This window comes from Cupriavidus basilensis (assembly GCF_000876015.1).
Taxonomy (GTDB): Bacteria; Pseudomonadota; Gammaproteobacteria; order Burkholderiales; family Burkholderiaceae; genus Cupriavidus; species Cupriavidus basilensis_B.
Map to the genome: position 1 here is coordinate 169,148 of NZ_BBQM01000023.1, position 56,083 is coordinate 225,230.

At 69.9% G+C, this 56,083-nt stretch carries 50 protein-coding genes; 24 read left to right on the plus strand and 26 right to left on the minus strand.

Annotated features, from left to right (window positions below; all coding sequences use genetic code 11):
• Positions 1-18 precede the first annotated feature (18 nt).
• Together KF708C_RS25505 and KF708C_RS25510 are read right to left on the minus strand one after the other, a co-directional pair.
• Positions 19-984 (minus strand): Bug family tripartite tricarboxylate transporter substrate binding protein, encoded by a 966-nt coding sequence (locus KF708C_RS25505; protein ID WP_059413717.1) that lies wholly within the window; start codon positions 982-984, stop codon positions 19-21.
• Positions 985-1,014: 30 nt separating this feature from the next.
• A complete protein-coding gene (locus KF708C_RS25510) occupies positions 1,015-1,896 on the minus strand; it encodes a 3-keto-5-aminohexanoate cleavage protein (protein ID WP_059413720.1) in 882 nt (293 codons plus the stop codon).
• Positions 1,897-2,177: 281 nt separating this feature from the next.
• Between KF708C_RS25510 and nanR the strand changes: the two genes are divergently transcribed.
• Positions 2,178-2,897, plus strand: coding sequence for a transcriptional regulator NanR (gene nanR, locus KF708C_RS25515; RefSeq protein ID WP_059413722.1), 720 nt, complete (start codon positions 2,178-2,180; stop codon positions 2,895-2,897).
• A 242-nt stretch (positions 2,898-3,139) separates the two neighbouring features.
• Positions 3,140-4,261 (plus strand): retroviral-like aspartic protease family protein, encoded by a 1,122-nt coding sequence (locus KF708C_RS25520; protein ID WP_082079853.1) that lies wholly within the window; start codon positions 3,140-3,142, stop codon positions 4,259-4,261.
• A 72-nt stretch (positions 4,262-4,333) separates the two neighbouring features.
• Here the strand turns inward: KF708C_RS25520 and KF708C_RS25525 are convergent, their stop codons facing one another.
• Positions 4,334-5,077 carry an SDR family oxidoreductase gene (locus tag KF708C_RS25525; RefSeq protein ID WP_059413898.1) on the minus strand — a complete coding sequence of 248 codons (744 nt, stop codon included), beginning with the start codon at positions 5,075-5,077 and terminating at the stop codon, positions 4,334-4,336.
• Between the two features lie 117 nt (positions 5,078-5,194).
• On the opposite strand from KF708C_RS25525, the gene KF708C_RS25530 reads away from it, so the two are divergent.
• Positions 5,195-6,157 (plus strand): AraC family transcriptional regulator, encoded by a 963-nt coding sequence (locus KF708C_RS25530; protein ID WP_059413726.1) that lies wholly within the window; start codon positions 5,195-5,197, stop codon positions 6,155-6,157.
• 40 nt (positions 6,158-6,197) lie between these two features.
• Here KF708C_RS25530 and KF708C_RS25535 read toward each other — a convergent pair whose 3' ends face one another.
• Positions 6,198-6,539: a zinc ribbon domain-containing protein YjdM gene (locus KF708C_RS25535; protein ID WP_020200721.1), complete on the minus strand. Its 342-nt coding sequence runs from the start codon at positions 6,537-6,539 to the stop codon at positions 6,198-6,200.
• 272 nt (positions 6,540-6,811) lie between these two features.
• Between KF708C_RS25535 and KF708C_RS25540 the strand changes: the two genes are divergently transcribed.
• Positions 6,812-7,270, plus strand: a complete 459-nt coding sequence (locus tag KF708C_RS25540; RefSeq protein ID WP_059413727.1) for a MarR family winged helix-turn-helix transcriptional regulator — start codon at positions 6,812-6,814, stop codon at positions 7,268-7,270.
• A 31-nt stretch (positions 7,271-7,301) separates the two neighbouring features.
• Entirely contained in the window at positions 7,302-8,900 is a 1,599-nt protein-coding gene (locus tag KF708C_RS25545; RefSeq protein WP_059413729.1) for an MFS transporter, read from the plus strand.
• A 46-nt stretch (positions 8,901-8,946) separates the two neighbouring features.
• On the opposite strand, the gene KF708C_RS25550 is transcribed toward KF708C_RS25545, so the two are convergent.
• Positions 8,947-9,915 carry a LysR family transcriptional regulator gene (locus tag KF708C_RS25550; protein WP_197090427.1) on the minus strand — a complete coding sequence of 323 codons (969 nt, stop codon included), beginning with the start codon at positions 9,913-9,915 and terminating at the stop codon, positions 8,947-8,949.
• Between the two features lie 191 nt (positions 9,916-10,106).
• Here KF708C_RS25550 and KF708C_RS25555 point away from each other — a divergent pair, with 191 nt between their 5' ends.
• The 5 genes from KF708C_RS25555 to KF708C_RS25575 all read left to right on the plus strand — a co-directional run bounded on the left by KF708C_RS25555 (position 10,107) and on the right by KF708C_RS25575 (position 17,390).
• On the plus strand, positions 10,107-10,910 hold the full coding sequence (locus KF708C_RS25555; RefSeq protein WP_059413734.1) for an alpha/beta hydrolase: 804 nt from the start codon (positions 10,107-10,109) through the stop codon (positions 10,908-10,910).
• Between the two features lie 48 nt (positions 10,911-10,958).
• Complete coding sequence (locus tag KF708C_RS25560; RefSeq protein ID WP_059413736.1) at positions 10,959-12,185, plus strand: efflux RND transporter periplasmic adaptor subunit; 1,227 nt, start codon at positions 10,959-10,961, stop codon at positions 12,183-12,185.
• Between the two features lie 4 nt (positions 12,186-12,189).
• A complete protein-coding gene (locus tag KF708C_RS25565; RefSeq protein WP_059413738.1) occupies positions 12,190-15,354 on the plus strand; it encodes an efflux RND transporter permease subunit in 3,165 nt (1,054 codons plus the stop codon).
• Positions 15,341-16,801: an efflux transporter outer membrane subunit gene (locus tag KF708C_RS25570; protein WP_059413900.1), complete on the plus strand. Its 1,461-nt coding sequence runs from the start codon at positions 15,341-15,343 to the stop codon at positions 16,799-16,801. The genes KF708C_RS25565 and KF708C_RS25570 overlap by 14 nt, the downstream gene beginning before the upstream one ends.
• A 196-nt stretch (positions 16,802-16,997) precedes the next feature.
• A complete protein-coding gene (locus KF708C_RS25575) occupies positions 16,998-17,390 on the plus strand; it encodes a hypothetical protein (RefSeq protein ID WP_020200729.1) in 393 nt (130 codons plus the stop codon).
• A gap of 42 nt (positions 17,391-17,432) precedes the next feature.
• Here KF708C_RS25575 and KF708C_RS25580 read toward each other — a convergent pair whose 3' ends face one another.
• The 4 genes from KF708C_RS25580 to KF708C_RS35940 all read right to left on the minus strand — a co-directional run bounded on the left by KF708C_RS25580 (position 17,433) and on the right by KF708C_RS35940 (position 19,264).
• A complete protein-coding gene (locus KF708C_RS25580) occupies positions 17,433-17,792 on the minus strand; it encodes a hypothetical protein (protein WP_156173948.1) in 360 nt (119 codons plus the stop codon).
• 71 nt (positions 17,793-17,863) lie between these two features.
• Positions 17,864-18,454, minus strand: coding sequence for a peptidoglycan recognition protein family protein (locus KF708C_RS34880; RefSeq protein WP_156173949.1), 591 nt, complete (start codon positions 18,452-18,454; stop codon positions 17,864-17,866).
• 17 nt (positions 18,455-18,471) lie between these two features.
• Positions 18,472-18,954: an Hcp family type VI secretion system effector gene (locus KF708C_RS25585; RefSeq protein ID WP_059413742.1), complete on the minus strand. Its 483-nt coding sequence runs from the start codon at positions 18,952-18,954 to the stop codon at positions 18,472-18,474.
• A gap of 73 nt (positions 18,955-19,027) precedes the next feature.
• On the minus strand, positions 19,028-19,264 hold the full coding sequence (locus tag KF708C_RS35940; protein WP_155887913.1) for a hypothetical protein: 237 nt from the start codon (positions 19,262-19,264) through the stop codon (positions 19,028-19,030).
• On the opposite strand from KF708C_RS35940, the gene KF708C_RS25590 reads away from it, so the two are divergent.
• Positions 19,263-20,399 carry a GGDEF domain-containing protein gene (locus KF708C_RS25590; RefSeq protein ID WP_059413744.1) on the plus strand — a complete coding sequence of 379 codons (1,137 nt, stop codon included), beginning with the start codon at positions 19,263-19,265 and terminating at the stop codon, positions 20,397-20,399. The genes KF708C_RS35940 and KF708C_RS25590 overlap by 2 nt on opposite strands.
• Positions 20,400-20,417: 18 nt before the next feature.
• On the opposite strand, the gene KF708C_RS25595 is transcribed toward KF708C_RS25590, so the two are convergent.
• The 4 genes from KF708C_RS25595 to hpnI are packed head-to-tail and all read right to left on the minus strand — an operon-like array spanning position 20,418 to position 25,021.
• Complete coding sequence (locus KF708C_RS25595; RefSeq protein WP_059413746.1) at positions 20,418-21,431, minus strand: lysylphosphatidylglycerol synthase domain-containing protein; 1,014 nt, start codon at positions 21,429-21,431, stop codon at positions 20,418-20,420.
• A complete protein-coding gene (hpnK, locus tag KF708C_RS25600) occupies positions 21,428-22,291 on the minus strand; it encodes a hopanoid biosynthesis-associated protein HpnK (RefSeq protein WP_370552856.1) in 864 nt (287 codons plus the stop codon). Before hpnK ends, KF708C_RS25595 begins: the two co-directional genes overlap by 4 nt.
• A 53-nt stretch (positions 22,292-22,344) precedes the next feature.
• A complete protein-coding gene (gene hpnJ / locus KF708C_RS25605; protein ID WP_059413751.1) occupies positions 22,345-23,766 on the minus strand; it encodes a hopanoid biosynthesis associated radical SAM protein HpnJ in 1,422 nt (473 codons plus the stop codon).
• A gap of 25 nt (positions 23,767-23,791) precedes the next feature.
• Positions 23,792-25,021: a bacteriohopanetetrol glucosamine biosynthesis glycosyltransferase HpnI gene (gene hpnI / locus KF708C_RS25610; RefSeq protein ID WP_156173950.1), complete on the minus strand. Its 1,230-nt coding sequence runs from the start codon at positions 25,019-25,021 to the stop codon at positions 23,792-23,794.
• A gap of 407 nt (positions 25,022-25,428) precedes the next feature.
• Between hpnI and KF708C_RS25615 the strand changes: the two genes are divergently transcribed.
• Positions 25,429-25,770, plus strand: coding sequence for a hypothetical protein (locus tag KF708C_RS25615; protein ID WP_059413753.1), 342 nt, complete (start codon positions 25,429-25,431; stop codon positions 25,768-25,770).
• 59 nt (positions 25,771-25,829) lie between these two features.
• On the plus strand, positions 25,830-28,037 hold the full coding sequence (locus tag KF708C_RS25620; protein ID WP_059413755.1) for a TonB-dependent receptor: 2,208 nt from the start codon (positions 25,830-25,832) through the stop codon (positions 28,035-28,037).
• Positions 28,038-28,133: 96 nt separating this feature from the next.
• Here KF708C_RS25620 and KF708C_RS25625 read toward each other — a convergent pair whose 3' ends face one another.
• Entirely contained in the window at positions 28,134-28,973 is an 840-nt protein-coding gene (locus tag KF708C_RS25625) for a CPBP family intramembrane glutamic endopeptidase (protein WP_059413757.1), read from the minus strand.
• 402 nt (positions 28,974-29,375) lie between these two features.
• Between KF708C_RS25625 and KF708C_RS25630 the strand changes: the two genes are divergently transcribed.
• Both KF708C_RS25630 and KF708C_RS25635 read left to right on the plus strand, forming a co-directional pair.
• Positions 29,376-30,749 carry a collagen-like triple helix repeat-containing protein gene (locus tag KF708C_RS25630; protein ID WP_063923061.1) on the plus strand — a complete coding sequence of 458 codons (1,374 nt, stop codon included), beginning with the start codon at positions 29,376-29,378 and terminating at the stop codon, positions 30,747-30,749.
• Between the two features lie 340 nt (positions 30,750-31,089).
• A complete protein-coding gene (locus KF708C_RS25635; protein ID WP_020200741.1) occupies positions 31,090-32,238 on the plus strand; it encodes a zinc-binding dehydrogenase in 1,149 nt (382 codons plus the stop codon).
• Between the two features lie 297 nt (positions 32,239-32,535).
• Here the strand turns inward: KF708C_RS25635 and KF708C_RS25640 are convergent, their stop codons facing one another.
• On the minus strand, positions 32,536-33,366 hold the full coding sequence (locus KF708C_RS25640) for an oxidoreductase (protein WP_059413759.1): 831 nt from the start codon (positions 33,364-33,366) through the stop codon (positions 32,536-32,538).
• A gap of 143 nt (positions 33,367-33,509) precedes the next feature.
• On the opposite strand from KF708C_RS25640, the gene KF708C_RS25645 reads away from it, so the two are divergent.
• The gene (locus tag KF708C_RS25645) at positions 33,510-34,418 is read left to right on the plus strand and encodes a LysR family transcriptional regulator (protein WP_020200743.1); all 909 of its coding nucleotides are present in this window, start codon (positions 33,510-33,512) and stop codon (positions 34,416-34,418) included.
• A 6-nt stretch (positions 34,419-34,424) separates the two neighbouring features.
• Here KF708C_RS25645 and KF708C_RS25650 read toward each other — a convergent pair whose 3' ends face one another.
• Both KF708C_RS25650 and KF708C_RS25655 read right to left on the minus strand, forming a co-directional pair.
• Positions 34,425-35,243 (minus strand): isocitrate lyase/PEP mutase family protein, encoded by an 819-nt coding sequence (locus tag KF708C_RS25650; RefSeq protein ID WP_059413907.1) that lies wholly within the window; start codon positions 35,241-35,243, stop codon positions 34,425-34,427.
• Between the two features lie 151 nt (positions 35,244-35,394).
• Positions 35,395-36,279 carry a LysR family transcriptional regulator gene (locus tag KF708C_RS25655; RefSeq protein WP_059413761.1) on the minus strand — a complete coding sequence of 295 codons (885 nt, stop codon included), beginning with the start codon at positions 36,277-36,279 and terminating at the stop codon, positions 35,395-35,397.
• 144 nt (positions 36,280-36,423) lie between these two features.
• On the opposite strand from KF708C_RS25655, the gene KF708C_RS25660 reads away from it, so the two are divergent.
• The 4 genes from KF708C_RS25660 to KF708C_RS25675 all read left to right on the plus strand — a co-directional run bounded on the left by KF708C_RS25660 (position 36,424) and on the right by KF708C_RS25675 (position 41,426).
• The gene (locus KF708C_RS25660; RefSeq protein ID WP_059413908.1) at positions 36,424-37,407 is read left to right on the plus strand and encodes an NAD(P)H-quinone oxidoreductase; all 984 of its coding nucleotides are present in this window, start codon (positions 36,424-36,426) and stop codon (positions 37,405-37,407) included.
• 76 nt (positions 37,408-37,483) lie between these two features.
• On the plus strand, positions 37,484-38,383 hold the full coding sequence (locus KF708C_RS25665) for a LysR family transcriptional regulator (RefSeq protein WP_029043128.1): 900 nt from the start codon (positions 37,484-37,486) through the stop codon (positions 38,381-38,383).
• Between the two features lie 222 nt (positions 38,384-38,605).
• Positions 38,606-39,217 (plus strand): glutathione S-transferase family protein, encoded by a 612-nt coding sequence (locus KF708C_RS25670; RefSeq protein ID WP_059413763.1) that lies wholly within the window; start codon positions 38,606-38,608, stop codon positions 39,215-39,217.
• 85 nt (positions 39,218-39,302) lie between these two features.
• Positions 39,303-41,426 carry a 2Fe-2S iron-sulfur cluster-binding protein gene (locus KF708C_RS25675; protein ID WP_059413765.1) on the plus strand — a complete coding sequence of 708 codons (2,124 nt, stop codon included), beginning with the start codon at positions 39,303-39,305 and terminating at the stop codon, positions 41,424-41,426.
• A 35-nt stretch (positions 41,427-41,461) separates the two neighbouring features.
• On the opposite strand, the gene KF708C_RS25680 is transcribed toward KF708C_RS25675, so the two are convergent.
• The 3 genes from KF708C_RS25680 to KF708C_RS25690 all read right to left on the minus strand — a co-directional run bounded on the left by KF708C_RS25680 (position 41,462) and on the right by KF708C_RS25690 (position 44,741).
• Positions 41,462-42,085, minus strand: a complete 624-nt coding sequence (locus KF708C_RS25680) for a hypothetical protein (protein WP_020200750.1) — start codon at positions 42,083-42,085, stop codon at positions 41,462-41,464.
• A gap of 182 nt (positions 42,086-42,267) precedes the next feature.
• Complete coding sequence (gene gdhA, locus KF708C_RS25685; RefSeq protein ID WP_059413767.1) at positions 42,268-43,611, minus strand: NADP-specific glutamate dehydrogenase; 1,344 nt, start codon at positions 43,609-43,611, stop codon at positions 42,268-42,270.
• A gap of 374 nt (positions 43,612-43,985) precedes the next feature.
• A complete protein-coding gene (locus KF708C_RS25690) occupies positions 43,986-44,741 on the minus strand; it encodes a DeoR/GlpR family DNA-binding transcription regulator (protein ID WP_020200752.1) in 756 nt (251 codons plus the stop codon).
• 230 nt (positions 44,742-44,971) lie between these two features.
• On the opposite strand from KF708C_RS25690, the gene KF708C_RS25695 reads away from it, so the two are divergent.
• Positions 44,972-45,403, plus strand: coding sequence for a VOC family protein (locus KF708C_RS25695; protein WP_059413769.1), 432 nt, complete (start codon positions 44,972-44,974; stop codon positions 45,401-45,403).
• 199 nt (positions 45,404-45,602) lie between these two features.
• Here the strand turns inward: KF708C_RS25695 and KF708C_RS25700 are convergent, their stop codons facing one another.
• The 5 genes from KF708C_RS25700 to KF708C_RS25720 all read right to left on the minus strand — a co-directional run bounded on the left by KF708C_RS25700 (position 45,603) and on the right by KF708C_RS25720 (position 50,944).
• Positions 45,603-45,944 carry a hypothetical protein gene (locus KF708C_RS25700; RefSeq protein WP_020423633.1) on the minus strand — a complete coding sequence of 114 codons (342 nt, stop codon included), beginning with the start codon at positions 45,942-45,944 and terminating at the stop codon, positions 45,603-45,605.
• A gap of 362 nt (positions 45,945-46,306) precedes the next feature.
• Complete coding sequence (locus KF708C_RS25705) at positions 46,307-47,776, minus strand: efflux transporter outer membrane subunit (protein WP_059413771.1); 1,470 nt, start codon at positions 47,774-47,776, stop codon at positions 46,307-46,309.
• Entirely contained in the window at positions 47,773-48,717 is a 945-nt protein-coding gene (locus KF708C_RS25710) for an efflux RND transporter periplasmic adaptor subunit (protein WP_059413773.1), read from the minus strand. The genes KF708C_RS25705 and KF708C_RS25710 overlap by 4 nt, the downstream gene beginning before the upstream one ends.
• Positions 48,714-48,926, minus strand: coding sequence for a DUF1656 domain-containing protein (locus tag KF708C_RS25715; RefSeq protein WP_020200758.1), 213 nt, complete (start codon positions 48,924-48,926; stop codon positions 48,714-48,716). The genes KF708C_RS25710 and KF708C_RS25715 overlap by 4 nt, the downstream gene beginning before the upstream one ends.
• A complete protein-coding gene (locus tag KF708C_RS25720; RefSeq protein ID WP_231586577.1) occupies positions 48,920-50,944 on the minus strand; it encodes an FUSC family protein in 2,025 nt (674 codons plus the stop codon). The genes KF708C_RS25715 and KF708C_RS25720 overlap by 7 nt, the downstream gene beginning before the upstream one ends.
• A gap of 200 nt (positions 50,945-51,144) precedes the next feature.
• Here KF708C_RS25720 and KF708C_RS25725 point away from each other — a divergent pair, with 200 nt between their 5' ends.
• The 3 genes from KF708C_RS25725 to KF708C_RS25735 all read left to right on the plus strand — a co-directional run bounded on the left by KF708C_RS25725 (position 51,145) and on the right by KF708C_RS25735 (position 54,206).
• On the plus strand, positions 51,145-52,038 hold the full coding sequence (locus KF708C_RS25725) for a LysR family transcriptional regulator (RefSeq protein ID WP_020200760.1): 894 nt from the start codon (positions 51,145-51,147) through the stop codon (positions 52,036-52,038).
• A 386-nt stretch (positions 52,039-52,424) separates the two neighbouring features.
• Positions 52,425-52,724 (plus strand): hypothetical protein, encoded by a 300-nt coding sequence (locus tag KF708C_RS36525; protein WP_197090428.1) that lies wholly within the window; start codon positions 52,425-52,427, stop codon positions 52,722-52,724.
• Positions 52,725-52,916: 192 nt separating this feature from the next.
• Positions 52,917-54,206, plus strand: coding sequence for an acyltransferase family protein (locus KF708C_RS25735; protein ID WP_059413779.1), 1,290 nt, complete (start codon positions 52,917-52,919; stop codon positions 54,204-54,206).
• On the opposite strand, the gene KF708C_RS25740 is transcribed toward KF708C_RS25735, so the two are convergent.
• Entirely contained in the window at positions 54,203-55,450 is a 1,248-nt protein-coding gene (locus KF708C_RS25740; RefSeq protein ID WP_231586578.1) for an outer membrane beta-barrel protein, read from the minus strand. The two genes, KF708C_RS25735 and KF708C_RS25740, sit on opposite strands and share 4 nt — an antisense overlap.
• Positions 55,451-56,083 lie beyond the last annotated feature (633 nt).

Sequence of the window (56,083 nt, forward strand, 5' to 3'; positions counted from 1 at the left end):
CACGGCCTCAAGCGCGCGTTATTCCGCGGTGATGTTTGCCGCCTTCATGACCTGGCGCCAGTTGTTCACTTCGGTCTCCACGAACTTCGTCGCCTGCGCCGGGTTGTCGCCGATCACATCCATGCCGATGTCGGCGAAGGTCTTCTTGGCCTCCGGGTCGGCAAGCCCCGCGAGCACGGACTTGTTCAGCTTCTCCACGACCGCCGGCGGCGTGTTGGCCGGCGCGGCAATGCCGACCCAGAACTTGAGCGCCATGTCGGGCACGCCCGCCTCCCTGGCGGTCGGCACGTTGGGCAGCATCGGCACGCGCTTGTCGCCCGTGACCATCAGCGCGCGCACCTTGCCCGACTGGATGAAGTTCAGCGCGGTCGGCAGCGCGGTGAAGATGACCTGGATGCGGCCGCCGAGCAGATCCTGCATCGCCGCCGACGCGCCCTTGTACGGGATGTGCGTGAGATCGGCGCCGGTCTTGAGCCGGAACAGCTCGCCGCCCAGATGGGTGTTGGTGCCGCGCCCGGCCGAGCCGTAGTTGATCGAGCCCGGCGCGGCCTTCGACAGCGCCACGAACTCCTTGACGGTGCTGGCCTTCACGCCGAGGTTGACGACCATGACGAACGGCACCGACGCCACCGTCGTGATGTGCGAGAAGTCCTTGACCGGATCGAAGGGCAGGTGCTTGTACAGGCCCGGCGCCATCGCAAAGGACAGGTCCGTGACCAGCAGCGTGTATCCGTCGTTGGGCGCCTTCGCCACGTAGTTGGCCCCGATGGTGCCGCTGGCGCCGGGACGGTTTTCCGGGACGATCGACTGCTTCAGCGTGGTGGACATGTCCTTGGCCACGAGCCGGCCGACGATGTCGTTGGTACCGCCGGGCGAGAACGGGACGATGAGCGAAATCGGCTTGGTGGGGTAATCCTGCGCGGCAGCGACCACACTGAAGAAGGACAGCGTTACCGCGGCCAGTATCTTTTGATGCTTGTGCATTGTCTTGTCTCCTTTATTTTGATTTGCTGCCTATGCCATGCGGAACATCTCGCGGGTTTCGGCGGGCGTGGCGATCTCGCGTCCCATCATCCTGGCGATCTTCGCGAAATGGTGGATCACGTCGCCGTTGTTGGGCGTGCCGAGTTCCGGCCAGCCGTAGTCGCCAAGGCCGATCGCGATGTGGCCGTCGAGCTCCATCGCCGCCACCGCCGGCGCGGTGGGATTGCCGATCTTGTTGCACACGGTCCATTCCAGCGGCGCCTTGGGCAGGAACGGCAGATGCGCGTGGAGGCCCTGGATGGTGCCGGGGTGGCCGCCCAGGATGCCGTGGTCGGTCAGCTCGAACATGAAGTACGGCGTGTCCTTCACCAGCCCCATGTCGCGCAGCGCGCTGAAACAGCGCGTAAACGCCACCGTCCAGCTCACGAACTGCGGCTTGACGCCGAGCTCGGGCAGGCGCCGCGCGAATGCCTCGAGGATCCTGGTCTCGTTCTTGTAGGTCAGATGGCCCGTCAGGTAGCGGTTCGCGATGTAGTCGAAGCGGTCGATGTTGGTGCTGCCGCAGTCGATCGGCGCCAGGTCGGGCTGCGTTTCCGGCGACTGCGCGAGCACCTCGATATGGGCGAGCCGGCTCATCTCGCCTTCGTTGGAAATCTGGCCGAGCGTCGGGAACACCAGGCAGTCGCAGTTGGCGCGGATGGCGCGGATGCAGGCGGCAAAAGTCTCCGCGTCGTGGGCCGGCTTGCCGTCGGGCTGCCGCGCGTGGAAATGGATGATGCTGGCCCCGGCCTCTCGCGCCTTGGCGGCCTCCCGTCCGATCTCCTCCGGGGTGTAGGGGATGTTCGGATTTTCGGACCTGGGCATGTACTCGTTGATGCGTGCCTCGATGATCAGTTTCTTCCGCGCTTTCATGCCGTCTCCAATGCGTTCGAGCGTCTGTTAATCGGACTTGTTCGGACCTATCAGACCACATCCTATCCACCTATCAGACCAAACACCAGGGATCTTTGCGCAAAACCGGGTATACCCTTCCCTTGAGCGGGCGGAAAGGAAGCGGTTTCGCGTGGCGCATCGTCCGCCGGATGGCCGTGGCGGCGCGCGCGGCCCGGCGCGGAGCCAAGGCGCCGGGCAAGCCCACAGAAGGTTGGGCCTATGGTCTAATAGGCAGACAGCCGACCTAGTTACCGCACAAGATGCAATCTTCGATCCCCAACCAGCCGATTCGCCGCAAGAAGCTCTACGAAGAGGTCGCGTCGCGCCTCGAATCGATGATGCTCAGCGGCGTGCTGCGCCCGGGAGACACCCTCCCCCCCGAGCGCGAGCTGATGGACACGTTCGAGGTAGGCCGCTCGTCCATCCGGGAAGCCTTGTTCGCGCTGCAAAAGATGGGGCTGGTCGTGATCCGCAACGGCGAGCGCGCCTATGTCACGCGCCCGTCCGCCGACGCCCTCGTGGGAGAGCTGTCGGGCGCGGTGCGCCATCTGCTGTCGACCGCGGAAGGCGTGCGGGACTTCCAGCAGGCGCGGACCATGCACGAGATTTCGCTGGTGCGCTACGCCGCGCAGCACGCCTCGGCCGACGACATCGCGGCGCTCGGGCAGGCGCTCGAAGCCAACCGGCACGCGCTGGGCAACGCCGCGGAATTCACCAGGACCGACGTCGAATTCCATCTGGCCATTGCCAGGATTCCGAACAATCCCATTTTCCTGGCGCTGCATACCGCGATGGCCCGCTGGCTCGAAGAACAGCGCGCGACCTCCCTGCAATCGGCCGGCGCCGAGCAGGCCGCCTTCCGGGCCCATGAGCGCATCCACGCGGCCATCGCCGCGCACCAGCCGGACGCGGCGGAAACCGCGATGCTGGAGCATCTGCGCGAAGTCGAGTCGCATTACTGGGCGGCGAAGACGGCCTAGCGCAAACCGCCGCCAAGTCCGGCGGGCAAGCCGCCGTTTCCCGCGCCGGCGCCATTGCCGGCATGGCCCGCGCGGCGGTCTCGCGGCCGCGAGACGACGTGGCAATCGTCCGGCCGGCCCGGCGCGGGTTGCATGCGTGTTGCCCCATGCGTGTTGCCCCATGAGGTAGCAACGCAACAAAGTTTCCAGTAGCGTGTCAGGCGATCGAAAGCGGCGCCGGTTGGGGCGCGAACCACGGAACCATGACAAGGCCATCGACTACCCGGAATCCCCGGACCACCCGGACTACCCGATATCTGCTTTCCGCCTGCACTGGCCTCGCCGTCCAGGCCGTCCTGTCCGGCTGCTCGGACGAGACCAGCCGCTACGCGAAGACCATCGGCGACTACGAGCTCGACGCCGTGCCCGCGCGGCAGATTTCCCGCCCGGAGATCGGGAAGCCGCTCGACGAGCTGACCCGCGAGGCCTGCGACAGGCAGGCCGCGTCTTCGCTGGCGCGGGCACTGCTCAACGCCGGGTATCGCCGCGAGGCCGCCAACGTGCTGGTGAAGTTCGCCGGCAAATGCCCGCAGGGCGTGGCGCTCCTGCCCGGCGCCATCCCGATCCTGACGTCGATCGGCGACCTGCCGGCGGCGCTGGAGGCGGCAACCCGCGTGGTGGCCGAGAACGGCACGAGCCCGCAAGCGCGCTTCGCGCGCGCCGAGGTGCTGCGCGGCGCCGGCCGGTACAGTGAAGCGCTCGACGACTACATGGCGGTGCTGTCCCTCGCCGACCAGCCCGCCCGCGTGTCGGGCGATGTGTTTGCCGGCGCGGCCGAGGCAAGGGCGAAAACCGGGCAGCCGTGCGAGGCAAGCGGACTGATCCGCATGTGGATCGGCTGGGATCCGGCGCGGCGCAATACCGCGCAGGCGCGCGCGCTGGCGGAGAAGTACGCACTGGCGGGACAGTGCGAGCGGGCAACGGCGAAGCGCCCCCAGACATTCGCGCGCAAGCGCGGCGAGGTGGTGATGGCGCGCGTCTCGGTCAACGGCCATCCGGGCACGTTCGTGGTGGACACCGGCGCCAGCTTCGTGTCGTTCAGCGAAGCGTTCGCGCAGCAGGCCGGCGTGTCGGCGGAAAAGGCGCGCCGCATACAGTTGCGGACCGCGAATGGCCTGACCGACGCGATGCTGACCACGTCGAAGACGGTGACGCTGGGCACCGCCGAGGCGGCCGACGTGTCCGTCGCGATCGTCAAGGGCACGCCGTTCGGCCCGAAGATCGATGGCCTGCTGGGCCAGTCGTTCCTGTCGCAGTTCGAGGTGAATTTCCAGCCGGATCGCTGGACGCTCGGCGAAAGGTCAGAGAACGAAGCGCGGCATTGACCGGCAAGCCCGCCGAGACCGGATGCCGCCACCACCGCCACGCGCCGCGCTCTCGAGAGCAATTGCCGCCGTCTACCTCGAATTGGCCAGTGCCACCGCATCGGCGCCCGCCGGAAACCGGAGCAGCCCGGACTTGTCGTTCGCGGCGCGCCACACCGCCTCGGCCACGTCGGCCTCGGTGGTCAGCGCGGCCGGCTGCGCCAGTGCGGCGAAGATGCGCTGCGCGGCGGGCGCGTAGGCTTCGGGAACGAGGCCGGCCATGCGCGCGCCGCCGTTGGCGGTGAAGCGCGTGCCCGGCCCGTAGCCCGGCTCGACCAGCTTCACGCGCACGCCGAACGCTTCGAGCTCGAACGCCAGCGACGCGGTGAACCCCTCGATGGCCGTCTTGCTCGCGGTGTAGACGGCCACCATCGGCATCGGCGCCAGCGTCGCGCTCGAAGTCACGTTCACCACCACGCCCGCGCCGCGCGCGCGGAACCCGGGCAGCACCGCCTGCGTCATCGCCATCACGCCGAAGGTGTTGGTCTCGAACACCTCGCGCACCGTGGCCATCGGGGTGGCCTCGAACGCGCCGAACAGGCCGATGCCCGCGTTGTTGACGAGCACGTCGACGGGGCCGCTCGCCTCCAGCGCGGCGGCGATGCTCGCCGGCTTCGTCACGTCGAGCGCGAGCACGCGCAGGCGGTCCGAGCGCGGCAGGACATGCTCGTCCGGCGTGCGCATGGTGGCGACGACGTTCCAGCCCTGCGCGTGGAAATGGCGCGCGGTCTCCAGGCCATAGCCGGAGGAGCAGCCGGTAATCAGCACGGTTTTCATCAGATATCCCTTGGTGGTTGCGATGTCCGCCACGATAGCGTCGGCACGGCGGACTTCCTACAATGGGAAGTCCAGCTTTCGTTTGCCATCGTCCAATCCTTCCAGCCCATTCCAGCCATGAACGACCCTCTCTCGCAGGTCATCTCGCTGCTTCAGCCGCGCGCCGTGTTCTCGAAGTCCATCAGTGGCGCCGGCCGCTGGGGCGTGCGCTACGCCGACTTCGGCCAGCCGAGCTTCTGCGCAGTGCTCGAGGGAAGCTGCCGCCTCGCCGTCGACGGCCAGCCGCCCCTCACGCTCGAGGCGGGCGACTTCGTGCTGCTGCCGGCAACGCCGGGCTTCGTGCTGTCGGGCTTCGCGCCGGTGACGCCCGAGCACATCGACCCCAAGGTAAAGCCCGCGCCGGCCGGCGAAGTCCGCCACGGCACGCGCGGCGGGCGCCCCGACGTGCGGCTGCTCGGCGGCTATTTCATCTTCGATTCGTCCGATGCGGAACTGCTGGTGCCGCTGCTGCCGGCGCTCGTGCACGTGCGCGGCGCCGCGCGGCTGTCGGCGCTGGTGCGCCTGGTCGGCGAGGAAGCGGGGGAACGGCGCTCGGGCCGCGAGCTCGTGCTCACGCGCCTGGTGGAAGTGCTGCTCATCGAAGCGCTGCGCGCGACCTCGGGCGACGACGCGCCGCCGGGATTGCTGCGCGGCCTGGCCGACGCGCGGCTCGGCCAGGCGCTGCGCCACATGCACGCCGATCCCGCGCGCCCGTGGACGGTGGCCCAGCTCGCCAGGAAAGCCGCGCTGTCGCGCTCGGCATTCTTCGAGCGCTTCCTGCGCGCCGTGGGCATGCCGCCGATGGAATACCTGCTCGCCTGGCGCATGGCGGTGGCCAAGGACCTGCTGCGCCGCCACGACTGCGGCATCGCCGAGGTCGCCGAGCGCGTCGGCTACGGCTCGGCCAGCACCTTCAGCACCGCGTTCAGCCGGCACGTGGGCCAGCCGCCGGGCCGTTTCGCGCGCGAGCGCCAGGGCATCGGTGGCACCGAAGGCATCGGCGGCATCGACCTTCCGGCGGACCTGCGCCGGCAGGAATGACCGCCCCCGCAGCCGCCACGCGCCATGCGCGCGAGCGCGATCAGGCCTTCCTGACGAACTCCGACTTCAGGCTCATCGAGCCAAAGCCGTCGATCTTGCAGTCGATGTCGTGATCGCTGTCCACCAGACGGATGTTCTTCACCTTGGTGCCCATCTTGACCACGCCGGCCGAGCCCTTCAGCTTCAGGTCCTTGATGACGGTGACGGTATCGCCGTCCTGCAGGACATTGCCGGCCGCGTCGCGATAGACCCGCTCGCCGGTCTCGGCCGGCGCGGCGGCTTGCGCCGACCATTCATGCGCGCATTCCGGGCAGATGTAGACGCCGCCGTCCTCATACGTGAACTCGGAGTTGCATTTCGGGCAGGAGGGCAATGTGCTCATGGGTCATCCTTGGGCCTGGCGGCGACAATGAAAACGCGGAAGTATAGCGCCGACCGGGGGCTGGCCCGTGTCGCCGCGCGTCCGGCCGCGGCGCTGGTTGCGCCAATCAGGCTGGCCACTAACGCTTCCTGCGGGACTGCACTCATCTACACATGTGGCGCCGATTCTCGCCGCCGGCACCAGGCACGTCGGCGAAATCCCTTGACTCCCCCAATACGGGCATATACCCTCTTAAAAGGTGCATATACACCTAACCGCACCCGACCGGATATATGACAAGCTCCCCAGACACCCCGGAAGCCAGCCCGTGCAACTGCACGGCCATGCGCAAGGCCTCCAGGCGGCTGTCGCAGATGTATGACAACGCGCTGGCGCCGACCGGCCTGAAGTCCACCCAGTACTCCATCCTGGCCGAGATCAGGCGGCGCGGCGAGCCGCCGACCATGCGCGAGCTGGCCGACGCGATGGTCATGGACCGCTCCACCCTGGGCCACAACCTGGGGCCGCTGGAGCGCGATGGCCTGGTCGCGCTAGCGGCCAGCGAGACGGATCGCCGCAGCAAGCATGTGGTCCTTACCGCGCAGGGACGCGTCAGGCTCGCCGAAGCGCGGCGGCTCTGGCAGGCAGTACAGAAGCGCTTCGAGCAACGTTTCGGCGTGGCGGAAGCGGCGGCGCTGCGCGCGGTGCTGCTCGACATCGCCGCCGACGAGACCCTCGTCAACCCGGCCTAGAACGGTCCCACCCCACATTGAAAAGGCCGCCATGGTCACGGATGCAAAGCGGCCCGAGCCCGACGAGGCGGCCGCAGACAAGAAGAAGAAATTCCTGGTCCTGCTGACGGCGGGTCTGGTGTCTTCGCTGATCATGCTGGACTCCAACATCGTGGCGGTCTCGCTGCCATCGATCGCGAAGACGCTGGGGGCGAACTTCACCGAGATCGAATGGGTGGTGAGCGCCTACGTGCTCACCTTCGCCGCGCTGCTGCTGGCGGCGGGCTCGTATGCGGACCGGCACGGGCGCAAGCTCGCCACGCTGATCGGGCTGGCCGTCTTCACGGTGGCGTCCGGCCTGTGCGGGCTGGCGTCGACCGCCCTGATGCTGAACCTGGCGCGCGCGCTGCAGGGCATCGGCGCGAGCCTGCTGCTGACCGCCTCGCTGGCCATCATCAACCACGCCTTCGCCGGCGCCGAGCGCGCGCGGGCCTATGCGTTCTGGGGCGCGTGCCTGGGCATCGCCATCACGGGCGGGCCCATCGTGGGCGGCGTGATCACCGATCTGTTCGGCTGGCGCTGGGCTTTCCTCATCAACCTGCCGATCTGCACGGTGCTCTTTGTCGCGGCCGCCGCGGTGCTGACCGAATCGCGCGACCCGGATGCCAAGCGGCTCGACCTCGCCGGCATCCTGACCTTCAGCAGCGGGCTTTTCCTGCTGATCTGGGCGCTGATCGACGGCACCGGCGCGGGCTGGACCTCGGCGGCGATCCTGGGCCGGATCGCGGGCTCGGCCGCGCTGCTGTCCGCTTTCGTCGCGATCGAGCTGCGGCAGGCGCGGCCGATGGTCGATTTCCGCCTGTTCCGGCAGCCGACCTTCCTCGGCGCCGCGTTCGCCATGCTCGGTTATGCCGCGGGCGCGCAGGTGCTGATCTTCTTCCTGCCGCTGTATCTGCAGAACACCTACGGTTTCGCGCCCGCGGCGGCGGGCCTGGCGATGCTGCCGTTCGCGCTGCCGATGTTCCTCACGCCGCGGCTCGGCGCGGGGCTGGCGACGCGCCATTCGGGCCGGACGCTGCTTGCGCTCGGACTGGCGACCACCGTGGGCGGCGACCTGCTGCTGTGGGCGTTCGCCTCCGCGCACGCGGCGTATCCGCTGTTCCTCGCCGGCATGCTGGTGGCCGGCGCGGGCGCCGGGCTGCTCAACAGCGAAACGGCCAAGGTCATGCAGGGCGCGGTGCCGGTGCAGCGCGCCGGCATGGCGTCGGGGCTGTCGGCGACCACGCGCTTCGTCGGACTGCTGCTCGGCGTGGCCGGCCTCGGCGCGGTCCTGTCGCACGGCGTCACGCAGCGCTTCGTGGCGGCCGGCGCGGCGCTGGGGCTGGATCCCGGCGTGGCGGCGGCCGCCGCGAGGCGCGTGGCTTCCGGCGACACGGCGGGCGTCCTCGGTGCCGTGCCCGCCGGATTGCAGGCGCAGGTGCATGCCGCGGCCGCCGGCGCGTTCGCCGGCGGCTTCGCCGCGGCGAGCCTCGTTGCCGCGGCGGTGGCGGCCATTGCCGGCGTGCTGGCGTTCGCGCTGGTGCGGGAGGCCGATACGGCGCCGGTCAAGGGCGCCGGCGTGGGAGCCAACCTCGTCGCGGCGATGGAGTAGCGGCGCGGCGGGTGCCGGCCCGCATTGGCCCGTACCGCATCCGCCTCTACGCGGGCCGCGGCTCGGTCATCGCCAGCAGCGTCGGGTCCGCGGGCACCGTGGCGCAGTCGTCGCCCACCAGCGGACATTCCTCGAACACCAGCGCCACCCAGTCGACGAAGACCCGGACCTTGGGCGCGAGGTGCCGGTTCTGCGGATAGACGATCGAGATCGGCAGCGAGCGCGGGCGCCATTGCGGCAGGATCTCCACCAGCGCGCCCGATTGCAGATATTCCTTGAGCATGAAGCGCGGCGCCTGCAGCAATCCGGTGCCGCTCAATCCATAAGTGACGTAGGAATCGGCATCGTTGAAGCTGACTTTTCCGGGCATGCGGATTTCCGTCATTTCCCCGTTCACCATAAAAGCCAGGTCGATTATCCGGCCGGTTCTATTGGATACATAGTGAATGGCGGTATGGTGCTGCAAATCGGACAAAGTGCGCGGAATACCGTATTGCGCCAGATAAGCCGGCGACGCCACCGTGGAAAACCGCATTTCGCCCAGCCGGCGCGCAATCAGGCTGGAATCGTCGAGCTCGCCGACGCGGATGGCGCAGTCCACGCCGTCCTGGATCAGGTCGACGATCCGGTCGCTGTGGCTGACCATCAGGTCGATGTCGGGATAGCCGCGGTGGAACCGGTGCAGTTGCGGCGTGACCACCAGCCGGCCCAGCGTGCCCGGCATGTCCACGCGCAGCTTGCCTTTGGGGCCTTTTCCCAGCGTCGATAGCGCGACTTCCGTCTCCGCCACCTCGGCCAGGATGCGGATGCAGTGCTCGTAGTACTCGGCGCCCTCCGCGGTCAGCTTGAGCTGGCGCGTGGTCCGATGCAGCAGGCGCACGTGCAGGTGCGCCTCCAGGTTCTTGATGATGGTGGTCGCCGATGTGCGCGACAGGTCGAGCGATTCCGCCGCGCGCGCGAAGCTGCTCATTTCCACTACGCGCGTAAATACTTCCATTGCCTGCAGGCGATCCATTTTCCTCACCGGGATGTCATGCCGGAATACGCCGCTTTCATGCAAACCCGCGCAAAAGCCGGCCACTGTTCCGTTTCGCCAAATTGTGTTGAAAGTTATTGGCGTTTATTCGTGCAAGGCAATGTACCAGAATTCGTGCATCGCAACAGTCGGCATGGGCGCATATACCGAAAGGGATTGCCCGGCTATGTATGAAGACCCTCCGCAATCCGGTCCTGAGCATCGAGAGCGCCACAATCAGTGGCCATGCCCAGCGCATTCAATTGCGCACGTACACCCCGGTGCGGGCGAACCGGTGCCTGCCCGTCGTGCTGTATTTCCACGGCGGCGGCTTCATGCACGGAGACCTCGATAGCGCCGATGTCGCCGCGCGCGCCATCGCGGGCCTCACGCCCGCCGTGGTCGTCTCGGTCGGGTATTCGCTCTCGCCGCGCTTTCCGTTTCCGGCCGCGCTCGAGGACGGCCATCTCGCGGCCACGTGGGCGCTGGCCAACGCCAGGACGCTGGGCATCCATGCCGGGCGCATGGGCGTGGCGGGACACGACGCCGGCGGCAGCATCGCCGCGGGCATCGCCGCGATGGCGCGCGACCGCAAGGAGGTCCGCCTGGGGGCGCAGGCGCTGCTGGCGCCGCTGCTGGACCCGAGCATGACCCGCCTGGCCGACGCCAGCAAGATAGCCGCGCCGGACCTGCCCGCCAGCGAATGCGCGCTCGGCTACCGGTGCTACCTGCCCGAGGTGCGGCACCGCATGCATCCGTATGCCGCGCCGCTCGAGTCGCGCCGGCTCGCCCAGCTGCCGCCCGCGCTGATCGTGAGCGCCGGGCAGGACCTGCTACACGTGGAAGGAGAGACGTACGCCCGCGAGCTGATCGCCGCCGGCGTGCCGACCGAGACGACGCGCTATGCCGCGGCGTCGCACCGGTCGATCGCCACCGACCCGGCCGCGCTGGCCGCGGTCGCGGCCTTCTTCAGCCGGCGGCTCGCCGCGCCGTGACGACCCGTTCCCGAATCCGGTTTCCGAATCCAACTAAGGAGTAGTGAGATGCTCAGTCAGAGATCCCTGTTTCGCAAGCCGCCGGTCCTGGCCGGCATTTCGCTGGCCGTGGCCGCGGCGGTAGCCGGCATTGCCGGCCTTGCCGGCACCGAGACCAGGGCCGCGCCGTCGTCGGCGCCGCCGCCGACCGAGGTCCAGGTGCAGTCGGTGGCGCCGGAGAACGTGCGCGTCTGGTCGAGCTTCTCGGGGCGGCTCAAGGCCGTGGACGAGGCGCTGGTGCGGCCGGAGGTGAGCGGGCGGATCGTCGAGGTCCGCATCAAGGACGGCCAGACCGTGCGCGCGGGCGACATCATGTTCGTGATCGACCCGCGCACCTACGAGGCCGCGGTGGCCAGGGCCAAGGCGGACCTCGCCGCGGCGCGCACCCGCGCGGACTTCGCCGCGACGGAATATGAGCGGGCCCGCGGCCTGATCGGCTCCGAGGCCATCCCGCGCAGCCTGTACGACCAGCGCGGCAACGAGGACCGCGTCGGCCGCGCCGCCGTGCTCGCCGCCGAGGCGGCGCTGCGCCAGGCCAGCATCAACCTGGACTACGCCTACGTCAAGGCGCCCATCGCGGGCCGCGTCAGCCGCGCCGAGATCACGCTGGGCAACCTCGTGCAGGCCGGGCCCAACGCGCCGGTGCTCACGCGCATCGTCTCCGGCGACGGCATCTACGCCGATTTCGAGGTCGACGAGCAGAGCTACATCCGCAGCATCCGCGGCCAGGCCGACACGCACAGCAAGGAACAGAAGCTGCCGGTGGAGATGACGGTGCTGGGCGACGCCGGGCACACCTACCAGGGCACCATCTACACCTTCGACAACAGCATCGACGCGGCCAGCGGCACCATCCGCGCCCGCGCGAAGTTCGCCAACGCCGACGGCGCGCTGGTGCCGGGCATGTTCGTCTCGATGCGGCTGGCCAGCGGCAGCGACACCCGCGCGCTGCTGGTGCCCGACGTGGCGCTGGGCAGCGACCAGAGCAAGAAGTTCGTCTTCGTGGTCGGCCCCGACAACAAGGTCGCCTACCGCGAAGTCACGCTCGGCGCGGGCATAGACGGCCGGCACATCGTGCTGGCCGGCCTCAACCCCGGCGACCGCGTCGTCACCAAGGGGCTGCAGTTCATCCGCCCGGACGCGGTGGTCTCGCCCACCGAAGCCGCCGCGGCGCCGCCCAAACCCGTGACCACCGCCGCGGTCCACGCGGACCCGGCCAAGAAAACGGCGGACTGATGCGATGAACCTCTCCAAATTCTTCGTCGACCGCCCCAACTTCGCGGCGGTCATCTCGATCCTCATCTTCCTCGCCGGCCTGATCGCGATCCCGCGCCTGCCGATCTCCGAGTATCCCGAAGTGGTGCCGCCCTCGGTGGTGGTGCGCGCGCAGTTCCCGGGCGCCAACCCCAAGGTCATCGCCGCCACCGTGGCCACGCCGCTGGAGGAGCAGATCAACGGCGTCGAGAACATGCTCTATATGTCCTCGCAGGCCGCCAGCGACGGCGTGCTGACGCTGACCGTCACCTTCAAGCTGGGCACCGACCCGGACCTCGCCACGCAGCTCGTGCAGAACCGCGTCAACGAGGCGCTGCCGCGCCTGCCGGACGTGACGCGCCAGCTCGGCGTGAGCACCGTCAAGAGCTCGCCCGACCTGACGATGGTGGTCCACCTGGTCTCGCCGAACGACCAGTACGACATGCTGTACCTGCGCAACTACGCGCTCATCAACGTCAAGGACGAGCTGTCGAAGATCACCGGCATCGGGCAGATCAACATGTTCGGCTCCGGCAACTACGCCATGCGGGTCTGGCTCAACCCGCAGAAGATCGCCCAGCGCAACATGAACCCCGACGAGGTGGTGGCCGCCATCCGCAAGCAGAACATCCAGGTCGCGGCCGGCGTGGTCGGCGGCGCGCCGTACAAGGACAACGTCGAGATCCAGCTGCCGGTCAACGTACAGGGCCGGCTCACCGACGTGGACCAGTTCGAGAACATCATCATCAAGCGCGAGAACGGCGTCGTCACCTACCTGCGGGACGTGGCGCGCGTGGAGATCGGCGCGTCCGAGTACGCGCTGCGCGCGCTGCTCGACAACAAGCAGGCGCTGGCGCTGATCATCTTCCAGTCGCCGGGCGCCAACGCCATCGAGATCTCGAACAACGTGCGCGCCAGGATGGCGGAGCTCAGCAAGCGCTTCCCCAAGGGCCTCGAGTACCGGATCGCCTACGACCCGACCACCTTCGTGCGCGACTCCATCGACGCCGTGATCCACACGCTGCTCGAAGCCATCCTGCTGGTGGTGCTGGTGGTGATCCTGTTCCTGCAGACCTGGCGCGCGGCCATCATTCCGCTGCTCGCGGTGCCGGTCTCGGTCATCGGCACGTTCGCGGTGATGCACGGCTTCGGCTTCTCGATCAACGCGCTGTCCCTGTTCGGGCTGGTGCTGGCCATCGGCATCGTGGTGGACGACGCCATCGTGGTGGTGGAGAACGTCGAGCGCAACATCGCCGGCGGTCTCCGGCCGCGGGAAGCCACCATCAAGGCCATGAAGGAAGTGACCGGCCCGATCATCGCCATCGCGCTGGTGCTGTGCGCGGTGTTCGTGCCGATCGCCTTCATCAGCGGGCTGACCGGCCAGTTCTACCGCCAGTTCGCGCTGACCATCGCCTTCTCGACGGTGATCTCGGCCTTCAACTCGCTGACGCTGTCGCCGGCGCTGGCGGCCCTGCTGCTGCGCTCGCACGACGCGCCCAAGGACGGCCTCACGCGCTTCATGGACCGCTGCCTGGGCGGCTTCTTCGCGCGCTTCAACCGGGTCTTCCAGCGCGGCTCGGAGAACTACAGCAGCGGCGTGACCCGCGCGCTGCACCGCAAGCGCGGCTCGCTGCTGATCTACGCCGTGCTGCTCGGCGCCACCGTGTTCGGCTTCAGCCACGTGCCGACCGGCTTCGTGCCGATCCAGGACAAGGGCTACCTGGTCAACCTGATCCAGTTGCCCGACGGCGCCACGCTCGACCGCACCGAGGCCGTGGTGCGGCAGATGACGGACATCGCTTCCAAGGAGCCCGGCTACCGCAACGCCGTGCAGCAGCCGGGGCTGTCGCTCAACGGCTTCATCAACAGCCCGTCGGCGGCCACGGTGTTCTTCGGCGAGAAAAGCTTCGACGAGATGGGCAAGCTCGGCGTGAGCGGCCCGAGCCTGGCGCATAGCCTGCAGGCCAAGTTCGGCGCCATCAAGGATGCGTTCATCGCCGTCTTCCCGCCGCCGCCGGTGCAGGGGCTGGGCAACACGGGCGGCTTCAAGCTGCAGATCGAGGACCGCGGCGACGCCGGCTACGAGGCCCTGAGCAAGTCCGTGACGGCGGTGCTGGAGAAAGCGCGCAAGGCGCCCGAGCTGGCCGGGGTGTACACCACCTACAACGTCACCACGCCGCAGCTGTTCGCCGACGTGGACCGCACCAAGGCCGCGCAGCTCGGCGTCGACGTGGACGACGTCTTCAAGACCATGCAGATCTACCTGGGCTCGCTCTACGTGAACGACTTCAACAAGTTCGGCCGCACGTACCAGGTCATCGCGCAGGGCGACAAGGACTTCCGCTCCAGGCGCGACGACATCCTCGACCTCAAGGTGCGCAACTTCGAGGGCAAGATGGTGCCGCTTGGCGCGGTCGTCACCCTGAGCGACACCACCGGCCCGGACAGCGCGTCGCGCTACAACGGCTACCGCTCGGCGGACATCAACGGCGGCCCGGCGCCCGGCTACTCGACCGGCCAGGCGCAGGCCGCCATCACGAAGATCCTGGACGACACGCTGTCCGGCGACATGGCGTTCGAATGGACCGAGCTGGCCTACCAGCAGATCCTCTCGGGCAACACCGCGCTGATCGTGTTCCCGATCTGCATCCTGCTGGTCTTCCTGGTGCTCACCGCGCAGTACGAGAGCGTGTTCCTGCCGCTGGCGATCATCCTGATCGTGCCGATGTGCCTGTTCTCCGCGATCACGGGCGTGTGGCTCACGGGCGGGGACAACAACCTGTTCACGCAGATCGGCTTCTTCGTGCTGATCGGGCTGGCGTGCAAGAACGCCATCCTGATCGGCGAGTTCGCCCGCGAGCTGGAGATACACGGCAAGTCCACCTACGAGGCGGCGATCGAGGCGGCGCACCTGCGCCTGCGCCCGATCCTGATGACCTCCATCGCGTTCATCGCGGGCGTGCTGCCGCTGGTGCTGTCGCACGGCGCCGGCGCGGAAATGCGGCATGCGATGGGCGTGGCGGTCTTCTTCGGGATGATCGGCGTGACGTTCTTCGGCCTCTTCCTGACTCCCATTTTCTACGTGCTGGCCCGCGGCCTGGAGAAGCGCCTCACGAAAACCGAAAAGGTACATCACCATGTTGAAGACTAATGTGATGGCGGCGCTCGCCGCCGCCGCGCTGCTGGCCGCCTCCCTGGCCGCGTGCACGAGCCCGGTCGGGCCGCAGCCGTCGGGCATCGACACGGCCGCGTCATGGCGCCGGCTCGAGGGCGGCAAGGACGGTGACAAGGATGGCGCCAACGACGGCAAGGCCGCCGGCGCGGCGCTCCTGGTGGCGAGCGCCGATGCCGAGGTCGACCAGCAATGGTGGGGCCGCTTCCGCGACCCTACGCTCGACGCGCTGGTCCGCGAAGCGCTCGACCACAACAAGACGCTGAAGATTGCCAGGGCGCGCGTCGACGAAGCGCGCGCCGGGCGCTTGCTGGCGCAGTCCGCGCTGGCGCCGCAGATCAACGCCGAGGCCAGCAGCGAGCGCGGCAACCGCGGCTTCCTGACCAGCGACAAGGCCGTGACCATCAACCAGGTGGACATCGCCGCGACCTGGGAGCTCGACCTGTTCGGGCGCAACCAGGCGCGCGCCGCGCAGGCCGGCGCCATCCTGCAGTCAGCCGAGGCGAGCCGGCAGGCCGTGCGGGTGGCGCTGCTGGCCGAGGTGGCGCGCACCTACTTCGACCTGGGCAACTACGCGCGCCAGATCGAGCTGACGCGCAACAACCTCGCCACCCAGCGCAAGACGCTCAGCCTGATCCAGGCCCAGTTCCAGGGCGCGATGGCGAGCAACTTCGACGTGCAGCGCGCGGCGGCGCAGGTCTCCGCGACCGAAGCGCTGATTCCCGCGCTGCGGACCGGCTATGACCAGTCGGTCAACCGGCTAGCGAGCCTGCTCGGGCGCACGCCGGAATCGATGGGCGGGATGTTCGACGGCGCCGCCGCGGCGCGCGCGACCGTGCCGCCGCTCGACAACGGCATCCTGGTCTCGGCCCCGGCCAGGGTGCTGGCCGAGCGCCCCGACGTGCGCGTGGCCGAGCGCAGCTTCGCCGCCAGCATCTCCGGGCGGAAGGCGGCGGTCGCCGAGCTGTTCCCCAACATCTCGCTGACCGCGCTGTTCGGCGCGCAGAATGCCACGCCGTTCTCGTCCACGCCCTGGGGCATCGGCGCGGGCCTGGTCCAGCCGATCCTGAACTTCGGCCGCATCTCGTCGCAGATCGACGCGGCCGACGCGCGCCAGCAGCAGGCCTTCCTCGGCTACCAGCAGACCGTGCTGGAGGCGCTCGAAGACATGGAGAACGCGCTGTCCGGCTACCTCAACGAGAACACGCGCAACGCCTCGCTCTCGGCCGGGGTGGCGCAGAACCGCAAGGCGGTCGAGCTGGCCAGGATGCAGTTCAGCCACGGCTACGTCGGCCTGCTCGACGTGCTGGTCGCCGAGCGGGACCTGCTCGACGCCGAATCGAAGCAGGCCGCCTCGGACGCGAGCCTGCGCAAGGACCTCGTGCGCATCTTCGCGGCGGCGGGCGGCGGCTGGCGCGACCAATAGCAAGCACCGCGCCGGCCGGCGCGAATCCCGGGCGCGGGGATGGGTTGCCATCCCCGCGCTTGCCTTGGCCGGCCGCGCCCGGCGCCGGACCCGGCGCCCACACACCGGCCGATTCCGCCCTTCCCTCCGCCGGCCGGTCTGCTAATCTTTATTGCGGCGCAACTTCCGCCGTGTCCGGCTGAATACAGGAGGGAAAATGTTTCCGTGGATCTGGCTGTGGTCTCCCAACCTTCACTTCCCCTGGAGCGGCTCAGTCGCCCAGCGCATCGACCCCGACCTGCTGTTCAACGCCATTTCGCCCTCCGCCGGCGACGCCGACATCGAACGGCGGGCCTTCCACATCGCCTCCTACGGGCGCCAGCTCGGCCTCATCACCGAAGTGCTGCTGCACGCGGTGGACCCCGCCGCCATCGACCCGCAGCGCGCCGCCGACTCGCTGGAGAGACTCAAGCGCATCCGCGACGAAATCGAATGGCTCAAGACCGACGACGGCACGCTGTCGTCCGACGCGCTGCTCGGGCATCTGGCCCGGCTCAGGACGGAGAACCCGGCTGAATTCACGCGGGTGTTGAGGATTGCGAACGGGTGAGTGTCGGGGCGGCCGGCAATACTGCCGGCACCACCTGCCCGGTCACTGATCCTCGCATGGAACGTCCGGATCCATGCCGTACATGCAGGCAAACGGGTCCCGCCACCTGTTTTGCTTGTACAGCAAGTACACCTTGTCGCCGCTCAGCCACTCCAGAATGGCCGTACCGCCGGAATAGAGCCACCACTCGCCCGAACTATGGTCGCTGAACTCCACCGTGCCTTTTGCGTAGCAGGGAGAGTAGCGATCATGATGGATGATGCGGCCCGCCACGGGATAGGCCTTCGAGAAGAAGCGAGCGACCTGCTTCTTGTTCGGGACGAATTTCCTGCACTCCTCCTGGACATACGGATCGGAGTCGTCTAGCGCAAGTCCTGTACCATTGATGACGACCTTTGTCACGGTCCTGGCCTCGCACAGTGATACGGCGCAAAGCAGCATGAGGCCGGCTATTCCCGTTGCAATCCGCTGATTCACCATCTTGCTGTACTCGCTTCCGTCTTGTTCTTATGGGATATTTCTGGATGCCGATATATCGACTGCATTGATACGCCTAACGTATCTGATAGCTCCATGATCAACCAGCCAAGCGATTCATTTTGCTCATCGGTCACGTTCTCAAATATCTCCTTTCCTTTATCACCGAACGCCTTCCCGACCAGCTCTATCCCGATAGAGTCTCGCTTTGCCGGAAAGCGATCTGCCCAGCCTTTGTTTTCTTCATGCCGGCTACGCGTATGAAGATCCATTCTCTTTATTTTCTTGAATTCGGCAGGGGTGCAGCTTTTCTCGAGCAGGCACTTTGACTTCATCAATCCGACATGATTCGTGCTTCTATGAAGCGAAGCGGTCTGATAGATCGTCCCATCCTTGTCGATCAAAAAGTGCGCGCCGTTGGCATCCTTGTGCTGGTAGCTGTGAAACGTGCTCTGCGCCGTCGGCCCGTTCGTCTGATGCACCACAATCCCATTCACCTTGTGCATCGGTCCGCGCTCGATCGCGGGATGGATGGCCAGCTTGACGCGCTCCGCGTCGACATGGCCTTGCTTCGAAATGAACAGCATGGCATTCCCTCCGGTGGTCAGATGGCCTTGTTGGCCTTGATGTCGTATCCCGCGCCCACCGTCCCGGCGCTGCCGCCCTGCGCGTTCTGCAGCACGTAGTCGTGCCGCACGCGGGCGAAGGACAGCCGGACCTCCTCGCGCGGCATGGCCATGTTGTGGCTGCCGGCCACGACGACCCGCGTGACCAGCACGTCCTCCATCGTGATCTTCAGGTATTCGTGCGGCGTGCCGCCGGCCTTGCGCATGACCAGCACCGCGGTGTCGATGTGCCTGCCGGCCAGGCAATACTGCACGAGGGCGGGCGTCGCCCGGTCGACGTAGTGCTCGAAGGCGAGGTCATCCACGCTGCATTTGCCGGCGCCGCCGCCGCTGCCTTCGTGCATGCTGGCCGGCTGGCTGACCGACCAGTCCCATGTCAGCACCTCGATCTCGTTCGGGTGGCGGGCATCGGCGGATTCGCCGTCGATGCCCGCCAGCTTCAGGAAAATGTCCTGGGACATGGTTGCTCCTTTCTTGCCTGCGGGTTGAGATACGGATGCCTGCCGGCGCTGCGCCAACCGGCAAAGCACGGTATCAGCGCAGGCCGCGCGCGGATATTGGACGGGTATGAAATGCCTTTCCGCGACTGCGGCCGCCCGCACGGCGGCACGGGCGAAGCCGTCCCGGCTGGCGCGGCATGGCCCGGAACGGGCCGCCAATGCCCATCCGGTTGGGGAAATGAAAGCGCTTTCCGATAGAATCCTGCCTTTCCGATTGCTGCAACGCGAACCGGCGGCACAACGCGCGGAATTCACGGGAATCGAGGAACATGGAAACAGCGGCTTTCAGCTTGCCACGTTGGCGCTCTACGGCCTGGTTATGCGACCCGGGCGCGAACGTTCCTGAAGACATCCGCATCAAGCTGATCGGCAGCCTGTTCGGCACCCTGCCCATCTTCGCCGGCGGCGTGCTCAACACCGTCGCCGTAGCGATAGCCATCGCCTGGCGCGACCCCAGCCCGGCCTTCGTGGCCTGGGTCATCATCGAGATCCTGCTGTGCGGCACGCGGCTGGGCGTCCTGACGGCGGCGCACCGCGCGGCGACGGCGGGCCGCTCCACCTTCACCGACGTCTACATCCTGCTCGCGGTGCTGTGGGGCGCGAGCGTGGGCTACGGCACCTTCATCAGCATCCTCAGCGGCGACTGGGTGGCGGCAACCATGTCCTGCCTGTCCGCCGCCGCGATGGTGGGCGGCATCTGCTTCCGCAATTTCGGCGCGCCGCGGCTGGTGGCGATCATGATCCTGCTGTCGCTCGGCCCGTGCTGCATCGCCGCGGTGCTTTCCGGCGAGGCCGTGATGCGCCTGACCCTCGTGCAGATCCCGTTCTACCTGGTCGCCATGAGCATCGCGGCCTTCCACCTGAACAAGCTGCTGGTCACCACCATGAAGGCGGAGCGGGAAAACGACCATCGCGCCCGCCACGACGCCCTCACCGGCCTGCCGAACCGCGCGGGGCTGGTCCACGCCTCCGCGCATCTGTACAAGGCGGACCAGATCGGCGAAGGCAAGACGGCGGTGCTGTACATGGACCTCGACGGCTTCAAGCCGGTCAACGACCAGCACGGCCACGAGGCCGGCGACCAGTTGCTGGTCACGATCGGCAAGCGGCTCGATGCGCTCAAGGGCCCGGACGACATGGTGTTCCGCATCGGCGGTGACGAATTCGTGGTCATCGTGCGCGCCGGCGACCAGGCCGAGATCGCCAGCTTCGCCGACCGGCTGGTCAGCGAAGTGCCGGTGCCGTTCACGCTGGAGCCCGACGTCAGCGTGGAGATCGGCGCGAGCGTCGGGGTCGCGCTGATACCGGAGCACGGCGCTGACGTGATGGCCGCGCTGACCGCGGCGGACAAGGCCCTGACGCTGGCCAAGCTCGGCGGCAAGGCGCAGTGGACGCTGGCGACCTAGCGTCACGATGTCATGGCGTCACGGCGCCTTCCCGGAAACCTGCCGCGCCGCCGCTCCCCGCCGCCACCCCCGCACCTCCACCCACTGCCAGGACAGCAGCGCCGGCACGCCGAACAGCACTTCCCGCGCGCGCCTGACCAGCGCCAGCGACAGCGCGACCTGCGCATCGACCCCGAGCAGGTTGCCCAGCAGCACCATCACCGCCTCCTGCACGCCCAGGCCCGCCGGCACGAAGAAAGCCACCTGGCGCGCCGCCTGGGTCAGCGATTCGATGGCGACGGCCTGCCAGAACGGCAGCGGATGGCCGAGCAGCCATAACGCGCACCAGGTTTCCAGCGCGCCGGCGGCGAAGCCGGCAAGCTGCCAGGCCAGCGCCGCCGCCAGTCTGCCGTGGCGCCGGTTGAGGGCGCGGATGGCGGCGTCGAGGCGGGCGCCGTCGAGCATGGCCACGAGGCGGTGATCGGCGCCGAGCAGGCGCCCGGCCGCGCTCTCCAGCCGCGCGAAGATGCCGCCGTAGCGCAGCGAGAGCGCGAACAGCACCGGCACCGGGAGCGACAGCGCCAGCCCGAGCGCCACCACCCAGGCCTGGGTGCCGTCGTGCAGGGCGGCCACCAGCAGCAGCGTGCCGAGCACGCAGAACAGATACTGGGCGAACAGCGTGACCATGACTTCGACCACGATGCTGGCGGTCACGGCGGTGGTGTCGCGGACGCGCAGGCGGGCCAGGCGGATGCCCGCCAGCTCGCCGCCCACGCTGGCGACCGGCAGCAGGCGGCTGACGGCTTCGCGCACGGCGGCAACCCACCACAGGAAGCCCAGCCCGGCCCGCCCGTCCGGGTCCGCCGCGGCCAGCAGTACGCGCCAGCCCCGCGCGTCCAGCAGCAGCGGCAGCGCGTGCAGCGGCACCAGCAGCAGCAGCGGCCAGCCGGCCCGGGCGACGATGCCGGCCACGTCGCCGGCGCCCTCGTGGATCACCAGGGCGATCAGCGCCAGCAGGCCGAGCAGCCCCGCGAGACAGGCCAGGCGCTTCATGCGGCGGTCATGCCGGCTCCCGGCGCGCCGCCGGGCGGCGGATCGGGGAGATCGAGGGGATCGGGGAAGAGGTCGCTGAAGCCGCCGCGGCGCGGCACCGCGTGGTCCAGCGCGGCGCGCACGCGCGGCGACAGCAGCGCGGCCAGCTCGTCGGCATGGCGATAGCCGTGCATGGCGGGCGCGATCTCGGCGCCGGACACCACGCCCGGATGGAAGTAGATCTCGCCCACGCCGGCCGGCAGGCGGGCCAATGCGCGCAGCAGCGCGCGCTCGTCCATCGCGCCGCTGTCGGCGATGCCGATCACGTAATCGTTGTGGGCCACGCCGGCCGCGTCCAGCCGGCGCCGCGCCAGCGCCAGCCAGGGCCGCAGCAGCCGCGGCGCGCGCGCCTCGCCCGGCAGGCGCACGGCGCGCAGGCCGAACTCGCGGCCGATCCGCAGCACCAGCCCCAGCACGGTGGGATGCAGGTGGAAATGCTTGTGGGCATTGACGTGGTCCAGCGCCAGCCCGGTCGCCGCGAACGCGGCGAACTGCGCGCGGATCTCGGCGGCCAGCTGGCGCCGCACGTGAGGCAGGAAGAAAAAGCGCGCGCCGTCGCGCGCCATCGCCGAGCCGAAGCGGCCCTGCGCGTCCACCAGCGCCGGGATGCGGGCCGGCGGCAGCACCGCGGGCCCGTCGGCCAGCACCAGGTGCAGGCCCACCCGCAGGCCGGGCAGGCGCCGCGCGCGCGCCACCGCGTCGGCCGCGGCGCCGGCCCCCACCATCAGGCTGGCGGCGTTGAGCACGCCGTCGCGGCAGGCGCGTTCCACCGCCTCGTTGACCGCCGGGTGCAGGCCGAAGTCGTCGGCGGTGAGGATCAGGGCGCGCCGCGCTGCGGCTGCGGTTTCCACGGTTGCCTTGCCCACGGCCGTCGTCACGCCTCGTGCGAGCGCAGGAAGCGGAAGAACTCCACGCCTTCGCGCAGCCGCCGCTTCATCATTTCGCGGCTGCCGAGCATCTCGCGCACGATCTCCCAGATCTTGGCCGGGCGGAAGTAGAAACGCTTGTAGAAGGTTTCCACGCCGTGGTAGATCTCCTCGCGCGACAGGTGCGGGTAGCTGATCGCGGCCAGCTGGATGCCCTGGTCGTTGACCAGGTTGATGACCTTGTTCTCGGCCAGCCAGCCGTTGTCCACCGCCTGGCGGTACAGCGCGGTGCCCGGATACGGCGCCGCCAGCGACACCTGGATGGTGTGGGGGTTGATGTCCTTGGCGTAGGCGATGGTCTTCTCGATGGTCTCGCGCGTCTCGCCCGGCAGGCCCAGGATGAAGGTGCCGTGGATGGTGATGCCGAGCTTGCGGCAATCCTCGGTGAAGCGGCGCGCGATGTCCGTGCGCAGGCCCTTCTTGATGTTCAGCAGGATCTGGTCGTCGCCGGACTCGTAGCCCACCAGCAGCAGGCGCAGGCCGTTTTCCTTCATGATCTTGAGCGTGCTGTAGGGCACGTTGGCCTTGGCGTTGCACGACCACGTCACGCCGAGCTCGCCCAGCCCGCGGGCGATCTCCTCCACGCGCGGCTTGAAGTCGGTGAAGGTGTCGTCGTCGAACATGATCTCCCTGACCTCGGGCATGTTCTCCTTGATCCATTTCACCTCGGCGATCACGCTCTGCGCCGAGCGCGTGCGGTAGCGGTGCCCGCCCACGGTCTGCGGCCACAGGCAGAAGGTGCATTTCGAGCGGCAGCCCCGGCCGGTGTAGATCGACACGTAGGGGTGCTTCAGGTAGCCGATGAAGTAGTTCTCGACCTTGAGGTCCCGCTTGTAAATGGGGGCCACGAACGGCAGCTCGTCCATGTTCTCGATCATCGGGCGCGGGCCGTTGTGCCCGAACGAGCCGTCGGGCAGCCGGTAGCTCAGGCCGGCGATGTCCTCGAGCGGCAGGCCCGCGGCCACGTCGCGGCAGGTGTAGTCGAATTCCTCGCGGCACACGAAGTCGATGGCCGCGCTGGCGCCCAGCGTGCCGCCGGGATCGACCGCCGGCTTGGCGCCGACCATGCCGATCAGCACGTCGGGCTTGCGTTGCTTCAGCGCCTCGGCGAACTTCGCGTCGGTCGGGAAGGACGGCGTGCTGGTGTGGATGATGACGAGCTCGTAGCCGGCGGCGATCTCCAGCACCTGCGCCACGCCGAGGCCGTCGGCCGGCGCGTCCAGCACGCGGCTGCCGGGCACCAGCGCGGCGGGCTGGGCCAGCCAGGTGGGATACCAGAACGACTTGATCTCGCGCCTGGCCTGGTAGCGCGAGCCCGCGCCACCGTCGAAGCCGTCGAAAGAGGGAGCCTGCAGGAAGAGGGTTCTCATAGCGGTCTCTGATGGGTCATCCGGTTCATTTGCCATCGACGGACAGGACGGACGACGAAGCGCCATGCTCGCCATTGTCCGTGCCCGCGGGCCGTGGGGAAAGGGGGTACGCGCCTGGCGCGGCGCCGCCGCCGGCCGGCGCGGCGGGCGCGTGCCGGTCGCGAATCGACAGCATCTGCCCGCGCCAGCGCACCTGGTCGCCGAACAGCGCGGCGACCCACTCGGCCAGCAGCAGCACGTCGCGCAGCGGCGCCCGCAGGGCCGCGCCGAGACTGCCCGCCAGCAGGCTGCGCGCGCCTATCCCGGCCAGCGCGACGGCCAGCACCGGCGGCTGCGGCGCCAGCCATGCCGCCAGCGCCAGCATCGGCCAGGTAAACGTGATGAAGATAAAGGCGAAGCCGGACGGGTTGATCGAGCGGATGGTGCGCAGCCAGCGCAGCTCGTGGCTCCACAGCGCCGCCAGATGTGTCTCCGTCACGTCGGTGCTGACCTCCACTTCCGACAGCACCGTGCGCAGCCCCCGCTGGCGGGTCAGCTCGCCAAGCCAGAAATCGTCGGCGAGGCGGTCGGACAGCGCGGCGAAGCCGCCGACGGCGTCGAGCACCTCGCGCCGCAGCGCAATCGTGGCGCCGAAGGAAAAGCGCCGCGAGCCGCAGGCGTGGGCCACGCGCGCGGAGGGCGCGAACCAGTCGTCGATGAACTGCGCGCCGAGGGCCGGCCACAGCCCGCCCACCGGGCGGCCGCGGTACAGGCAGGTCACCACGCCCACGGCGGGATCGGCCAGCGGCGCGGTGACGCGCGCGAGGTAGTCCGGGTCCGCCGCGATGTCGCTGTCGGCCACCACCAGCCAGGGGTGGCGCGCCCGCGGCAGCAGGTTGATCAGGTTGCTGACCTTCAGGTTGCTGCCGTGCACGAGCGGGCACACCACGAGGGCGATGTCGCACGCCGGGAAATCCGCCCGCAGGCGCTCGACCACGGCAATGGCGGGGTCGTTGGCGGCGCGCACGCCGAATACCAGCTGGAACGCCGGATGCCGCTGCCGGCACAGGCCGGCGAGGTTGTCGTAGAGATTGGGATCGGCGCCGCACAGTGGCTTGAGCACGCTGACCGGCTTCGGGCCGGCATCTGCCGGCGCCGCGCAAGACCTGTGCCGCGCCGGAGCCCGCCAGGTGGCGGCGGCGGCGGCGCCCGCATAGGCGGTGGCCAGGCACGCCAGCGCGGTGCCGGCCGGTGCCAAATGGGAAAACACCTGCATGGAAGACTCCCGATCCAGGCATCGCCCGCTGCCTCGGCGGGCGCGGTGCGGTGAAGGCGCTGCGCTGTGGGTGCGCGCGCTTGGCCGCCAGTGTAGGAATGGTTTCCTTAAGGAAAAATTAAACCGATGAAATTCGATGGCCGATGCGGGCAATCGCGCTGTGGAGCGGATGCGAACCGGCCCGCCGCGGCAAGCGGCCCGCGGAAACCGGCGTGGCGCTTGCCGCACAACAGCCGCTCCGACACCGGCTGCGCGCCAGCCAGCCCCGGCCCCGGCGCCGCCGGCTGGCCGCAACGTGCCGCATCAGCCATTGCGAAGCGCGCCAACAGATGGCAAACTCGCAACTCTGTTGCAATAGCCGGTTTGTTTTCCGGAAAACCGGCCGCCCGCCCTCCCTGCAGTCATCCGTGTTTCGACGCTCGCTCGCCCTCCTGCTGGTCGCGGCCCTGCTCTTCGGGCAGGCGGGCAACTACGTCCATGCGCTGTCCCACCTGCACGCGCAACTGCAAAGCAGCGCGTGCGTGGCGGCGGACGACGCCGGGCAGTGCGAGCCCGACCAGGATGTCTGCCTGCAGTGCCTGGCATTCGCGGCGCTGGCGGTGGCGATGCCGGCGCTGGCGTCGTGGCTGCTCATCGCCTGCTCGCGCCGCTGGCACTATCCCCTGCCCGCCGAGCGCCACCTCGCGCCCGTATTCTCGCCGCGGCCCCGCAGCCGCGGCCCGCCTCTGACCGGCTTGTCGTTCACGTAGTGCATTGGCGCGGGCAAGGAGTCCCCGCGCGACACTCCCATATCGTCAGAGGCATTGCCATGTCAGTTTTCCAGCTTCGAGCCATTGCGGCCGGCGCCGCGTCGGCGCTCGCCGTCTCGGCGCACGCACAGTCGGCGCCAGCCGACGTCCCTTCCACGCCGCCCGCCGCGCGGCAAGCCCAGGCGCAGGCCGCCACCCCGGCCACCCCCGCCACTGCAGCCGCCAGCGACAAGTCGCTCAACGCGGTCGTCGTCACCAGCAAGCGCCTGGACGAGGCGCGCAACGCCCTGTCGCCGGAGACCGGCAGCTCGGTCTACCGCTTCGACAGCGAGGACATCGACGCGCTGCCCCAGGGCGACAACACGCCGCTGAACCAGGTCCTGCTGCAGGCGCCCGGCGTGGTGCAGGATTCCTTCGGCCAGCTGCACGTGCGCGGCGACCACGCCAACCTGCAGTACCGCATCAACGGCGTCACCATTCCCGAGCCGATCAGCGGCTTCGGCCAGATGCTGGACACGCGCTTCGCCGACGAGATCAAGCTGGTGACTGGCGCGCTGCCGGCGCAATACGGCTTCCGCACGGCCGGCATCGTGGACATCCGCACCAAGGGCGCGGCCACCGACGACGAGGGCCAGCCGCGTGCCTTCGGCGGCGAGATCGGCACCGTGATCGGCAGCCACGCCGACCATGAGGCCAACGGCTACATCCAGGGCGCGAAAGGCCCGTGGAGCTACTTCCTGAGCGGCTCGTTCAGCGAGAACAACCTCGGCATCGAGAACCCGACCGGCGGCAGCAACGCGATCCACGACCACACCGACCAGGGCAAGGCCTTCGGCATGCTGTCGTACCTGGTCAACCCGGACAGCCGCATCAGCTTCATGTTCGGCAGCGCCGACAACCGCTTCCAGATCCCGAACCGGCCCGGCCTGTCGCCCTCGTTCTCCATCGACGGCGTGGTCCCGCCGGCCTCGGACGCGCTCAACGCCAACCAGCGCGAGAAGACCGACTTCCAGATCCTCTCGTTCCAGAACAAGGTCTCGTCCGCGCTCGACTACCAGGTCTCGCTGTTCCACCGCACCAGCCGGGTGGACTACAACCCGGACCCGATCGGCGACCTGGCCTACAACGGCGTGGCCGCCGACATCACCCGCAGGAACGAGGCCTACGGCGTGCAGGCCGACGGCAGCTACATCCTCAACCCGGCGCACACGCTGCGCGCGGGGCTGTTCCTGCAGCGCGAGCGGTTCGGCGTGGACAACAGCTCCACCGTGCTGCCGGCCGACGCGGACGGCAACCAGACCAGCGGCGTGCCGCTGTCCATCGTCGACAACTCCAGCAACACGGGCACCACGCTGGGCTTCTACCTGCAGGACGAATGGAAGGCCACCGACAAGCTCACGATCAACTACGGCGCGCGCTACGACCACGTCAACACGGTGGTCAGCGAGCAGCAGCTCAGCCCGCGCCTGGGCCTGACCTACGAGCTCACCAACGCGACCCGGCTGCACGCCGGCTACGCGCGCTATTTCACGCCGCCGGCGACCGAGAAGATCGACACCACCTCGGTGGACAGGTTCACGGGCACCACCAACGCGCTGCCGTCGGACGCCAACACGGCGGTGCGCTCGGAGCGCTCGGACTACTTCGACCTGGGCATCTCGCACCAGGCCACGCGCAACCTGACGCTGGGCCTGGACGCCTACTACCGCAAGGTGCGCCACCTGCAGGACGAAGGCCAGTTCGGCAACGCGCTGATCTTCTCCTCGTTCAACTATGACGAAGGCAAGATCTACGGGCTGGAAGGCACCGCCAACTACCGGCAGGGGAATTTCGGCGCCTACGCCAACGTGAGCCTGTCGCACGCGGTGGCCAAGGGCATCGAGACCGGCCAGTTCAACTTCGAGGCCGACGAGCTGGCCTTCATCGCCAGCAACTGGGTGCACCTGGACCACGACCAGACCGTGGCCGGCTCGTTCGGCACCTCCTACCTGTGGCGCGGCACGCTGCTCACCGCCGATGCGCTGTTCGGCAGCGGCCTGCGCAACGGCTTCGCCAATACCGGCCACCTGCCGCCGTACCTGCAGGTCAACGTCGGCGCGGCGCATACGTTCGATACGCCGGTCGCCGGCAAATTCAAGGTGCGCCTGACGGTGATCAACCTGTTCAACCACTCATACGAGCTGCGCGACGGCACCGGCATCGGCGTGGGCGCGCCGCAGTACGCGCCGAGGCGCGCGTTCTACGTGGCGGTGTCCAAGCCGTTCTAGCGGGGTGTGGAGGTTGTCTCCCCTCTCCCATTCATGGAAGAGGGGAGACAACCAGCGGCCAATCGATTCCGTCGGCAGCCCGGACAGGGCCGCCGCTCAGGCCGCGTCCGGCGGCGGCTCGGTCCCGCCTGGCGCGGCGTCCGCGGTCGGCCGCCACAGCAGCCGGCGCAGGATGCGCGCGCCCAGCAGGCCGAGCGGCACGGCGATGGCCCACAGGCCAAGCGGGGTTTCCAGCGCGTTGCCGTCCGGCGCCACCGCCGCATAGATCGTCGCGCCCGTGTTGAGCCCCATGTGCAGCACGATGCCGGGCCACAGCGAGCGCGTGCGGCAATAGAGCGCCGCGACGAACAGCCCCACCGCGAACGCGATCACGAACTGGTAGACGTTCAGGTGGGCCACGCCGAACACGAAGGCCGAGTAGACGGTCGCGTCGGCCTGGCCGTAGCGCTTGAGCATGCCGCGCAGCAGGATGCCGCGGAAGAACATCTCCTCGATGAACGGCGCGATGATGCAGACCAGCGCCCACGCGCCGATGCTGCCGTTCGCCATCTCGGACATCATCTGCGCCTCGCCGCGCGACATGGGCAGCAGCGCGTTCACCACCATCATGGCGAGGCTGTCGAGCAGCAGGATCAGCGGCACCATCAGCAGCAGCGGCGGCCCGAGCACGCCCAGCGTCGCGCCCACGCTGGCCGGCCCTTCATGGAACAGGCGGCGGTAGGTCAGCCCGTTGACATGGAGCATGGCGCTGAACACCAGCCCGTAGCAGACCACGCGCACCAGGCTGGCCGCGGCCATCGGCTGCATGCCGTGGCGCAGCAGGAACGGGCGCAGCAGCATGCTCACCATGACCTCCGCGAACCAGGCCACGAAGGTGAGCGCCAGCGCGCCCTGGAAGGTGATGGGTTGGGTCTTGTCCGGCCGGATCGGGTGCATGGCTCAGGGCGGTCTTGAAGGAAATCCTCGAAGGCAATCCACGAAAGGCGTCTCGCGGCGCGGTCACGCAGGGCGCCCTGCATGCGGCGTGGCGAGGTGGAGAAGTATCGCCGAATCCGCCGCGCGCCGGGGCGCCGCGTGGTGGGGGGCGCCTGTATCGACAAGCGCGCCGGCGCATGCGCGGGCCGTGCCGCGTTACGTAACACGTAACGGGAACGGCCGACACATGGGCCGCATGAAACGCCCTGCCACGACATCGCCGCCTGCCCGCAAAGCCAGGCCGCGCGCGGGTTTCCGGCAGACCGCGAGACGCGCGCGGCGGGCCCGGAAGACGCCGCCGGCGTCGGGCACAGCTATTGCGTGAACGCCTGGTCGAGAACGATAACCGGAGAGAGGTCGACCGTGCGTAATCAGCAATATCTGCTTGGTGTATTGGGTGCCCTGGTGCTGCTTGGCGGCTGCGCCAACGGGCACGACGGCAAGATGGGCGCCACCGGGCCCACGGGCGATCCGGGCGCGACCGGCGCCGCGGGCGCGGCCGGCACCCCTGGTCCGACCGGCGCCGCCGGCGCCAAGGGAGACAACGGCGCGACCGGCGCCACCGGGCCGGCTGGCGGTGCGACCGGCGCCACGGGGGCGACCGGCCCGGCCGGGGCGACGGGGGCAACGGGGGCGACTGGCGCCAGCGGCGCGGACGGCGCCACGGGGCCCACCGGCGCCACGGGCGCCACGGGGGTGACCGGCGCGACCGGCGCGACCGGCGTGACGGGTGCAACGGGTGTAACGGGCGCGACCGGGGCGACCGGCCCCGCCGGCACGACGGGCGCAACGGGCGCGACCGGCCCCACCGGGCCCACGGGCGCGACCGGCGCAACTGGCGCGACGGGCGCCACCGGCGCCGCCGGGGCATCGCTGCTCAATCAGGTCGGCAGTGCGGTCAGCAGCGTCGGCAATACCGTCGGCAGCCTGGGCACCGGCCCGCTGGCGGCGGTGACGGCGCCGGTGGGCTCCGTGGTCAGCCAGACCGGCGCGCTGGTCGGCAGCCTGTCGCCGCAGACGCTGGCCGATCCGGTCAACCAGGTCGTCGGCGGCGTGAGCAAGGCGATCGTCCCGCTGACCTCCACGCTGGTCAGCACCACGCAGACGCTGGGCGCGGCCACGGGGCTGGGTCCGGTGGCCAACAACCTGCTCGGCACCGTCGGCGGCGGCGTGGCCTCGCTCGGCACGGCGCTGACCAATACCAACGCGCCCATCGTGACCAACGTGGGCGGCATCGTGAATACCGCCGGCACCGCGGTGGCGTCGCTGGGCGGCCTGCTCAACCCGCCGTCCGGCACGCCGGGCAGCAGCCCGCTCGACCCGATCACCAGCCTGCTGGGCAACCTGACCGGCGGCCTCCAGGGCAGCCTGCCGCCGCTGCCGGGCAGCGGCGGCACCGGCGGCGCCGCGGGCCTGCTGGCGCCGGTCACGACCCTGCTCAACAACACGGTCGGCGGCCTGACCGGCGCCGTGGGCGGTGGCGGGAGCGGCGGCGGTCCGCTGGCGGGCGTGCTGACGCCCGTCACCAGCGTGGTGTCCGGCGTGACCGGCGCCGTGGGCGGCGCGGCGGGCGGCGCGGCGGGCGGCAACAACCCGCTGTCCGGCGTGCTGGCCCCCGTCACCAGCCTGGTCTCCGGCCTGACCGGCGCGGCGGGCGGCGCCGCGGGTGGCACCGCGGGCAGCAATAACGCCCCGGCCGGCGGCCTGCTCGGCGGACTGGTCAACAACAGGCGATAAGCGGAAGACGGCAAGAGACCACAGGAAGCCGCCCGCAACCTGTGGTCTCCCTCTTCCGCGCGCGGGAGAGGGATCGGGAAAAGGGCAGGCGCCACCGCGAAGCCGGCGCCGCCCTCCTCGACAAGCGCCAACGCTGTCTCTTCCACGGCACCAGCCTGCCGCCCCCGGCGCCGCCTTCGCGGCGCCGTTCTTTCTCCTGCCGCCGCGCAAACCCGCATGCCGGCGCCAGCCGCAAGCCCGCCGACCCGGTTTCCGATCTTGCAGTAGGATGGCGCATCGCGAAACGGGCGCCGGCTCCGCGGCCGCCGCTCGCCGCGCCCAGCCAACCAGGAGACCCCGCATGCCAGCCGACATCCCACGCACCGCCCTCCAGCTCCGCTCGCTGATCAAGGCCAGCGGCGAACTCGAACTGTCCCTCGCCAGCGTCGACGTGCCCGCGCCGGGTCCCGACGAAGTGCTGGTCCGCATCGAGGCCTCGCCGCTCAATCCGTCGGACCTCGGCCTGCTGTTCGGCGCGGCCGACATGAGCACGGCGAAGGCCGGCGGCACGCAGGAGCGGCCAGTGGTGAGCGCGCGCGTGCCCGAAGGCGCGATGAAGAGCATGGCCGGCCGGCTCGACGACGCCATGCCGGTCGGCAACGAAGGCGCGGGCGTGGTGGTGGCGGCCGGCGCGTCGGCCGCGGCGCAGGCGCTGCTCGGCAAGACGGTGGCGGTGCTGGGCGGCGCGATGTACGCGCAGTATCGCTGCGTGCCGGTGGCGCAGAGCCTGGCGCTGCCGCCGGACGCCACGCCCGCGGACGGCGCCTCGTCGTTCATCAATCCGCTGACCGCGCTCGGCATGACCGAGACCATGCGGCGCGAGGGACACAAGGCGCTGGTGCATACCGCCGCCGCGTCCAACCTGGGCCAGATGCTCAACAAGATCTGCCAGAAGGACGGCATCGGCCTGGTGAACATCGTGCGCCGGCAGGAACAGGCGGACCTGCTCAGGTCGCTCGGCGCGGCCCATGTGTGCGACATGTCGTCGCCGACCTTCACGCAGGACCTGACCGAGGCGATCGCCGCCACCGGCGCGACCATCGCCTTCGACGCCACCGGCGGCGGCAAGCTGGCCGGGCAGATCCTGGGCGCGATGGAAGCGGCCTTGAGCAGGAACGCGCGCGCCTACAGCCGCTATGGCTCGTCGACGCACAAGCAGGTCTACCTCTACGGCAGCCTGGACCCCAGCCCGACCGAGTTCGTCCGCAATTTCGGCATGGCGTGGAGCATGGGCGGCTGGCTGGTGTTCCCGTTCCTGCAGAAGATCGGCCCGGAAGCGGCGAACGCGCTCAAGGCGCGCGTGGTGGCGGAACTGAAGACGACCTTCGCCAGCCACTATGCGCGCGAAATCTCGCTGGCCGAGGTGCTCGACCTGAAGCAGATCGCGGTCTACAACAAGCGCGCCACCGGGGAGAAATTCCTGGTCAATCCGAACAAGGGGCTGGCGTAGGCCGGCGGCCAGAGGCTGCCGCCCGGCGGTCTGCTCCCCTCTCCCGCGAAGTGGAAGAGGGGCCGGGGAGAGGGCGGGGCCTGGCGAATGCAGCCGGGCTGGACATCACCATTGGCTTCGTTCGTGGCCTCTGTGCTGGACCACACCGCTGGCCCCGCTTGATGTGGCTCCTAGCCAAACCGCCCCTCTCCCCAGCCCTCTCCCCGTGAGGCGAGAGGGAGAACACCTTGCTTGGGCTAGCGCTGACGGCGTGGGCGTATCTGACGGCTTCGTTCATTGCCCTGCGCGCCGAACCGCTCACTCGGTGAAGTCGGTGCTCACGGTGAGGTGTTCCCACTTGTCGATTTCCGCGTTCAGCTCCTTGAGCTTCTCGCGCACGAAGCCGAGCGCGTCGGTGCCCAGCAGCAGGTGCACCGGCGGGTCTTCGGCGGCCACCACCCGCAGGATGGCCTGCGCGGCCTTGGCGGGGTCGCCGGGCTGCTTGCCCGAGCGGGCCGCGCGCGCGGCGCGCTGCGGCGCGAGCATGGTGGCGTAGTCCTCGATCTCCGACGCGGTGCGCTGCATCGAGCGGCCGGCCCAGTCGGTGCGGAACGCGCCCGGCTCGATGGCCGTCACCTTGATGCCGAATCCGTTCACTTCCTTGGCCAGCGCTTCGTTGATGCCTTCGAGCGCGAACTTGCTGGCGTTGTAGATGCCGACGCCGGGGAAGGTCATCAGCCCGCCCATCGAGGTCACGTTCAGGACATGGCCGCGGCGGCGCTGGCGCATGTAGGGCAGCACCGCCTGCGCCACGCTCAGCGCGCCGAAGACGTTGACGTCGAACTGCGCGCGCACGTCGGCCGGCGGGGCTTCCTCGATGCTGCTTTCGTAGCCGTAGCCGGCGTTGTTGACCAGCACGTCGATGGGGCCGACCTCGCGCTCGGCCTGCGCCACCACGCCGGGGATCGCCGCGTCGTCGCGCACGTCGAGGATGTAGCCGAAGGACTGGCCCTTGGCCAGCGCGGCGAACTCGGCGCGCTGCGCTTCGTTGCGCAGCGTGCCCGCGACCTTGTCGCCCTGCGCGATGACGGCTTGCGCCAGCGCACGTCCGAAACCGGTGCTCACGCCCGTAATGAACCAGGTTTTCATCACTTCTCCAGATGGTTTGCTTGAAATGCGGTTGCCTGCATGGAGCCGCCACCGCGGGCGGCTCCGGCACATCGGAGTATGGACGTTGCGAACCGTATCAAGAAGGAAGATAATCAAAAAGGACTTTGCAGGAAAATTGCACAATGAACCATGCTGATTTCCAGGCCTTGTCGGTTTTCGCCCGGGTGGCGCAGGAACAGAGCTTCAGCGCCGCCGCGCGCGCGCTGGGCATCCCGGTCACGTCGGTCAGCTACACGGTGCGCAAGATCGAGGAGCGCCTCGGCGCCCGCCTGCTCAACCGCACCACGCGCAGCGTCAGCCTGACCGAGGCCGGCGCCAAGTTTCTCACGCGCATCGCCCCGCTGCTGCAGGAGCTGGAGCTGGCGATGCACGACGTGGCCGGCGCCTCCAGCCGCTCGATGGGCACCCTGCGCCTGAACGTGCCCCACTCCGCCATCCCGCGCGTGATCGAGCCGGTGCTGAAGGACTTCCTCACCGCCTACCCCGACATCAACGTCGACGTGATCGCGGACAACAGCCTGGTGGACATCGTCGGCCGCGGCTTCGACGCAGGCATCCGCTACGACAACGTGCTGGAAGAGGACATGGTGGTGGTGCCGCTGGTCACGCAGATGCGCTTCTGCGTGGTGGCCGCGCCGGCGTACCTGCAGTCCCGGCCGCGGCCGCGCCATCCGCGCGACCTGCTCGCGCACGAGTGCGTCAACTACCGCAGCGCCGACAACGGCGCGCTGTACCGCTGGGAGTTCGAGAAAGGCGACGAGAAGCTGCGCATGGCCGTGACCGGGCGCATCGCCACCAATGACAGCGGGCTGCTGCTGCAGTCCACGCTGGACGGCTTCGGCTTCGGCTACCTCCAGCACAGCATCGCCGAGCCGCACCTCCAGGCCGGGCGGCTGGTGAGCGTGCTGGACGGCTGGATCCCGCGCGCCGGCCTCTATCTCTATTACTACAACCGGACCGGCATGCCGAAGAAGCTGCGCGTCTTCATCGACTTCGCCAAGGCGGCGCTGGCCGGCAGCGTCGAGGGCTAGAGAGACTCACGGGAAACTGCCGAACACGTCGTTGAGCTGCCGCGACGGCAGCGCCTTGCCCAGCCCGTCGAACGAACCCGCCTTGAGCTGCTCGGCGGCGGCCAGCATGCCGGCCCAGGCCGCGCGCGCGAGGCCGCCGCCCACGCTGATGCGCCGCACGCCGAGGCCGGCCAGCTCGGCCACGCTCATGCCGGGCCGCATCATCAGCACGTTGAGCGGCCGGGGCGCGACGGCGCGCACCATTGCCTCGATGTCGGCCCTGGCCACCACGCCCGGCGCGTAGAGGCAGTCCGCGCCGGCTTCGGCGAAGGCGACCAGCCTGTCGATGGCGGGCGCCAGCGCGGCGGGATCGGCCAGCATGCCTTCGGTGCGGGCGACCAGCAGCACGTCCTCGCCCGAGGCGTCGATGGCCGCGCGCGCGGCGCGGATGCGCTCGACCGCGAGCGCCTTGTCGTACAGCGCGCCGCTGCGCGCATCGAGATCCTCGATGGACAGGCCGGCCACGCCGGTCCCGATGGCCAGGCGCACATTGCCCGCCACGCCTTCCGGCGCGTGCGCGAAGCCGGATTCGAAATCGGCGTTGACGGGCAGGTCCACGCCCGCGCACAGCGCGCCCAGGTGGCGCAGCACGTCGTCGCGGCCGACCGCGTTGTCGGCGCGGCCCAGCGACCACGCCAGGCCCGAGCTGGTCGAGGCCAGCGCGGCAAAGCCCAGGTGCTGCAGCATGCGCGCGCTGCCCACGTCCCACGGATTGGGCAGCACGAAGCAGCCCTGCTGGTGCAGGGCGCGGAAGGCGGCGCGCTTCTCGGCGGCGGGACGGGTCATGGCGATCTCCTGTTCTTCGCGGTGCATGGGGGAATGCGCTCGGGCCGGCGTCATCCGCGGCGGGCGCCGAGCGCAGATCATACCGCCGCCGCCCGCGACGCGCGGGCCGCCCGCCCGTTCAGGCCGCGTCTCCGGCCGCCTGCCGGACCATCTACCAGACCGCTTCCTCCGGGCTCTCGAACGCGCGCACGATCTCGTCGATCATCGCCCGCACGCGCGCCGTGTGGCGCAGGTCCTGGTGCGTGACGAGCCAGACCTCGTAATGCTGGGCGCGCGTGCTGCCGGGCCACACGCGCACCAGCCCGTCGCGCTCGCCCAGGTGGACCGGCACTTCGCCGATGGCGATGCCGGCCTTGATGGCGTTGCGCAGCATCAGGCTCGAATACATGCCGGCCACGATGCGCCCGCCGTGGATCGGCTCGCCGGCCAGCGTGGGCGCGCGGTTGCCCGCCATCAGCGGCTGGTAGACCACCAGGTCGTGCCCGGCGAACGCGGTGCCGGGCACCGGCTCGCCGTGCCGCTCGAGATAGGCCGGCGCGGCATAGAGCCCGACCGGCCAGCGCGCCAGCCGGCGCGCCACCAGGTCGGGGTTCTCGGGCTTCATGGTGCGCACGGCGATGTCCGCCTCGCGCCGCGCCAGGTTGAGCACGTTGGTGGAGGTGTCGAGCAGGATCTTCACGTCGGGATGCGCCGCGTGCAGGCGCCCGATGGCGGGGATCAGGAACGCCAGCGCCAGCGAGTCCGTGGTGGTCACGCGCACCTCGCCCTCGAGCCGCGTGTCCGCGCCCTGCGCCTGCCGCAGCAGCTCGTGCGCCGACTGCTCCATCTTCAGCGCCGAGCGCAGCACCGCCTCGCCGGCCGGCGTGAGCGCGTAGCCATCGGAAGTGCGCAGGAACAGCGTGGCGCCGAGCGCCCGCTCCAGCGCCGCGAGGCGCCGGCCGACCGTGGCCTGGTCGAGCTCCAGCGTGCGCGCGGCGCGCCGCAAGGTGCGCTCGCGCTGTACCGCGAGAAAGATCCGCGTGTCGTCCCAGTTCATGGAAAGCCGCTCCCGTGTGATGCAAATTTGCATTTGTCGAGCGGAATAATGCAGCACAAATACATCATCGCGCAAACCTATACTCGGTCCATCCAACCACGCAGCCCGGAACCGGGCACCAGACACATGAACAAGACCAACACCATGAACGCCATCACCTTCCGCGACTTCGGCGAAGCCGACGTGCTGCGCCTGGAGACCGTGCCCGCGCCGGCGCTGCGCCCGCACGACCTGCTGGTGCGCAACCACGCCGCCGGCGTGAACCGCGTCGACGTGATCCAGCGGCGCGGCGGCTACGGCCGCGAGCACTTCGGCGACTCGGACATCATGGGGCTGGAGATCGCCGGCGAAGTGATCGGCATGGGCGCGGAAGTGCGCGGCTTCGCGCCGGGCGACCGCGTGATGGGCGTCGTGGGCGGCGGCGGCTATGCCGAACTGGCCCGCATCGACCACCGCATGGCCATGCGCATCCCCGACGGCATGGGCTACGCGGAGGCGGCGGCCATCCCCGAGGTCTTCGTCACCGCGCACGAGGCGCTGTTCCACCTGGGCCGCGCGCAGGCCGGCGACGCGGTGCTGATCCACGCGGCGGCAGGCGGCGTCGGCTCGGCGGCGGTGCAGCTTGCGCGCGCCGCCGGCGCGACGGTCTTCGCCACCGCCGGCGCGGGCAAGCTCGAGCGCGTGCGCGCGCTCGGCGCCGACGTGGCCATCGACTACAAGACGGAGGATTTCGCCGCGGCGGTCGCGCGGGCCACGGACGGGCGCGGCGTCGACGTGGTGGTGGACTTCATCGGCGCACCCTACCTGGAGCGCAACGTGCGCGCGCTGGCCGACGGCGGCCGGCTGGTGCAGGTGGGCCTGCTGGGCGGCACCGAGGGCGCGGCGCTGCCGCTGGAGCGGCTGCTGTACGGCCACCTGCAGATCATCGGCACGGTGATGAAGTCGCGCGCGCCGGAGGCCAAGCGCGCCATGACGCAGCGCTTTGCCGGGCAGTGGCTGCACCGCTTCGGCACGGGCGGCCTCGCGCCGGTAGTGGATAGCGTGTTTGCGCTGGCCGACGCCGCCGACGCGCACCGGCGCATGGAATCCAACCTGGGCGTGGGCAATATCGTGCTGGCCGTGGGCTGAACGCCGGCCGCGCCGGCGCCGGCGCTATACTCCGCCACGAAGCGCCGCCGGGCGCACGGAACGGGGAGAGCGAGGGGTGGACCGACTGCAAGCCATGAAGACCTTCGTCACCGTGGTGGAGACCGGCGGCTTCACCGCCGCCGCGAACAAGCTCGACGTCTCGCCGTCGGTGGTGAGCCGCATCGTCAACGAACTCGAGGCGCATCTCGCGGTGCGCCTGCTGACCCGCACCACGCGGCTGGTGCGGCTGACCGACACCGGCTCGGCCTACTTCGAGAACTGCCGGCGCATCCTCGGCGAGATCGACGACGCCGAACTGCTGGCCGCCGGCTCCCACGCGGAGCCGCGCGGGCAGCTCACCATCACCGCGCCGGTGCTGTTCGGCGCGGCCTACGCCATGCCGATCGTCACCGCGTACCTGCGGCGCTACCCGGACGTGGACGCCACCTGCCTGCTGCTCGACCGCACCGTCAACCTGGTCGAGGAAGGCATCGACGTGGGCATCCGCATCGGCGAGCTGCCGGACTCGTCGCTGCAGGCGGCGCCGGTCGGGCGCGTGCGGCGCGTGGTGTGCGCGGCGCCCGCCTATCTCGAGCGGCATGGCGTGCCGCAGGCGCCGGAGGATCTCGCGCGGCACACGGTCATCGTGGCCAGCGCGGTCTCGGCCTCGCCCGAGTGGCGCTTCGACGCCGGCGGCAGCCAGGTGGTCACGCGCCTGCAGCCGCGCCTGACCACCTCGACCAACGAGTCGGCCATCGTCGCGGCGGCGGCCGGCTTCGGCATCGTGCGGCTGCTGTCGTACCAGATCGCCGGCCACCTGCGCGCCGGCACGCTGCAGGTGGTGCTGCGCGAATTCGAGCCGCCGGCCCTGCCCATCAACGTCATCCACCGGGAAGGCCGCCATGCCACGCGCAAGGTGCGCGCCTTCCTCGACATGGCCATCGACACGCTGCGCGCCGATCCCTCGCTGCGCTGAAGCGCGGCGCCCGGCGCGCCGCTTCACGCCCTCCGCACACCGCCCGCCACGCCGCCCATTATTGGGCCAGCGAGAAGAGTCCTTTCTCGCCGGCGCCGTTTTTCCCGCGCGGCGGCGCTCCTAATATGCCTTCACGCACTCAGGCAAGACGCCGGCGGCCACCGCGGCCCGGCGCGCGGCCTGCGGCGATTCCCCCTCACACTTGCCCAAGGAATCCCAGCCATGAAGGTCTACCACCACCCGCTCTCCGGCCACTCGCACCGTGTCCGCCTGTTCCTGTCGCTGATCGGCGCGGATGCCGAGTTCATCCACGTCGACCTCGCCAAGCGCGCGCACAAGGAACCCGCGTTCCTGAAGCTCAACCCGTTCGGCCAGGTGCCCGTGCTGGTCGACGGCGACAACGTGGTCTCGGACTCCAACGCGATCCTGGTCTACCTGGCCACCAGCCTGGGCAAGACCGCGTGGCTGCCGGCCTCGCCCGCCGGCGCCGCGGCGGTGCAGAAATGGCTGTCGGTCGCCGCCGGCGAGATCGCCTACGGCCCCGCCGCCGCGCGCCTGATCACGGTGTTCGGCGCGCCGCTGAACGCGGAGGAAGTCATCGCGCGCGCCCACGTCGTGCTCAAGCGCGTGGACGATGCGCTGGCCGCCTCGCCGTGGCTGGCGGCGGACCATCCCACGCTGGCCGACGTGGCGCTCTACGGCTACATCGCGCGCGCGCCCGAAGGCTTCGTCGACCTCGCGCCGTATGCCAACGTCAATGCGTGGCTCGCGCGCGTCGAGGCGCTGCCCGGCTTCGTCGCCTTCCAGCAGACGCCGGCCGGCCTGGCCGCCTGAGCACCTGACCACCGCGCCACCGCGCCATCGCGCCATCGCGCCATCGTTCTCACCGCGGCCGCGCCGCATTCCGGAGATCGCCATCATGTCCCAGCCCTCGCCCCTCGCGCCGACACAGGTCCCGCCGCTGCCCTGGCATGCGGGCGAACGCACGCTGCAGGAGCGCGCCGGGGTGGCGCGCAAGATGGAGGAACTCGGCGCGCGCTTCGTGCGCGACCACATGCCGGAGCAGCACCGCCAGTTCTTCGCGCAGTTGCCGGTGGTGGTGCTCGGCGCGGTGGACCCGGACGGCGACGTGTGGGCCACGCTGCGCGCGGGCAGGCCGGGCTTCCTGCATTCCCCGCACGACAAGGCGCTCGCCGCGCGCCTGCCGCGCGAGGCGGCCGACCCCGCCGAGCGCGGCATGGAGCATGGCGACGCCGTCGGCCTGCTCGGCATCGACCTGCTGACGCGGCGCCGCAACCGCCTCAACGGCACCATCCGGCGCGACGCGCCGGCGGCGGACACCGCGGTGTTCGAGATCATGGTGGGACAGAGCTTCGGCAACTGCCCGCAATACATCCAGCAGCGCAACTACGCCTTCACGCGCGACCCCGCCGCGCCGGGCGCCGCGCAGCCGCAGCGCATGAGCGGGCTGGACGCGCGCGCCCGCGCGCTGGTGGCCGGCGCCGATACCTTCTTCGTGGCCTCGTACGTGGACCTGCCCGACGGCACGCGCCAGGTGGACGTATCCCATCGCGGCGGCAAGCCGGGCTTCGTGCGGCTGGACGAGGACGGCGGCATGACCATCCCGGATTTCTCCGGCAACCTGTTCTTCAACACGCTCGGCAACTTCATGGCCAACCCGCGCGCGGGGCTGGTGTTCGCGGACTTCGCCAGCGGCGAACTCCTGCAGATGACCGGCTCGGCGCAGGTCATCCTGGACTCGCCGGAAATCGCCGCGTTCCAGGGCGCCGAGCGCCTGTGGCGCTTCATGCCGGCCAGCGTGGTGCGGCGCGAAGACGCGCTGCCGCTGCGCTGGACGCCCGAGCCCGAAGGCACGTCGCCCTCGGTCGAGCTCACCGGCGACTGGCGCGAAGCCGCCGAGCGCCTGCGCGCGCGTCCGCTGGCCGATACGTGGCGCCCGTTCCGCGTGACGCGGCTGGTCGAGGAAAGCATGGGCATCCGCTCGCTCCACCTCGAACCCGCCGACGGCGCCGGGCTGCTGCCGCACCACGCCGGCCAGTACCTGCCGATCCGCGTGACGGCCGGCTCGCCGCCCGCGCCGGCGATCCGGACCTATACGCTGTCGTCGGCGCCGGCCGACGGCGTCTACCGCATCAGCATCAAGCGCGAAGGCACGGTGTCGCAGCATCTGCACGACCACGTCAAGGTCGGCGACATCGTGCAAGCGCGCGCGCCCGCCGGCACGTTCACCATCGACGCGGCCGCGCCGCGCCCCGCCGTGCTGCTGGCCGCCGGCATCGGCGTCACGCCCATGCTGGCCATGCTGCGCCACCTCGTCCACGAAGGACTGCGCACCCGCCGCACGCGCCCGGCCTACTTCTTCCATGCCGCGCGCACGCTGCCCGAACGCGCCTTCGCGCGCGAACTGGGCGCGCTGGCCGACAGCGCCCAGGGCGCCGTGCAATACGTGCGCGTGCTCAGCGACCCGCGCGACGCCGAGCCGCAGCAGGACTTCGACGAAGCCGGCCGCATCGACATCGCCATGCTCCAGCGCCACCTGCCCTTCGGCGACTACGACTTCTACCTGTGCGGCCCCGGCCCGTTCATGCAGTCCCTCTACGACGGCCTGCGCGCGCTCAACGTGGCCGACGACCGCATCCACGCCGAAGCCTTCGGCCCCGCCGCGCTGCGCCGCCGCCGCGACAACGCCGCCCAGCCCGCCGCCCAGCCCGCCGCCGCGCCCGCCGCCAGGCCCGCCACGGCGCCGGTGCCGGTGGTCTTCACCCGCTCCGGCAAGGAAGCGCGCTGGTCGCCCGCCGCCGGCTCGCTGCTCGAACTGGCCGAACAGCGCGGACTCGCACCCGAGTTCGGCTGCCGCAACGGCAGTTGCGGCACCTGCCGCACACGCATCGTGCAGGGCGCGGTGGCCTACGCCGGCACGCCGGAATTCGAGGTGTCGGACGGGGAAGCGCTGATCTGCTGCGCGGTGCCGGCGGCGGGCGACGAGGGCACCGGCTCCATGTCGTTGCAGCTCGATCTTTGAATTTTCCTGCGCCGCGGAGATGCGGAGATGGCCGCTCAGCGTGCCAGCAGTTGCTTGGTCTGGTCCGTGATGGCCCGCAGCCCTTTCTCGACGATGTCGCGCCAGTCATCGACAGTCACCACCTGCCTGGACTCCGACACCGTGGCCTTGATCACCTGCTTGCCGGCGAGCGGGCCCACGTTGCCTTCCAGTTCCACCTCCGATTTCTGGCTGGTAGTCACCGACCAGAATCCCGGCTTGAACCAGGCCCAGAATTCGTTGATGCGCGCGCTGACCGGCGCGGCCGCATCGTAGTTGGCGTCGCCCTTGCTTGCCACGATGTAGCCGGACTCCTTGAAGGCCGTGGCGAGCGCCGCCTCGGTCAGGCCGGATACAGTCTGGCCTTCGGGCAGGACCACGTCCCCCAGCGCCTTGCCATAGCCATTGCGCTTGCGCCCGATCGCGCGCGCCTTGCTGTCCTGGCCGTTGTCCTCGGCGTCGTCGAGAGACGGAATGTCCGGGCTGGACGGCGCGGCTTCGAACTTGCGGTTATCCAGCACGGCCTCGATGCGCACTGCCTTGCCCGTTGCCGGATTGTCGGCGCTGGGCGCCTTGACGGCCACCACGTCGCGCCCGAGCGCGCAGCCCATCAATGCCGCCACGGCAAAGCCGTAAACCATGACCCGGGTGACTGCTCCATTGATTTTGATGTTCTTGGACATTGGATTCTTGTTTTCGTATTGATGAAAGAGGCACGCCGCGGCATGGCCGTCATGCAGCGGCACACATCAATGTATCGGACATGGGCCGGATATCTTTAGTCCGTGAAGCATCCGGGCCCGCCTGCCATCATGGCCAGCCGCTACACCACCCCCTGCGCCAGCATCGCATCGGTCACCTTCACGAACCCGGCCACGTTGGCGCCTTCCACGTAGTTGACATAACCGTCCGCCTTCTGCCCGTAGTGGATGCAGTTGCCGTGGATGTCCTTCATGATGGCGTGCAGTTTTTCGTCGACTTCGGCGTGGTGCCACGCCAGGCGCATGGCGTTCTGCGACATCTCCAGGCCCGAGGTGGCCACGCCGCCGGCGTTGCTGGCCTTGCCCGGCGCGTACAGGATGCGCGCGGCCAGGAAGCGGTCGACGGCGTCGAGCGTGGATGGCATGTTGGCGCCTTCGGCCACGCAGAACACGCCGTTGGCCAGCAGGCGTTCGGCGTCGGCGCCGTCGAGCTCGTTCTGGGTGGCGCACGGCAGCGCCACGTCGGCGGGCACGTGCCACGGCGTGCGGCCGGCTTCGAAGTGCAGGTCGTGCGCGGCGGCGAAATCGGCCAGGCGGCCGCGCGTTTCATTCTTGAAGGCCATCAGCGCGGCGAGCTGCGCGCGGTCCATGCCCCTGGGATAGTGCAGCACGCCGCCGGAGTCGGACACGGTGAGCACCTTGGCGCCGAGCTCGATGGCTTTCTCGGCGGCGAACTGCGCCACGTTGCCCGCGCCGGAGATCAGCACGCGCAGGCCGTCGAGGCCGCGCCCGCGCCGGTGCAGCATTTCCTGCGCGAAGTACACCGTGCCGTAGCCGGTGGCTTCGGGCCGCATCAGGCTGCCGCCGAAGGACAGGCCCTTGCCGGTGAACACGCAGGCGGCGTGGTTGGAGAGCTTTTTCATCATGCCGGCCATGAAGCCGACCTCGCGCGCGCCCACGCCGATGTCGCCGGCGGGCACGTCGGTGTCGGGGCCGAGATGGCGGTGCAGTTCGGTCATCAGCGCCTGGCAGAAGCGCATGACCTCGCCGTCGGACTTGCCCTTGGGATCGAAGTCGGAGCCGCCCTTGCCGCCGCCCATCGGCAGCGTGGTGAGCGCGTTCTTGAGGGTCTGCTCGAAGCCGAGGAACTTGAGCACCGACAGGTTGACGGTGGGATGCAGGCGCATGCCGCCCTTGTAGGGGCCGATGGCGGAGCTGTGCTGCACGCGGAACGCGCGGTTGACCTGCACGTGGCCGCGGTCGTCGGTCCACGCCACGCGGAACTGGATCACACGCTCGGGCTCGACAAGCCGCTCGAGCAGGGCCTGCTCGCCGTAGCGCGGATGCTGTTCGACGAACGGCCACAGCGTCATCATGACTTCCTTCACGGCCTGGAGGAATTCGGGCTGGTCGGGATCGCGCCGGGCAACGCCGGCCAGGAAGGTTTCGAGGGAGGCAGGTCTCACGGGTGTCTCTTCGTATCGGGTTGTGTGCTGAAGCTTCGGTCGGGACGGCCGCCGCGGATACGTGCCCGCCGGCGTGCCGGAAGATGCCGCGGCGTGCCCCGGGGACATTCAGGGGCGGCACCGCCGCGGACATGAAGATACATTCATGTGTGATCCTGAATGTATCTATAAGGCGGAAGCTTAGCATCCGCTGTGCCTTGGCAGGCATGCAGGCGGCGGCAAACGATGACGAAACGCCACCCGGAGAGCGGAACCGGCCGCTTTTTCCGTGCGATCAACGGCCGCGCTGGCGGACACCGCCGCGCGCCGGATTCGCATCGGATGCGCGCCGGAAGCCAGGCCGGAAATCGAGCCGGAGAGCGGCGCGGCGCGCCTCAGGCGAGGCGCAGCGCCGGGCCGCGCGCGTTCAGCGCGGCGGCAATGGATGGCTCGGGCGCCATGTCGGAGATCAGGTAGGCGGCCTTGTCGAAATGCTTGACCAGCACGCCGGCATGGCGGCCGAACTTGGTGTGGTCGGCCACCACGCAGGCCACGCTGGCGGCCAGCAGCATGCGCCCGCGCAATTCCGCGGCGGCGCGCGAGAAGTCGCTCATCTGCCCTTCGGCCGTGATGCCGCCGGTGCCGACGAAGGCGAAATCGGCGTGATAGCGCGACAACTGCTCGATGGCGTCCCAGCCGTGCGTGGCGTCTTCGTTCTCCTGCAGCTCGCCGCCCAGCAACACCACGCGGTTGCCGTTGCGCCGGCCCAGCAGCAGCGCGATGGCGATGTCGTTGGTGTAGACCACGAGATTGCGGTGGCCGTGCAGCGCCTGCGCCACCGTGTGGGTGGTGGTGCCGTAGTCGAGGATCACGGAGGCGCCGTCGGGCACCAGTTCCGCCGCGCGCATGCCGATGGCGCGCTTGCCTTCGGCATTGACCGCGGCGCGGGTCTGGGCGTCGGGCTCGGCCCGCTCGGGCGACAGCGCCCCGCCGTGCGTGAGGATCAGCAGGCCGCGCGCGGCGAGCGCGTTGAGGTCGCGCCGGATGGTCTCGCGCGAGACGTCGAGCTCGCTGACCAGCTCGCTGATCGCCAGCGCGCCGCTGGCGGCGAGCTGGTCGAGGATGAATTTTTGTCGTTGTTCAGCCAGCACGGCAACTCCGCAGCACGAGGGAACGAGAGCGGCATTCTAACGTCGATGCCGCGCCGCTCCCTGCTCGCCGGCGGGATGCGCACCGGGCGCCCCGCGCGAAAAACGCGCCGCGACACGGCGGCGTCAACCTTGCGGACTATGCTGGGATGGTGGCCGCCCGCGCGGCCTGCACAGCGCTGCGGCAAGTCGCGCATGCGCCACCGCGGGACATCCCGCAAGGAGACGAGACGATGCTGGTTCAACCCTATCTGTTCTTCGAAGGCCGCTGCGAGGAAGCGGCGGAGTTCTACAAGCGCGTGCTGAACGCGCAGGTCGAGATGCTGATGCGTTTCAAGGAAGCGCCGCCGCAACAGTCGGCCGCGCCGGAGGGCTGCGCGCCCGGCCCCATCGACGGGGAAAAGGTGATGCACATGTCCCTGCGCATCGGCGAGACCACGGTGATGATGTCCGACGGGCGCTGCGGCGGCCAGCCCAGTTTCCAGGGCTTCTCGCTGTCGGTCACGGTGCCCGACGCGGCCGCCGTGGACCGCGTCTTCAACGCGCTGGCCGAGGGCGGCCAGGTGCTGATGCCGGCGGGCGAGACCTTCTTCGCCGAGCGCTTCGGCATGTGCGCCGACCGCTTCGGGGTGTCGTGGATGGTGATCGCGGTGAAAGCGCCGTAGGGCCGGTCGCAGTGCAGCGGCGGGAGGCTGCCGATGGCGTTGGCGGGGAGGGGAATCTGCTGGCCGGAACCGGCGGGCGGCGGATGCGCGCCGTGAAGAGGATGCGGGTGATGCAGGTGATGCGGATGATGCAAGAAAATCCGCATCGGCCGGCCCGGCCGCGGGTGGAGGGCTCCCGCGGTCGGGCCGGCCAGCGCCGTCAGGCGCTGGCGCCGCTGGTGTCGCCGCTGTAGGCCGGCGCCGCCGACACGCCGGTCAGGTCGCGGCCGGCGAGGTCGAGCGCCGTGGCGCCGTGAGCGCCGTCGGTGAACGCATCGCGGCGGTCATTGACGCGCGCGCCGTCGGTAAACGGGTTGCGGCGGTCGTTGACGCGCGCACCGTCGGTGAACGGATCGCGCTTGCCGTTATGGAGGTTGTAGCCGTACTTGTCACCGGCGTTGACGCTGTCTTTCGGACCCTGTGCGTTGGCCTGCGTCGATGCCATGACGCAAAGGCCGAATGCTGCTGCGGAAACGAGGGTCGTGAAGAGCTTCTTGTTCATGATTGCTGCTGGATTCCAGATTGGGGCGGCACTTTCCACTTGTGGTGGAGCGGGATAGGCGGAGTCTTGCGTCCCGCATGTCGTCTGTTTCGCCTTTTTGCTTGCACCGGCACAGTTGGGGGCGCCGGCACAGACAGCAGTGTAGCCATCGCGAAGCATTCCTGTTATGAATTAAAATTCTGGTTTTCAGTCGAAATTTTCACAGTGGCAACGAGGCGCCGGGAACGGCCCGACATGCCTGCCGGCCAGCGCGGGCGCGGGAATCCGCCGCATCGGCGCACGCGCCGGACACGGACGCGCGCGCACCCTCGCCCGCGAACGGGAGAGGGTGCGCAAGGGAATCGGAAGGAAGGCGCGCGGCGCTAGTCGTGCCCGTCGGCGTGGCCGGCGCCATCGCGCCGCGCCACCTGCGGGCTGTTCTGCCAGCCGCCGCCGAGCGCCAGGAACAGGTTGATCTGGTCGAGCGCCACCTGGCTGTCCGACGCGGCCAGCGCCGCCTCCGACGCGGCCAGCGTGCGGTCGGCGTCGAGGCTGGACAGGTACGGCGTGCGCCCGGCCCGGTACAACTGGCGATGCTGATGCGCGGCCTCGCGCGCGTCGTCGCGCGCCACGCGCAGCGACTGGTTGCGCTCCAGCTCGCGCGTGTACTCGCTCAGCGCGCCCTGGGTTTCCTGCAAGGCCTTGAGCACCACGCCGTCGAACTGCGCCAGCGCGGCGTCGGCGCCCGCCTCCATCGCATGGATGCGCGGCCGCACGCCGTTGGTGGGCAGGTTCCATGTGACCAGCGGGCCGATGCCCCAGCGCGCCGTGGGCCCGGTGCCGAGATCGCCCATGAGGCCGCTCAGCCCGGCCGAGGCACCGAGGCGGATCGACGGATAAAGATCGGCCGTGGCCACGCCGATCCTGGCGGTGGCCGCGGCGAGCTCGCGCTCGGCCTGGCGCACGTCGGGCCGGCGCTTGAGCAGCGCGGCGCCGTCGCCCACCGGCAGCGCCTGGCGCAGCCGCGGCTCCTCCTCGCAGGCGAACGCATCCTCGGCCAGCGCGGCGGGCGGCTTGCCCAGCATCACCGCCAGCCGGTAGGCCGCGCCCTCTTTCTCGGCCTTGAAGCGCGGCAGCGCGGCGCGCAGGGTCTCGGCCTGCGAGCGCGCGCGCAGCAGGTCGGCGGGCTGGCCGCGGCCGGCGGCCACCAGCTTGCCGGCGATGTCCGCGCCGCGCTCCTGCAGCGCGAGCTGGTGCTCGGCAACCTCCAGCTCGTGCGTGGCCGCGCAGCCCTGCACATAGGCGCGCACGGTCTGCGCCACCACGCCCACGCGCGCCATGTCGAGCGCGGCCTGGCTGGCTTCGGCGCTGGCCAGCGCGGCCTCGTCGGCGCGCGCGAGCTTGCCGAAGAAGTCCACCAGGTAGGACACCGAGAAGCCGAAGTCGCCAAGGCTGAAGACGGGAATCTTCTCCTTGATGAGGAAACTCTCGCCGGCCACCTGCGCGCGCTCGGCCTTGGCCGAGAACGCGGCCTGCGGCAGGTTCTCGGCTTCCACCTCGTGATAGACCGCCACCGCGCGCCGCAGGTTGGCGGCGGCCACGCGCAGGCTGGTGTTGGCGGTGAGCGCTTCCTGCACGAGCCGGTTGAGCTTGGGGTCGTCGTAGAGCCGCCACCAGTCGTCCGGCACCGGCGCCACCGAGACGGCCGCGTCCTGCGTGCCGAGTAGCGGGCCGTTGGCCTCGGGCGCGCGCACCGCCGCGTGCTCCGGCACCTTGTAGTCGGGGCCGACCGTGGTGCAGGCGAACAGCAGCGGCGCCAGCGCCGGCAGCACGGCCAGGGCGAGCCGGTTCATCGCGCCGCCTCGCTGGCCGCGATGGCATCGATGGCCTCGACGGACGCGTCAGCGCGCCGCGCGACCACCATCTGGCGCGGCTCCGCCACCGACACCGTGGCGGTGCGGCCCGACACCAGTTGCACGTCCGCCGGCACGGCGTCGAGCACGATGCGCACCGGGATGCGCTGCGCCAGCCGCACCCAGTTGAAGGTCGGGTTGACGTTGGGCAGCAGGTTGGCGCCGGCGCTGCGGTCGCGGTCCTCGATGCCGGCGGCGATGCTCTGCACGTGGCCGCGCAGCGTGGTGCGCTCGCCCATGATGCGCACCGAGACCGCGCTGCCGATATGGATGCGGTGCAGCTTGGTTTCCTCGAAATACCCTTCCACGTGGAACGAGTCCGCGTCGACCATCGACAGCACCGGGCGGCCGGTGCTGACGTAGTCGCCCAGGCGCGGCAGGCGGTCGTTGAGCATGCCGTCCACCGGGCTGGTGACGCTGGTGCGCGCCAGGTTCAGGCGCGCCACGCCGACCTCGGCCTCGGCCTGCGCCAGCGCGGCTTCGCCCTGCTGCACGCGGGCCTGCCCTTCTTCCACCACCTCGGTGGCGACCACCTCGTTGAGCGCGTGGTTGCGCGCGGCCTCGCGGCGCGCCTGCGCCAGCGTCGCGCGCAGCGCGGCGGCGCTGGCCTGGGCCTGCTGCAGCGCCAGCCGGTAGCGGTCCTGGTCGATCACGAACAGCACCTGGCCGCGCCGCACGCGCTGGTTGTCCTTGACCAGCACCTGCGTGACCAGGCCCGACACGTCGGGCGCGACCTGCACCACGTCGGCGCGCACGTGGCCGTCGCGCGTCCACGGCGCCACGGTGTAGTAATCCCACAGATGCCTGACGACGAACAGCGCCGCCACCGCGGCCAGCAGGGTCAGGACCACGGGAACCAGCAAACGGATCTTGAATTTCATGATTGCAGCGAGCGGGCCAGGGCGACCACGCCACCGAGCACGATCAGGTAGAGGGCGAGATTGAACAGGGAACGGTGCCAGACCAGCCGGTAGAAGCCCAGGCGCGCCAGCAGCGCGCGCAGGCTGGCGGTCATGGCGAAGGCGAGCAGCATCAGCGCCAGCAGCATGGGCACGAACACGCCGTACAGGTCGAGCTCGGCGTTCAGCATGCGGTCTGCGCGCGCGCGGCGGCCGGCGCCGGCGCGGGAACGTGAGGCAGCGGCGCGGGCGCGGCCGGATGCGGCTGCGCGTGGTAAAGCGTGACCTGCAGCACGAACAGCGCGGCCAGCGTGTCGCGCACCGCGTGGCCGGCGGTGTCGTCGGCCTGCGCGGCCACTTCGTGCATGGCCTTGTCGATGCGCGCGGACAGCGCCTCGGGCGGCGCCATCGCGTGGCCGGCCTTCAGGCGCGCGCGGTAGTGCCCGGCGGCGCCGTTGAGCACGCGCGTGACCGCGCGCCGCGCGGGCGGGCGCAGCGCGCCCAGGTTGCGCTGCAGCGCCAGCGCGCCGAAGCCGACCTGCAGCTCGGCGAAGCCATCCGAGGACAGCTTGTCGTCGCTGGCCGCCAGGCGCGGCACCAGCTGGCCGAGGCGGTCCAGCATGCGCGCGCCGAGCTTGCCCTGCTGCGGCGCCTCGCCGCGCGTGGCGGCCTGCGCCAGGTCCTTCCAGCTTGCGCGGATCAGCCGGTGCACCGCCACGCGCGCGCCGAACGGGCGCGTGGCCATGAACCACAGCGGCGCGAACAGCATGCCGCCCACGCTGGCCAGGCTGGTGTTGAAGGTGCCGAGGAAGTTGGCGTCGTAGAGGCTCTGGAAATTGCCGAACGAGGCCGTGTTGACCGACAGCAGCATGGCGATCAGGTTGAAGCCCGGGCGCGAGATCAGCAGGCCGATGCCCATGTACGGCACCGCCAGCATGCCCACCAGCGTCTCGAAGTTGTGGGCCTGCGGCACCACCAGGAACAGGTAGAAGCACGACACCAGGAAGCACACCACGCTCCAGCGCATGAACGCGCGCGCCACCGGCCGCGGCTCCTCCACGGTGGCGAAGAAGCAACTGGCGATGGTGGCCACCACCACGGCGCCGGCGCCGTCCTCCCAGCCCGAGGCGATCCACAGCAGGCCCGCGCAGAACACCGCGAGGCTGGTCGAGCAGGCGTAGTACAGCAGCATGCCGTGGTCGTGGTGGTGCGCGCGGCCGGCCGCGCCGGCGCGGTAGCGCAGCGCGGGCGCGGCGCCGTTGCCGGCCTGGTCGCCGATGCAACGTTGCAGCGCCTGGCAGTCTTCGCACAGCGCCGCGAGCGTGCGCAGGTGGTCGTTGGCAGTGGCCACCAGCCCGGCATGCCAGCCGGGCGCCTTGCCGTAGGCGCGCCACGGCGCGGCGGCCGGCTCGAGCACCGGCGACGGGCCGGTGAAGCCGCCGTCGATCCACGCGCGCATGTCCGCCATGTGGCGCGCCAGTTGTTCCGGCATGCCCTGCGCATGGCAGCGCAGGGCATGCAGCAGCCCGCCCAGCGAGGACAGCACCGGCAGCAGCATGGTCATGCGCTCGCGCAGCGCGCGCGCATGGCGCAGGGTGTCGGTGCTCTCCGTGTCGTAGGAAAGCTGCGCGATCAGCTGGTCGAGCGCGAGGATGTCGGCGGCCAGCCGGTGCCGGCTGTCATGGCGCGCGACGTTGGCGTCGGGCTCGGGCGAGAGCATGTCCGAGGCCCACAGCGCCGCGTCGGCCAGCCAGGTGGCCGAGCGCGCGCGCAGCGCGGGCGCCACCTTGGCCGGGAACACGATCGAGCCGACCATCCCGGCGCACACGATGCCGACCACGATCTCCTCGATGCGCGCCACCGCGATGGGAAAGACCTGGACCGGCTCGCTGACCGCGGGCAGCGCCACGATCGGCAGCGTGTAGGCGGCCAGCAGGAACACATAGCTGCGCGGCGTGCGCTGCAGCAGCGAGAAATAGAGCAAGGCGCCGGTCCACAGCGCGATGGCCGCCATCAGCAGCACCGGCTCGTTGACCAGCGGCGGCACGGTCGCCACCGCGCCGGTGGCGCCAAGCAGCGTGCCCGCCACCCGGTACGCGGCCTTCGAGCGCGTGGCCCCGGTCAGCGGGTGGGAGACGAAATAGACGGTCGCCATCGCCCAGTAAGGGCGGGGCAGACCCAGCGCCAGCGCGATATAGAGCGCGAGCATCGAAGCGGCAAACGCTTTGAGCGAAAAGAGCCATTGCCGTGCGCTCGGCCATGCCATGGGGACGCAAACCTGTAGTAACTGCAGTGGGATGCAAGTGTAGCCAACTGGCGGTCATTCCGAACATGATTTAAAATTACCCTTCATATTCGCTTTTTTCATGCGAACCCCAGCCCCCACCCTTCGGTAACAGGACGCCCCCCGTGCCCATCGATATCCGTGCCCTGCGCTACTACGTCGAGACCGTGCGCCTGCAGAGCTTTACCCAGGCCGCGACCTCTCTGTACGTCACCCAGTCCACCATCAGCAAGATGGTGCGCCAGCTGGAGGACGAAGTCGGCCAGCCGCTGCTGATCCGCGAGGGCAAGCAGGTGCGGCTGACCGACGTGGGGCGCGTGGTCTACGAGCGCGGGCAGGAGGCGCTCGGCGTGGTGCACCGGCTCACGCTGGAAGTGGCCGACCTGTCGTCGCTGGGGCGCGGGCAGCTCACGGTGGGCATACCGCCGATGGCCAACCTGTTCTTCACGCCCGCCGTGAGCGCCTTCCGCCAGCGCTATCCCAACCTGGAACTGAGCATGGCCGAGCACGGCGGCCACATGGTGGAGCAGCAGGTAGCCAGCGGCGAGCTGGAAGTGGGCGCAACCGTGCTGCCCGGCGACAGCGGGCTGGCGCTGGCCACGCGCGAGTTCGCCAAGTACCCGGTCTGGGTGGCGGGGCCGCGCAAGGCCAGCTGGGCCAAGAACAAGACCGTCAGCCTCGCGGCGCTGCGCGACGAGCCGCTGCTGCTGCTGACCGACGAATTCTCGCTCACGCGCAAGCTGCGCGTGGCCTTCATGGAGGCCCGCTTCGAGCCGCGCATCGTGGCGCAGAGCGGGCACTGGGACTTCCTCGCCTCGATGGCGGCCGCGGGCCTGGGCACCACCTTCCTGCCGCAGCCGCTGCTGGCGCGGCTCCAGCTCGACGACAAGCTCGCCGTGGCGCGCCTGTCCGAGCCGGCGATGGACTGGACGCTGGCGCACATCTGGTCGCCGGGGCGCTACCTGTCCCACGCGGCGCGCGCGTGGTTCGCGGTGTGCGAGGAAGTGCTGGGCGCCTGAGCGGCGGCATCCGCGCCACGTCCTGTGGCCAGCCGGATCGCGCGCCCGCCCGCCGGCATCCATGAAAAAAACGACTTCATCTCATAGTTTTAAATCGCTTCTGGAATTACCGACCCGGGCCTACACTGCTTTCCATCGGGCGCGGCATGCAGGCCCGGAACCATCCGGTGCCGCCGTGCTCGTCCGTGAAGACGAACCATCATGCAGAACCCAGTGACCGCGCACCTCCCTCCCTGCTCGCGCGCGGCCGCTTCTTTCCCGGCTGATGATTCACTAGCCGCAGGGGGCGGCAGACCCGTCGCCCCCTGACTTTTACGAGCCCGCCCGCCCCCTCCACCGCATGCGGCGCGCCGCGCAGCGGCTCGACTACCCCGGACAAACACATCATGAAAAAGATCGCTCTCGCCGGTGCCGGCCTGATGGCACTCTCCTGCTCGCTGTCGGCCCTCGCCGGCCCGGATTTCGCCGTCATCGAGAAGGCCCGCGAGGCCAAGCGCGCCCAGCAGCATGCCGCTGTCAGCCAGCCCGTGGCCACCACCGCCACCCAGGCGTCGGTGACGCCGCGCGGCGTGGTCTACAAGCACGAAGTGGCTGCCGTGCCGGCGCGGGACACCATCGGCCAGCAGGCCGCGCCCGCCCGTAGCACGGCCGCGCCGCAGGCCGGCGCGGACGGCTCCAAGAGCTGAGCCCGCTCACGCGCGAAGCTGCCCGGCCGCCGCGCGCGGCCGGCCCGATGCCACGCATCGGCGCATGACGCCTTGCGCACGGCGCGCCGTGCCGCCCACGCGGCGCGGCGCGCCGTGCGTTGAACTTGGCGGACGATGCCTAGGGGACGCCGGTACACTCGTGCCGATACGGGAAACCTGGATGGGGCGTCAATGCGCAGCGAGTATCCCCGTTCACAGCCGCGCGGCGCACGGCGCAACGGCGCCACGACCGCGGGCCCGCGGGCAGCGCCCGCAAGCCGCCTCGCGCGCGGCCACCTGCGCCCGCTCGACGGCATACGCGGCATCGCCATCCTGCTGGTCTTCTTCCACCACTCGGTGGTGCCGGCCGCGCTCGGCGACAGCGGAACCATCGGCCATCTCGCGCTCAAGCTGCTGGTGTCGGGCTGGATTGGCGTGGACGTCTTCTTCGCGCTGTCCGGCTTCCTGATCACCGGCATCCTGCTCGACGCGAAAGGCGCGCCGCGCTACTTCGTCAATTTCTACGCCAGGCGCACGCTGCGGATCTTCCCGCTGTACTACTTCTTCCTGGTTCTGTTCTTTCTGATCCTGGGGCCATTCCTAGCGGAAATCTACCAGCCCGGGCAGGCCTATGCGGACCTCCATCGCGCGCAGGCGTGGTTCTGGAGCTATCTGCAGAACTGGTATTTCGCCAGGCTGCCGCAGGGCTCGCCGGTGCCGGTGACGCAACTGTGGTCGCTCGCCATCGAGGAGCAGTTCTACCTGGCCTGGCCGCTGGTGGTGTTCCTGTGCCCGGCCCGGCGCGTGGCGCTGCTGTCGCTGGCCCTGTGCGCGGCGTCGCCGCTGCTCAGGCTGGCCCTGATCGCGCGCGGCTGGGACCAGATGGCAATCTACGTGTCCACGCTCACCCACGTCGACCCGCTCCTGTGGGGCGCGCTGGTGGCGTCGTATGCGCGCTGCCGGGCGCCGCTGCCCAGCGCGCGGCAGGTGCTGGGCGCGCTCGCGGTGCTGGCATTCGCCGGCGCGGCGCTGGTCGACGTGCTCGACGGCGGGCTGCGGCGCAACGGGCTGGCGCTGCAGACGCTGGGCTTCAGCATCATCGGCGCCAGCGCCGCGCTGCTGATCGCGGCCACGCTGCTGCTGCCGCCCGATGCGCGGCTGAACCGGTTCCTCGGCCACCGCGTGCTGACCACGTTCGGGAAATACAGCTATTCGCTCTACGTGTTCCACCCGCCGGTGCTGTATGCCGTGGCATGGCTGTTCCGCGCGCGGCTGCAACTGCTGCCGGACGAGGGCAGCGTGTTCTCGGCCGGCTACCTGTGCTTCGTGCTGGTTTCCCTGCTGGCGTGCATGCTGATCAGCCTTGCCACGTGGCATCTGTTCGAGGCAAGGCTGCTGGCGCTCAAGCGATACTTCGGCGCGGAAGCGGGGCGGCCCGCGCGCATGGCGCCGACCTCCGGCAACGTCCCCGAGGCAGACTAGAGCAGCACGCCGATCTCGCACAGGCCGCGCACCTGCGCGCGGCGGTTGCCATCGGTGCCGAAGGCCGCGCCCGGCGCGGTCCGGCGCGCGCCCACGTAGGCGAACTCGGTACGCACGAAGAAGCGCTTGTACTGGTACGTCGGGGTCAGCGTGACCGACCATGCCTCGCTGCCCGCGCCGTACAGGAGATTGGGCGCGCCGCCCGCCGCGGTGCCGGTCGAGGCGATGTACTCCAGCCGCACCGGCAGCTTGAACCCCGGCAGCCGCAGCCCGGCGGGCGTGGCGTCGGCGCCGAAGTCGTAGCTCATCAGCAGCGCGCCGCCGTAGGTCGAGGCCGCCTCGCTGGTGCCGTACTCGGGCAGCCTGGGCACGCGCGTGTACTGCAGATAGGGCTGGAAGGTCCATGCGCCGCGGGTGCGCGTGTAGATCAGGTTGTAGATCTGCTGGTTGTTCTGGTACAGCGGCGTCGCGGTCGTCGATACGTCGGTGTGGCCGGTGTTGGCGCCGGCGCTGAACGTGATGGTGCTGCTGCTGTCCAGCGCGTAGCTGGCCAGCCCCGTGATCCAGCTGTAGCGCTTCGAGTAGAAGCCGTCGTTCACCGATGCGGAAAGCGTCAGCGGGCCGGCGGCGTAGTTGACCTGGATGCCGCGGTTCACCGCGTTCTCCTGGTTCCACAGCAGGCCGCGCTGGATGTTCATGTTCTGGAACGAGAAGGTGCTCTCCGCCCCGATCAGCGTGGGCAGCTTGCCGACCATCACCGACAGCGTGTCGGTGGGGGCGATCTTGAGATAGCCCTGGGCCAGCGGGCTGAACAAGGCCGGCGTGGCATCCGAGGTGCGCAGGTACGGCACGCCGAGCACCGGCGTCGAGTAGTAGCCGGCCTGGACGAAGAACTGCAGCAGGCCATCGGCCTTGTTGACGAAGACCTGGGCGTTGCCGAGGTCGAACTGCCGGCTGCGGTCCGCCGGCACGGCGTGGCTCTGCGCCAGCCCGAGCCCGCTCAGCACGCCGCCCACGTAGAGCGGCCCGAGCGCGCCCGCGTCGATGCGCACGGGGGCCGCGCTCAACGTGCTCGCGATCGCCGGCTGCAGTGCCGGCGCCGGCGCTTCCTGCGCTTCCTGCGCGGGCTGCTGGCCGGCCTCGGCCGCCGCCTGCTGCGGCTGGTCCTGCGCCCACGCGGCGGCGGGGCCGGCGCTCAATGCCGTCAGGACTGTGGCGACGCAGAATCGGACGTGTGTTTTCATCGGATGGGTTCCTTCTCTTGCCGGGCCTGACGTACCGCACCGCCGTGGTGTGGCAGCGGCTCGCCGGCAAGGAACATGCCGCTGCAGGGACGTAAATGTCCGTCATCCCGCGTCGCGCATGGCGTTTTTTACCCATGAAAAAAACGACTGGTACACATAGTTTTATATCGTTATTCGAATTCATCGCGCAGGCATACACTGCCGTCGTTCCAGCGTGATTCGTCAGGTTCAAGACAGGCCCAAGAGCCGGTCGGACCGGACGCCGCCACGCCGCCGCCCCTGGAGATGACGCATCATGAAGACCCGAGGTATCGCCCTGGCAGCCGTGGCGCCCGCCACAGCGTTCCGCGCCGCCGCGGCCCATGCCTCGGGCCACGCCGCCCTTGCCGGCGGCGCGAACGACGGCAGGCCCGTTTGCCGGCGGCGCCCGGCACCGGCGCCGGCCCGCGCCGGATGGATATCCGGGTAGACAGGTGGCTCTGTGGCCGCGTGCTTCTCCTTTGCTCCAGTGCGGCCACACTTCTGACGGCTGAGCTATCTCCAGCCGCGGGGAGCGGCCCAGGGCCCGCTCCCCGTTTTTTTTCCTCGCGACGGCATGCGCGCCCCGTTGCGCCCCCGGCGCACGGCGTTGCT

Bases quoted from the DNA above. Each gene is read 5' to 3' on its own strand.
- KF708C_RS25505 (WP_059413717.1), bottom strand. From the start codon at position 984: ATGCACAAGCATCAAAAGATACTGGCCGCGGTAACGCTGTCCTTCTTC.
- KF708C_RS25510 (WP_059413720.1), bottom strand. From the start codon at position 1,896: ATGAAAGCGCGGAAGAAACTGATCATCGAGGCACGCATCAACGAGTAC.
- nanR (WP_059413722.1), top strand. From the start codon at position 2,178: ATGCAATCTTCGATCCCCAACCAGCCGATTCGCCGCAAGAAGCTCTAC.
- KF708C_RS25520 (WP_082079853.1), top strand. From the start codon at position 3,140: ATGACAAGGCCATCGACTACCCGGAATCCCCGGACCACCCGGACTACC.
- KF708C_RS25525 (WP_059413898.1), bottom strand. From the start codon at position 5,077: ATGAAAACCGTGCTGATTACCGGCTGCTCCTCCGGCTATGGCCTGGAG.
- KF708C_RS25530 (WP_059413726.1), top strand. From the start codon at position 5,195: ATGAACGACCCTCTCTCGCAGGTCATCTCGCTGCTTCAGCCGCGCGCC.
- KF708C_RS25535 (WP_020200721.1), bottom strand. From the start codon at position 6,539: ATGAGCACATTGCCCTCCTGCCCGAAATGCAACTCCGAGTTCACGTAT.
- KF708C_RS25540 (WP_059413727.1), top strand. From the start codon at position 6,812: ATGACAAGCTCCCCAGACACCCCGGAAGCCAGCCCGTGCAACTGCACG.
- KF708C_RS25545 (WP_059413729.1), top strand. From the start codon at position 7,302: ATGGTCACGGATGCAAAGCGGCCCGAGCCCGACGAGGCGGCCGCAGAC.
- KF708C_RS25550 (WP_197090427.1), bottom strand. From the start codon at position 9,915: ATGGATCGCCTGCAGGCAATGGAAGTATTTACGCGCGTAGTGGAAATG.
- KF708C_RS25555 (WP_059413734.1), top strand. From the start codon at position 10,107: ATGAAGACCCTCCGCAATCCGGTCCTGAGCATCGAGAGCGCCACAATC.
- KF708C_RS25560 (WP_059413736.1), top strand. From the start codon at position 10,959: ATGCTCAGTCAGAGATCCCTGTTTCGCAAGCCGCCGGTCCTGGCCGGC.
- KF708C_RS25565 (WP_059413738.1), top strand. From the start codon at position 12,190: ATGAACCTCTCCAAATTCTTCGTCGACCGCCCCAACTTCGCGGCGGTC.
- KF708C_RS25570 (WP_059413900.1), top strand. From the start codon at position 15,341: ATGTTGAAGACTAATGTGATGGCGGCGCTCGCCGCCGCCGCGCTGCTG.
- KF708C_RS25575 (WP_020200729.1), top strand. From the start codon at position 16,998: ATGTTTCCGTGGATCTGGCTGTGGTCTCCCAACCTTCACTTCCCCTGG.
- KF708C_RS34880 (WP_156173949.1), bottom strand. From the start codon at position 18,454: ATGCTGTTCATTTCGAAGCAAGGCCATGTCGACGCGGAGCGCGTCAAG.
- KF708C_RS25585 (WP_059413742.1), bottom strand. From the start codon at position 18,954: ATGTCCCAGGACATTTTCCTGAAGCTGGCGGGCATCGACGGCGAATCC.
- KF708C_RS25590 (WP_059413744.1), top strand. From the start codon at position 19,263: ATGGAAACAGCGGCTTTCAGCTTGCCACGTTGGCGCTCTACGGCCTGG.
- KF708C_RS35940 (WP_155887913.1), bottom strand. From the start codon at position 19,264: ATGTTCCTCGATTCCCGTGAATTCCGCGCGTTGTGCCGCCGGTTCGCG.
- KF708C_RS25595 (WP_059413746.1), bottom strand. From the start codon at position 21,431: ATGAAGCGCCTGGCCTGTCTCGCGGGGCTGCTCGGCCTGCTGGCGCTG.
- hpnJ (WP_059413751.1), bottom strand. From the start codon at position 23,766: ATGAGAACCCTCTTCCTGCAGGCTCCCTCTTTCGACGGCTTCGACGGT.
- hpnI (WP_156173950.1), bottom strand. From the start codon at position 25,021: ATGCAGGTGTTTTCCCATTTGGCACCGGCCGGCACCGCGCTGGCGTGC.
- KF708C_RS25620 (WP_059413755.1), top strand. From the start codon at position 25,830: ATGTCAGTTTTCCAGCTTCGAGCCATTGCGGCCGGCGCCGCGTCGGCG.
- KF708C_RS25625 (WP_059413757.1), bottom strand. From the start codon at position 28,973: ATGCACCCGATCCGGCCGGACAAGACCCAACCCATCACCTTCCAGGGC.
- KF708C_RS25635 (WP_020200741.1), top strand. From the start codon at position 31,090: ATGCCAGCCGACATCCCACGCACCGCCCTCCAGCTCCGCTCGCTGATC.
- KF708C_RS25640 (WP_059413759.1), bottom strand. From the start codon at position 33,366: ATGAAAACCTGGTTCATTACGGGCGTGAGCACCGGTTTCGGACGTGCG.
- KF708C_RS25645 (WP_020200743.1), top strand. From the start codon at position 33,510: ATGAACCATGCTGATTTCCAGGCCTTGTCGGTTTTCGCCCGGGTGGCG.
- KF708C_RS25650 (WP_059413907.1), bottom strand. From the start codon at position 35,243: ATGACCCGTCCCGCCGCCGAGAAGCGCGCCGCCTTCCGCGCCCTGCAC.
- KF708C_RS25655 (WP_059413761.1), bottom strand. From the start codon at position 36,279: ATGAACTGGGACGACACGCGGATCTTTCTCGCGGTACAGCGCGAGCGC.
- KF708C_RS25660 (WP_059413908.1), top strand. From the start codon at position 36,424: ATGAACGCCATCACCTTCCGCGACTTCGGCGAAGCCGACGTGCTGCGC.
- KF708C_RS25670 (WP_059413763.1), top strand. From the start codon at position 38,606: ATGAAGGTCTACCACCACCCGCTCTCCGGCCACTCGCACCGTGTCCGC.
- KF708C_RS25675 (WP_059413765.1), top strand. From the start codon at position 39,303: ATGTCCCAGCCCTCGCCCCTCGCGCCGACACAGGTCCCGCCGCTGCCC.
- KF708C_RS25680 (WP_020200750.1), bottom strand. From the start codon at position 42,085: ATGGTTTACGGCTTTGCCGTGGCGGCATTGATGGGCTGCGCGCTCGGG.
- KF708C_RS25695 (WP_059413769.1), top strand. From the start codon at position 44,972: ATGCTGGTTCAACCCTATCTGTTCTTCGAAGGCCGCTGCGAGGAAGCG.
- KF708C_RS25700 (WP_020423633.1), bottom strand. From the start codon at position 45,944: ATGAACAAGAAGCTCTTCACGACCCTCGTTTCCGCAGCAGCATTCGGC.
- KF708C_RS25705 (WP_059413771.1), bottom strand. From the start codon at position 47,776: ATGAACCGGCTCGCCCTGGCCGTGCTGCCGGCGCTGGCGCCGCTGCTG.
- KF708C_RS25710 (WP_059413773.1), bottom strand. From the start codon at position 48,717: ATGAAATTCAAGATCCGTTTGCTGGTTCCCGTGGTCCTGACCCTGCTG.
- KF708C_RS25715 (WP_020200758.1), bottom strand. From the start codon at position 48,926: ATGCTGAACGCCGAGCTCGACCTGTACGGCGTGTTCGTGCCCATGCTG.
- KF708C_RS25720 (WP_231586577.1), bottom strand. From the start codon at position 50,944: ATGCTCGCGCTCTATATCGCGCTGGCGCTGGGTCTGCCCCGCCCTTAC.
- KF708C_RS36525 (WP_197090428.1), top strand. From the start codon at position 52,425: ATGAAAAAGATCGCTCTCGCCGGTGCCGGCCTGATGGCACTCTCCTGC.
- KF708C_RS25735 (WP_059413779.1), top strand. From the start codon at position 52,917: ATGCGCAGCGAGTATCCCCGTTCACAGCCGCGCGGCGCACGGCGCAAC.
- KF708C_RS25740 (WP_231586578.1), bottom strand. From the start codon at position 55,450: ATGAAAACACACGTCCGATTCTGCGTCGCCACAGTCCTGACGGCATTG.